Raw genomic sequence first — 57511 nt, forward strand, 5'->3', positions numbered from 1 at the left:
AGGAATCCGTCCCCCACCCCGTAAATGAGGCGGGTTGGACAGGGTTGTGCTTCATGCACTGGCTTTTAACACACTGTTGAGTTCTCAAGAAACGGACGCGTACACCGTCGCCCCGGCCAGTTTCGGCCGGAGAACCAGGGGCGGTTCGTTTTCGTGCTGTTCTTTCGTTGTGCCGTTATTCTTTCAGGCCCGCTTTTTCGTGTCAAACCGGCTCGTTTTGAATCGATTGACTTGATCTTGCAGGTCTTGCTGGAATTCGGCGGCTCCGTTTCCAGAGCAACCCCTCAAACTTACCAGCACCTGAGCGGCTCTGCGAACCGGTCTCCGGAACCTTGGGTTTCAAAGGGATTGTCAGCGGACACGACACAAGCCATACGGAAGTCACCGGAGTGATTAGAGTGGTTTGCGTCGGCCCCTGCCGACTCCAAAAGATTAGCAGTCCTCCAAGAGCGCTCGGAACGTAATGGCGAACCCCGTACGAGGAAACCTTGGGCTGACCGGAGGGGCCGAGCCCGGCTCACGAGCGGCGCGGGCCCCGGCGCGTCGAGGCAGGCCGGGGTGGATCAAGGTCGATCGACCCGACCGGGCGAGTGATCCGAACGGGGACCGGCGGAAACATAGACTCGGCTGAGTGAGCAGCCAGACGCCGCCGACGGCGAAGAAGGTTCCCAGCGAGCGCGTGCACCACGGGGACACCGTGGTCGATGACTACGCGTGGCTGACGGTAAAGGACGACCCGGAGGTGGTCGCCTACCTGGAGGCGGAGAACGCCTACACGCAGGAGGCGACCGCCCACCTCAAGCCCCTGCAGGAGACGCTCTTCCAGGAGATCAAGGGACGCACCCTGGAGACCGACCTCTCGGTCCCCACCCGCAAGGGCGGTTGGTGGTACTACTCGCGGACCGAGGAGGGCAAGCAGTACGGCATCCAGTGCCGGGTGGCGGCGGACGGCGAGACCCCGCCCGAGTTGAAAGCCGGCGAGTCGCTTCCCGGTGAGGAGATCCTGCTCGACGGCAACGAGCTCGCCGGAGACTCCGACTTCTTCTCGATCGGCACCAGCTCGGTCAGTCCCGACGGCACCCTGCTGGCCTACTCCACCAACTTCACCGGCGACGAGCGCTTCACTCTGAAGGTGAAGAACCTCGCCACCGGCGAGATCCTCCCCGACGAGATCCCCGGCATCTTCTACGGCGGCGCCTGGTCCGCCGACGGCACGACGTTCTTCTACACCACCGTCGACGAGGCCTGGCGGCCCAACCAGGTGCACCGGCACACGATCGGCAGTCCCGCCAAGGAGGACACGCTCGTCCACGAAGAGGCCGACGAGCGGTTCTGGGTCGGCATCGGGCTCAGCCGGAGCGAGCGTTACCTGGTGCTCTCCTCCGGCAGCAAGATCACCAGCGAGGTCCGCGTCCTGGAGGCCGACGACCCCACCGGCGAGTTCCGCGTCGTCCGGCCCCGGGAGACCGGCGTCGAGTACGGCGTCGACCACGCGGGCGACCACTTCCTGGTCCTGCACAACCGGAACGCGGAGAACTTCGAGCTGGCCACCGCGCCGCTGGACGCCCCCGGCGACTGGACTCCGCTGATCGAGCACCGCGCCGACACCCGGCTGCTCGACGTCGACGCCTTCGAGGGCCACACCGTCGTGCACTTCCGCCGGGACGGGCTCACCGGCATCCGCATCCTGCCCCGTGCCGGGGAGGCGTACGAGATCTCCTTCCCCGAGCCGATCTACGACGTGGCCCCGTCGGGCAACCCGGAGTTCGTCACGGGGCGGCTGCGGCTCGGCTACACCAGCATGGTCACCCCGCCGTCGGTCTACGACTACGACCTGGCGGCGCGCGAGCTGGTCCTGCTGAAGCAGAAGGTCGTGCTCGGCGGCTACGATCCCACCGAATACGAGCAGTTCCGCGAGTGGGCGACCGCGTCCGACGGCACCCGCGTCCCGATCTCGATCGTGATGAGAAAGGGCACTCCGCGGCCGGCCCCCACGGTGCTCTACGGCTACGGCAGCTACGAGATCTCGATCGACCCCTCGTTCTCCGTCGCCAGGCTCAGCCTGCTCGATCGGGGCTTCGTCTTCGCCGTGGCGCACGTCAGGGGCGGCGGCGAGATGGGCCGCCACTGGTACGAGAACGGCAAGTTCCAGAAGAAGAAGAACACCTTCACCGACTTCGTGGCCGCCGCCGAGCACCTCTCGGCCACCGGCTGGTCGAGCGCGATCGTCGCCAGGGGCGGATCGGCGGGCGGGTTGCTGATGGGCGCGGTCGCCAACCTCGCACCCGAGATCTTCGCGGGTGTGGTGGCGGAGGTGCCGTTCGTGGACGCGCTGAACACGATCCTCGACCCCTCACTGCCGCTGACCGTGATCGAGTGGGACGAGTGGGGCGACCCGCTGCACAATCCCGAGGTATACGCGTACATGAAGTCGTACACGCCGTACGAGAACGTGGACGGCCGGGTCTACCCGCCGATTCTGGCGATCACCAGCCTCAACGACACCCGGGTCTTCTACCACGAGCCCGCCAAGTGGGTCGCGAAGCTCCGCGACGTCGCGGACGGCGGGCCGTTCCTGCTCAAGACGGAGATGGGCGCCGGGCACGGCGGCCGCAGCGGCAGGTACGACTCCTGGCGCGAGGAGGCCTTCACCCTCTCCTGGATTCTCGACACGACCAAGGTGACCCAGTGACATACATCGCGGCAGATGACAGGTACGACGGACGCCAGCCCTACAACAGGGTCGGCAAGAGCGGGCTCAAGCTGCCCGCCGTCTCGCTCGGGCTCTGGCACAACTTCGGTGACGACAAGCCCTTCGAGACCCAGCGGGCCATCCTGCGCAGGGCCTTCGACCTGGGAGTGACCCACTTCGACCTGGCCAACAACTACGGTCCGCCGCCCGGGTCCGCAGAGACCAACTTCGGGCGGCACTTCCGCGAGGACTTCGCACTGTACCGGGACGAGCTGGTCATCTCCACCAAGGCGGGCTACGACATGTGGCCCGGCCCGTACGGCGAGTGGGGGTCGCGCAAGTACCTGCTGTCCAGCCTGGACCGGTCGCTGGAGCGGATGGGGCTCGACTACGTCGACATCTTCTACAGCCACCGGTTCGACCCGGACACCCCGCTGGAGGAGACGATGGGCGCGCTGGACCACGCGGTCCGGTCCGGCAAGGCGCTGTACGCGGGCATCTCGTCCTACTCGCCCGAGCACACCGCGGAGGCCGCGCGGCTGCTGCGGGAGATGGGCACGCCGCTGCTGATCCACCAGCCCTCGTACTCGATGCTGAACCGGTGGATCGAGGGCGGGCTGCTGGACGTCCTGGAGGAGGAGGGCGTGGGCTGCATCGCGTTCTCCCCGCTGGCGCAGGGCATGCTGACCGACCGCTACCTGAACGGGATCCCCAAGGGGTCGCGGGCCTCGCTGGGGCGCTTCCTCACCCCCGAGATGCTCGCCGAGGAGACGATGCGGCACATCCGCACCCTGAACGAGATCGCGGTCGGGCGCGGCCAGTCGCTGGCGCAGATGGCGCTGGCCTGGGCTCTGCGCGACAGGCGCGTCACGTCGGTGCTGATCGGCGCGAGCAGTGTGGAGCAGCTGGAGGACAGCCTCGCGGCCGTGCGGAACACGTCGTTCGACGCCGCGGAGCTTGAGGCGATCGACAAGGACGCGGTCGAGGCGGGCATCAACCTCTGGGCCCGGTCCAGCGAGGCCTGACCTTCGCCCGTGAGAAGGGCCGCCGGGCCACCCGCCGGCGGTCCTTCCGTGGCACGGGACGAGGCCGGCTAGAGCGCCTCCTGCCGCTGCAGATGCGCGAACGAGGCCCAGCCGGGCAGGACCGGCAGCCAGAAGGTCAGCAGCCGGAACAGCAGCACGGCCGAGGTCGCCACCTCACCGGGCAGGCCGGAGAGGGTCAGGCCGACCGACAGGGACAGCTCGACGGCGCCGAGGCCGCCGGGGGTGGGGGCCGCCGAGCCGATGGCGTTGCCCGCGAGGAAGACGATGGCGACGGCGGCGAAGTTGAGGGAGCCGCCGAAGGCGCGGACGCAGGCGTCCAGGCAGAGCACGAAGAACAGGGTGAGCATCAGGGTGCCGCTGAAGCCCTCGATGATCTTCCGGGGCGACTGGAGGACGTCGAGCAGGCGCGGGATGACGCCGGAGAACAGCGAGCGGAGCCGCGCGGTGATCATGCGGCGCAGCCGCGGCACACTCACGATGATCAGCACCACCACGGCCACGGCCAGCAGCGTCAGCACGAGCGTGCGCGACGGGGTGAACGACGAGGCGGTGTTGGAACCGGTGATGTAGGCGAACAGCAGGAGCAGCGCGATGTGGAATGCCAGCCCGATGAGCTGGGAGGCACCCACGCTGGCCACCGCCTGCCCCAGAGGGATGCCGCGTTTCTGCAGGTAGCGGGTGTTGATCGCGACCCCGCTCACCGCGGCGGGCGCGACGAGCTTGACGAACGACCCGGCGAACTGGACGAGCACGGTACGGCCGAGCGGCAGTTTCTCCGGTACGAAGCCCATCAGCATCAGGGCGGCGGCGACGTAGCTCATCATCGCGGCGACCAGTGCCACGCCGGTCCAGCTCCACTTGGCCGACGTGATCATGTTGAGGTTGATCTGCGTCAGGTAGTAGACCAGGAAGTACGCGGCGAACGCGGTGCCGATGATGGTGATCAGGGTCCTGGGGCGGAAGCGCTCCAGGCGCACCTCCTCGGCCTCGGCCCTGGGCGTGAGCTCGACGATCCGCTCGCGGATCTCGGTGAGCAGCCCCTTGTTCTTGCTGAGCGCCGCCCTGGTCTCGCGGGTCAGCGCGATCCGCTGGAGCAGCGGGAGCGCGTCGGCGAGCAGGCCGTGCCCGGCTCCGGCCGCGGCGGCGTTGACCGCCCGCCGGGCTCCGACGCGGAGGCTGAGGTAGGTGAGCAGCTGGGCGATGTCCAGGCGGAGCAGCAGATCACCGGCGGCGATCTCGCCGCTGCGGGCGTCGGTGAGGATGACCCGGCCCTCGCGGTCGACATGGATGCTGTCACCGGTCAGCCGCCGGTGGGCGAGCCGCTGGACCTGCAGCAGCAGGACCTGCTCCCAGATCTGGGCGAGCAGGTTGTCGTCGATCTCCTCGTCGGGGATGTCGTCGAGCGCGCGGGTGGGAATGTGCTCGTAGGCGAGCAGCGCGGCCTCCGTACCGATCTCGCTGGTGCCGACGAGCCGGGGGGTGCTCACTCCCGCCGCCTGCGCGGCGTACGCCATCAGGGCCTCGCGCTCCAACTCGGCGCGGAGTGAGCGGATGGCCTTGCGGCGGGTCTCGGAGTTGAGCCGGATGCGCCGCCAGATGCGGTAGAGCACCCCGGCCACCTGGCGGTCCCGGTCGAGGACCGTGACGTCGAGGCGGTTGCCGTTCCTGAGCTCGACGGCGTAGCGGCGGCTGCCCTGGTAGTCGTCGTCGAGCCGATGTGCCTTGACCGGGGCGAAGCCCAGCTTGCGAAGCACGCCGACGACCGCACTGCCCGGAGGGCGGGTGTTGGGGCTGCCCACGCCGTACAGGGTGGCGTAGCCGACGGCCAGGCCGACCAGGATGGAGACGACGATGCCGAGGAGGGTGGCGGCGAGCCCGGCGAACAGGGCGACGGCGTTGAGCGCGACGGCGCTCCACAGGGCCGCCCGCCAGGTGGGGCGGCGGGATATGCGCACCGCGGTGACGTAGGCGATGATCGGGGTGAGCAGCGTGTTGACCGGCTCGACTCCGGCTCTGCCTCCGGTCATCAGGAGCCTCAGGTCCTCGGGCCCGGCGTGCACGATCCACTCGCCGAGCACGAAGGAGAGCACCATCCCGGCGATGGCCGCGAAGAGCCCCTCGGCCACCCGGAGGCCGTCGCGGTGCAGCACCCGCTCGATGGCGAAGGCGATGGGCACGCCGAGCATGGCCGAGGCGCTCAGCACCCCGGCCAGGCCGCTGAGCAGGAACGGCGCCCGGCTGGTGCCGTCGGCGACGTCGCCCTCCAGACCGTTCAGGGTCTTCTGCGCGACGAGGGCGAGCAGGATGACGGCCACCAGCCCGAGCAGGGTCGCCAGGAACCGCAGCAGGTCCGAGGGGCGACGGATCCGCTGGGGAAGCAGCGGCTCGATGACGCGCACGGTCAGATCGCCGTCCGTCGCCGGCCGTGTGCCGTCGTCGGACGGCGTTTCGTCCAGCTCCTTGATTTCCGTCACCGCCAGTGATTCTGCATGTTCCGCATTACAGCTGCGTCACCGACCTTCTCCCCCAGTGTCCACAATCGGAGCCGCACGCGTGTCGATGGCTTTCGACAGTCTTGACAGTCCGACTTCCATCTTGGTGGCTGAAATCAGAAAACGAGGCCACACGGTGACACCGTACGGCGCCCCGGCCGACGAGCGGGCCGGCCGAATGTGGTCTCGAAGAGATCGTGGACATCCGCCTCGCGCGAGATCCCCTCCGCGACGAGGACGGCGGAGCGAGCACAGCGTACCCGCCCGAGATCGAGAATTGACCCTTCTAGCTGCGGGAATACTGGATTTAGCGGGTGCGGGACTGGAAGGCTGACCGTCATGTCCCTTCGCCCGCCCGCAGCCCGCAGGGCCGCGTCCGGGGAGCGGGAACGCCTCGTCGCGGTCGCCTCTCAACGCCTTCCCGAGAGCGCGGGCGCTCCATGCACGTTGAGGGGTTCCGCATGAGCACTCGCGCCTCCAGGGGAATGGTGGTCGCGATCACCACGGCCTCCGCCATGGCCCTGCCCACCGCCTCCGCCGTGACGGCCGGCGCGGCACCGGCTTCGGGAACATCCTTTCCCGCGACATCCGCACCGGCGCCCGGCGGACCGGTGGGAAGCCTTCCCGGATCATCGGCCCCACCCCCCGCGGACTCCCCGATAACCCCGGAGGCCAGGGCGTTCGGACAGTCGATCAAGGTCGTACGCGCCAAGCGGCACCTGGAGAGGCTCCAGGAGATCGCCGACGACAACGGCGACACCCGGGCCTCGGGAACTCCCGGCCACAACGCCTCGGTCGGCTACGTCGCCGACTGGCTCCGCGCCGCCGGCTACCGGGTCACCCTGCAGGAGTTCACCTTCCCCTTCTTCCGCAACGTCACGTTTCCGCTGTTCCGGCGGATCATTTCGAACGTCGCCAAGCCGTACATCAACAACACCGATTTCAGGACCGTGACGTACTCCGGCTCGGGGAACGTCAGGGCACGGGTTCAGGGGGTGGACCTCACCCTGCCGCCGACTCCGAAGCCGAGCTCGACCTCCGGCTGCCAGGCGCGGGACTTCGCGAGGTTCGTCCGGGGCGGCATCGCGTTGATCCAGCGTGGTGGCTGCAGCTTTCAGACCAAGGCGGAGCGGGCCAGGGCGGCCGGCGCGTCCGGGGTGATCATCTTCAACGAGGGCCAGGCCGGCGAGGGAGCCGACGACCGCAGGGGGCTGCTGCACGGTTCCCTCGACGCCCCCACCGTGAAGCTCCCGGTCATCTCCACCACCTACGCGGTCGGCAGGGAGCTGTCGGCGCGGGGAACGATCGTGACCCTCGTCACCGACACCGAGAGCGACCCCCGTCGCGCGACGCGCAACGTCATCGCCGAGAGCGACTGGGGCGACCCGAACAGGGTCGTCATGCTCGGCGCCCACCTGGACAGCGTCCCGGACGGCCCCGGCATCGACGACAACGGCTCCGGGGTCGCGAGCATCCTGGAGACGGCGCTGGCGGCGAAGGACCTGCGGGCACGGAACAAGCTGCGCTTCGCCTTCTGGAGCTGCCACGAGTTCGGTCTGCGCGGTTCCGAGCACTACCTGGCCGGGCTCTCTCCCTCGGAGAAGGCGAACATCAGGCTCTACCTGAACTTCGACGTGATCGCCTCACCGAACTACGTCCTGGGAATCTACGACGGAGACGACTCCGACGGGGCAGGCGCCCCCGCGGGGCCTCCCGGCTCGGACCGGATCGAGAAGCTCTTCGAGTCGTACTTCGCGGAGACGGGCCGGCCGTACAGAAGCGTCGACGCCGCCATCCGCTCCGAGTACGGCCCCTTCGCCGCGTCGGGCATCCCCTCGGGCGGGCTGTTCACCGGCACCGTCGACATCAAGACCGCCAAGGAGGCCGTGCTCTTCGGGGGCCGGGCGGGAGTCGCCTACGACCCCTGCTACCACCTCAGGTGCGACACGATCGTCAACATCAGCGACACCGCCCTGGGGCTGAACAGTGGCGCGATCGCGACAGCGGCGTTCGTCTACGCCCGGGCCGACGACCTGCCCGGCGGTCCCCCCGTCGCCATCGATGTTCTCAACTAATGCCGTCCCCGATGTCAGAGGAGCCTGACGTGAGTGCACGTGCCTTCGGGAGAGTGCTGGCCGCCGTCACCATCGCCTCGGTCACGATCCCGCCCGTCGTCGACACGGCCTGGGCCGCGCCCCCGCCCGGGCTCGTCGCCTCCGCGCCGGTGGACACAGGCGCCCACGGCCCGTCGGAACCGCCTTCGGAGAGCCCCCTGTCGCCGGCCGCGAAGGCGTTCGGGCGGTCGATCAAGCTCGCGTCCGTCAGGCGGCACCTGGAAAGGCTCCAGGAAATCGCCAATGCCAACGGCGGTACCCGGGCCGCGGCCACCCCCGGCTACGAGGCCTCGGTCGCCTACGTCGCGGACAGACTTCGCGCCGCCGGATACCGGGTCACCCTGCAGGAGTTCGAAATCCCCTTCTTCCATGAGCGGAAGGCTCCGGTGCTGGCGCGATCGTCCCCCGTGGCCGGCGCGTACCTGCCCGGCGTCGACTTCCACACGATGACGTACTCCGGCTCGGGGAAGGTCACGGCTCCGGTGCAGGGCGTGGACCTGGTGCTGCCACCGGCCCCGAACCCGAACTCCTCCTCCGGGTGCGAGGTGAGTGACTTCAAGGGGTTCGTCCGGGGGAACATCGCCCTGATCCAGCGTGGCTCCTGCAGCTTCCAGATCAAGGCGGAGCGGGCCCAGGCGGCCGGTGCGTCCGGGGTGGTCATCTTCAACGAGGGGCAGCCGGGCGAGGCCCTCGCCGACCGCAGGATTCTGCTGCGAGGCTCGGTCAACACCTCCGGCATCAAGATCCCGATCGTCGGGGCCACCTTCGCGGCCGGCAGGGAGCTGTCGGCGCCGGGAACGATCGCGACGCTCGCGGTGGACGCCGAGAGCGACCCCGGCCGCAGGACACGCAACGTCATCGCCGAAAGCCGCCAGGGCGACCCGGACCGGGTGGTCATGCTCGGCGCCCACCTGGACAGTGTCATGGCCGGACCCGGCATCAACGACAACGGCTCCGGGACCGCGGGCGTCCTGGAGACGGCGCTGGCGGCGAAGGACCTGCGGACGAGGAACAGGCTGCGCTTCGCCTTCTGGGGCGCGGAGGAGCTGGGCCTGCTCGGTTCCACCCACTACGTGGCCCATCTCCCTGCGGCGGAGCGGGCGAAGATCAAGCTGTACCTGAACTTCGACATGATCGCCTCGCCGAACCACGTCCTGGGGATCTACGACGGCGACAACTCCGACACGGGCCTGGACACGCATCCGCCTGCCGGTTCCGACCGGATCGAGAAGCTCTTCCAGTCGTACTTCGACGCCGTGGGCAAGCCGCACCAGGACGCCGACTTCACCGGCCGCTCCGACTACGGCCCGTTCATCAAGGCGGGCATCGCCGCGGGCGGGCTGTTCACCGGCGCCGAGGGCATCAAGTCCGCCGAGGAGGCCGAGAAGTTCGGCGGCAAGGCCTGGGCACCCTACGACAGGTGCTACCACCAGGCCTGCGACACCCTCGCCAACGTCGACGACGGGGCGCTGGAGGTGAACGCCTCCGCGATCGCCGCGGCGGCGCACACCTACGCGTACGCTCGCGATCTCCCCGGCGATCCCGTCGCTCCCGGCCCCGCCGGAGGGCCGAGGGTCAAAGAACCGAGAGTCGGAGCGCCGAGAGCCGGAGGAGGGCTGGGACACGACCACCGGCACGAGCCTCCGGGGCTACTCCGGTGACACCCGCGCTCCTTGGGCGCGGCTACAGTCGGGGGCATGTCGTCAGACGAACTTCGAGTGCTGGGGGCGTGCCCGCTCGACTGCCCCGACACGTGCTCCTGGGTGGTGACCGTCCAGGACGGCGAGGCCGTCAAGATGCGCGGCAACCCTGATCACCCCTACACCCGCGGCGCGCTCTGCGTGAAGGTCAACCGCTACCTGGAGCACACCCGGGCGTCCGACCGCATCCTGCACCCGATGCGCCGGACCGGCCCCAAGGGGTCCGGCAGGTTCGAGCGGATCAGCTGGGACGAGGCCCTGGAGGAGATCTCCGTACGGCTGCGCGGCATCGTCGACGAGCACGGCGGCGAGGCGATCTGGCCCTACCTGGGCACCGGCACGCTGGGATACCTCCAGGGGGCCGAGGGAATGGCCGGGCGGCGGTTCTGGAACGCGCTCGGCGCGTCGAGGCACTTTCTGAACATCTGCTCGTCGGCCGGCAACTCCGGGCTGCGACAGATCTACGGCACGCCGGGCGGGATGGACCCGGAGACGTTCGCCCTGTCCCGGCTCATCCTGCTGTGGGGCACGAACACGCTGACCAGCGGGCACCACCTGTGGAAGTTCATCCAGGACGCCCGCGCGGCGGGGGCGCACGTGGTGGCGATCGACCCGATCCGGACCCGCACCGCCGAGCAGGCCGACGAGCACCTGCCGATCAGGCCGGGTACCGACGCGGCCCTCGCCCTGGGACTGCTGAACGTGGTGCTCGCCGAGGGTGCCGAGGACCGTGACTACCTGGAGAGGCACACGAGCGGCTGGGAGGGGTTCCGCGAGGAGATCCTGCGCTATCCCCCGGCACGGGTGGCGGAGATCACCGGGCTGCCCGAGGAGGACATCCGGGCCCTGGGGCTGCGGCTGGCGCGCACCCGGCCCACCGGCATCCGGGCCACCATGGGCATGCAGCGGCACGCGGGCGGCGGCACCGCGATGCGCACGATCGCCGCCATCCCCGGCGTGACCGGCGACTGGCGCCACCCCGGCGGCGGGATCGCGTACTCCACCAGCGGGCACATCCACCTGAACGTCGACACCCGCGAGGACCTGCTCGCCCGGCCGGTCCGCACGCTCACCATGACCCGGCTGGCCGATCAGCTGGACGAGTCGGTGAAGTGCCTGTGGGTGTACGGGGCCAACCCGATGAGTTCCACCTCCGACCAGAACCGGATCCGCGAGAGGCTGACGCGCGAGGACCTGTTCACCGTCGTGATGGAGCAGTTCCCGACCGACACGGTCGACTACGCCGACATCGTGCTCCCGGCCACCATGCAGATCGAGCACACCGACCTGCACGAGGGCTACGGCCACATGTACCTGATGTGGAACTCACCCGCGGTCGAGCCGCCGGGCGAGTGCCTGTCCACCACCGAGACCTTCCGCCGCCTGGCGCGGCACATGGGGCTCACCGAGCCGTCCCTGTACGACTCCGACCTGGAACTGGCCGAGCAACTGCTCTCCTCTGGCCATCCGTCGCTCGACGGCATCACGGTCGACCGGCTGCGCAAGGAGGGCTGGGTCCGCCTCAACGTGCCGCGGCCGTTCGTGCCGTTCACCGACGGCTTCCCGACGCCCTCGGGCCGGATGGAGTTCGGCGCCGGACCCGCCTACGTCCCGCCGCACACGGCCGTGGCCGCCGCCTCGGCCGTGCCGGGGCCCTATCCGCTGGCGCTGATCACCCCCGCCTCCCACACGTTCCTCAACAGCACCTTCGGCAACAACCCCGAGTTGCTGCGGCGCTCGAAGGGCCCGCGGGTCCTGGTCAACCCCGCCGACGCCGCGTCCAGAGGGCTGAGCGACGGGCAGCGGGCCCGGGTGTTCAACGCCGGCGGCGAGTTCGAGGCCGTGGTCGAGATCAGCGAGAGGGTACGGCCGGGCGTGGTCGCGTCCGCCAAGGGGCACTGGGGCAAGCTGAGCCCGGGGGGCGCGACGGCGAACGCCGTGGTGGAGGCCCGCGACGCCGACATGGGCCGCGGCGCCGTCTACCACGACAACCTGGTCGAGATCGGCCCGTGCGCCGCCGAGTGACCGGACAGATCACCTCGACGCCGGCCCCTGGCGATCAGGTCAGCGCGAGTTTGTAACCCTCGTGGGACGCGACGAAGCCGAGGGAGTCGTAGAAGCGGTGGGCGTCCACGCGGGTCTTGTCCGTGGTGAGCTGGACCAGGGCGCAGCCCCGGGCCCGTCCGCGCTCGACGGCCCATTCCATCATCGTGTGGCCCAGACCCCGCCCGCGCAGCTCCGAGGCGATCCTGACCGCCTCGATCTGCATCCGGAGGGCACCCCGGCGGGAGATGCCGGGAATGTAGGTGAGCTGCATGGTGCCCACGACCTCACCGTCCAGCTCCGCGACGATCAGCTCGTTGGCGGGGTCGGCGTCGATGACCTCGAAGGCGGCACGATGCTCCTCGCCGTAGGCTCCCTGGCGGGCGGCCGCGACGGTGTCGTCGGCGAGCATGGCCACGATGAGCGGAACATCCTCGGCACGGGCGATACGGAGGTTCACCGGCATGGCGGCCAACCTATCCCGGAACACCACCGCACTCCTTCCTGGCACCCTGGACGCCCCTCGCGGGGACCTCCGGGGGAGGTCCCCGCCTGTCACCGGAGGGAGACGACGGGTAGGGGAACAATCAGGGTCGCTCCCCGATGTGAGCAAGGGGGCTCGGGAGGCAGTCTGATGGCATGAAAGACGAACTGACTCGACGTGACGAGATGTCCCTCGCCGGAGCGGCGCTGCACGGTGCTCCCTGGAAGACCGCCGCGGTGACCGGCGGCGCGGTGACCGCCGCCAGTTTCGGGATGGGAGTGCTCACCGGTGGCGGGGACCTGACCTGGGCGATGGTGGTCGGTATCGGGCTGTTCTCGCTCATCGCGGCCATCGGCTCGATCGGCAAGCCCAACAGCGGGGACCGGGTGACCCGGCAGGCCCGGCTCTGGGCGCTGCGCCATCCCTGGAGGTTCGCCCTCTATCCCTCGCTCGGTGCCGCGATGCTCATGTATCCGGTGCAGCTCATCGTCGACGGCGAGGGCGTGTTCAGCGCCGCGCTGGACGCCTTGCAGGGCGGGGTCGTGGTCTACCTGATCACGGCTGTCCTGGCGCTGACCCTCAAGGGCCGCGGCCAGACCTCGCTTCCCGGCGGCCGCTGAACCCTCGGGTGATCGCCGGGTCCCATGGGCGGCCGGTTCTCGTGTCGGCCACCGCCGGCCACCGTCGGTCGCCGTCGGTCGCCGCCGGCCACCGTCGGTCGCCGTCGGTCGCCGTCGGTCGCCGAGGCTCGCGGCCCGGCCGAGCCTCTCCGGAGTGACCGGGCCCAGAGCCGCTCCGCTAGGCGTACTCGTGTGCGGCGCGGCAGACGCAGAACTCGTTGCCCTCGGGGTCGAGCATCGTCACCCAGCCGGTGCCGTCGGGGTTGCGCCTGTCCTCGAAGACCGTGGCGCCGATCCCGAGCAGGCGCTCGACCTCCTCGTCGCGGGTGGTGCCCGCCGAGCCGGCGAGATCCAGGTGAAGGCGGTTCTTGACGGTCTTGCCCTCGGGAACCTTGATGAACAGCAGATCCACCCCGCCGCCCTGCAGGAGGATCTCGTCGTCCTCCTTCTTCGTCTCCGGATGGAACTCCCCGCCGGTGGCGTCACGCCAGAAGGCCGCCAGTTCGTACGGCTGGGCACAGTCGAAGGTCACGTATTGAACAACAATCATGCGCCCACCCAACCCGACACCATCAAAACCGTCAAGCCGGTTTCGGGCGACCCCACTCGAAGCGGGGCCGCCCGTGCCCGCCCCTCCCGATCACGTCGTACGGCGTGCTCGGGCAGGCGTACGGTCAGTGGCCGCCGGCGGCGAGGTTGAGTCCGACGACGCCCGCGATGATGAGCAGGATCGAGGCGATCTTGAGGACCGACGCGTTCTCGCCGAGGGCGACGATGCCCAGCACGGCGGTGCCGACGGCTCCGACGCCCGTCCAGACGGCATAGGCCGTACCGACCTCCAGGCTCTTCAGGCCCATCGCGAGCAGGCCGAAGCTGAGCAGGCCGAAGACGGCGAAGCCGACGCTCGGCAGCAGCACCGAGAATCCATTGCTCAGCTTGAGCGAGTACGCCATCGCGACCTCGAACAGACCGGCGACGAGGATGACGACCCAGGCCATGACAGCTCCTCCTTTGATCAGGAGCGTCGTCTTTGCCTACCGGGTACGGCGCGTCTCGTCCGGGAACACCCCTTATGAGGGTTCGATCGGTGGAACGCGGCGGGGTCTCACTTTGATTCCCACCAGAGCGTGAACCACCGGTCCCGGGGGACCGGCCACATGTCCAGCTCGATCACGGCCGCGATGACCTCGTCGGCCCGCTCCCGGCCGAGACAGAGCCTCCGGCAGGCGCTCTCGGCGAGGTCTTCGAGCCGGGTGAAGCGGGGCAGCGGGGCCAGGCGCCATTCGTGGTGGACCTCGTACCCGAGCCTCTCGGCGACGGCGATCACGTCGTGGGCCGTGGGGCGGCCGGGGCGGGTGATGCCGTGGAAGTGCTGCCAGAGGGGATTGAGCCAGCTCATCGGGTGTTGTCCGGTGAGCTCCAGGACGACCCGGTTCCGGGCGTGACCGGTGAGCTCGGCGAGGAACCCGGCCAGCCCCGGCACGTTGTAGACGACGTGGGCGGCGACCGCGACGTCCGCGACCGGCGTCTCGGCCGCCACGTCGGGCCAGCGGCCCCGGAGGAACCGGGTGGGGACGCCCAGCGCGTGAGCCCGGGAGGCCAGCTCGGCGAGCATGGCGTCGGAGACGTCGACCGCGATCAGCTCTCCCAGGTCGGGAGCGAGCGGCAGGGAGGCCGCCCCGGTTCCGGCGCCGACGTCCAGCACGCTCCCGCCGGGCGGGAGCGCCTCGGCTATCCGCGCCAGCGTCGGCCCCTCGGGGGCCGCGAGCGCACGGTCGGTGCGCTCGGCGAACCGCGCCGACGAGTGCCCCCAGGGGTCGGTCGGCGCCCTGGCCGCGATCTCCTCGGGAATGCTCCACCGTTCGAGGTCGGCCCGCCACTGTTCGTCCATGTGGCGAGCCTAGAAGAGCTTCGGGGGCCGGTCGATCGGCGCCGGGACGGGTGTCTTCGCATGTCGTGACGAACGTCCCAGTCGGTACGGTTTTCTAGGGGTTACTCGCGGGTAGCATTACCGGTAACGTTACTGGCGAGTATGGAAAGTTCCGGTTCCCCCGGTTTCAAGGAGCAGACCCCATGGGCCACTACAAGAGCAACGTCCGTGACCTGGAGTTCAACCTCTTCGAGGTATTCGGGCGCCGGGACATTCTGGGCACCGGCCTCTACGCCGAACTGGACGAGGACGTGGTGCGGAGCCTCCTCGACGAGGTCAACCGCCTGGCCACCGGCGTGCTCGCCGACTCCTTCGAGGAGGGTGACCGCAAGCCGCCGGTGTTCGATCTCGCCACCAACTCGGTGACGATGCCGGAGGGCTTCAAGAAGTCCTTCGCCGCCTACCGCGACGCCGGCTGGACCAACCTCAGCCTTCCCGCCGAGCTCGGCGGCCCCGGCCTGCCCAGCAGCGTGAGCTGGGCGCTGGCCGAGATGGTCCTCGGCTCGAACCCGGCCATCTGGATGTACTCCAGCGGCCCGGCCTTCGCCCACGTGCTCCACTCGATCGGCACCGAGGAGCAGAAGCGCTACGCCGAGCTGGCCATCGAGAACCAGTGGGGCGCCACCATGGTGCTCACCGAGCCGGACGCCGGCTCCGACGTGGGCGCGGGCCGCGCGAAGGCGGTACGGCAGGACGACGGCACCTGGCACATCGAGGGCGTCAAGCGCTTCATCACCAGCGCCGAACACGACCTGAGCGACAACATCTTCCACCTGGTGCTGGCCCGCCCCGAGGGGCACGGCCCCGGCACCAAGGGCCTGTCGATGTTCCTGGTCTCGAAGTACCACGTGGACCTGGAGACCGGCGAGCTCGGCGAGCGCAACGGCGTCTACGTCACCAACGTCGAGAAGAAGATGGGCCTGAAGGTCTCCACGACCTGCGAGCTCACCTTCGGCGACAAGCACCCGGCCGTGGGCACGCTGATCGGCGAGGTCCACGAGGGCATCAAGCAGATGTTCATGATCATCGAGCACGCCCGGATGATGGTCGGCACCAAGGCGATCGCCACGCTCTCCACCGGCTACCTGAACGCCCTGGAGTACGCCAAGGCCCGGGTGCAGGGCGCCGACCTGACCCAGCTGGCCGACAAGTCGGCCCCGCGGGTGACCATCACCCACCACCCGGACGTACGCCGGGAGCTGATGCTGCAGAAGTCGTACGCCGAGGGGATGCGGGCGCTGGTCCTGCTCGCCGCCACCTACCAGGACGACGTGCTGATCGCCGAGCACGAGGGCCGCAGGGACAGCCGCGCCGAGGCGATGAACGACCTGCTGCTCCCGCTGGTCAAGGGCGTCGGTTCCGAGCGCTCCTACGAGCTGCTCGCCCGCTCCCTGCAGACCCTGGGCGGCTCGGGCTACCTGCAGGACTACCCGATCGAGCAGTACATCAGGGACGCCAAGATCGACTCCCTGTACGAGGGCACCACCGCGATCCAGGGGCAGGACCTGTTCTTCCGCAAGATCCTGCGCAACCAGGGCGTGACCCTCGGCTCGCTGTACGACGACGTGAGGGCCTTCGCCGCCTCCGAGGCCGGCAACGGGCGGCTGAAGGAGGAGCGCAGGCTTCTCGCCGAGGCCGCCGACGAGGTCAAGAGCATGGCCGACACCATGGCCGGCTGGGCCATCGGCTCGCTGGAGGCGCCGAAGGAGGTCTACAAGGTCGGTCTCAACACCACCCGGTTCCTGCTCGCGCTGGGCGACGTGGTGATCGGCTGGCTGCTGCTGCGTCAGGCCGAGGTGGCCCTGGCCGCGCTGGGCTCCACCGGGACCGCGCGGGACGACCAGGCCTTCTACACCGGCAAGGTCGCCGCGGCCTCGTTCTTCGCCCAGACCGTCCTGCCCCGCATCGCCGCCGAGCGCCGCACGCTGGAGGCCACCGGTCAGGACCTGATGGAGCTGCCGGAAGAGGCCTTCTGAGCCCGCTCCCGAGGCAGGCAGGCGAGGGGCGACCTGTTTCAGGGTCGCCCCTCGTGGCTCGTCATCCGGCCGCCGTGTTCCGAGCCCGGTGGAGCGGGGGCCGACGCCGCCGGAGGGTTCACAGCCGCGCGGAGGCGAGGACGTCGAGGGTCGACGCCCGCTCGCGTTCGTCGCCCACCGCGCTCACCACCAACTCCGTCGCCCCGGCCTCGGCGTAGCGCCGGATCGCCCTCGCCACGACGGTCTCGTCACCCGCGACGACCGTCTCGTGCACTCCCGACTTGCCCTGGCGATCCAGCAGCGACCGGTAACTGGGGAAGCGCGCGGCACTCCCCACCTGCTCGGTCACCCGCCGCCTGATGCCGTCGGGATCGGCGGTGACACTCACCATGACCGTCGCCACGACCCGTGGAGCGGGCCGCCCCGCCTGCTCCGCGGCACGGGTGATCGCCGGAACGATGTGGTCGGCGACGGCTTCGGGTCCGGTCCACACGGTTACCGTGCCGTCGGCCAGCTCTCCCGCGATACGCAGCATCACCGGTCCGAGAGCGGAGATCAGCACGGAGGGCGATGTGGCACCGGGCACGTCGACCCGGCCCGCAGCGGTGAGGGTCTCCCCGCGGTATTCGACCTGTTCGCCGCGGAGCAGCGGACGGAGTGCCGAGAGGTACTCGCGCACGTGCCTGGCCGGCCTGTCGTAGGGGTAGCCGAACTGTCCCTCGATGATCGGTGGATGGCTCGGCCCGACGCCGAGGGTGAGCCGGTTCCCGGTCGCGACCTGGGCCGTGAGCGCCTGCGAGGCCAGGGCGAGCGGGTGCCGGGGGTAGGTCTGCACGACCGCGGTGCCCAGGCCGATGCCGGGCACCTCCCGCCCCACGAGGGCCAGCACGGTGAGCGCGTCCCACGCGGTGAGCTGACTGAGGAAGGCGCTGTCGAGCCCCGCCTCCGCCGCCGCGCGCACCTGGCCGATCATCTCGTCCAGACTCAGCCCGGCGCCGCCGACGTACACGCCGATTTCCATGATCTCTCCAACCTGAAGCGGACCTTCATCTTCCGCTCGCTCACGCTATCCTAAACTGAAGGCGAGGTTCCGTTTTGTTGGAAAGAGCGCGAGAGTAGGGGCGGCCGGTGCGAGCCGACGCGCGGCGCAACCGCGAACTCATCACCACGACCGCGCTCGACCTGTTCGCCGAACACGGGGCCGCCGTCTCCATGGAGGAGATCGCCCGCGCGGCCGGACTCGGTGTCGGCACGCTCTACCGCCACTTCCCCGACCGTCAGGCACTGCTGGAGAGCATCGCACTCGACACACTGCGCGGACTCCTGAAGTTCGGCCTGACCACCGACGCGGCGGACCTGTCTCGCTGGCAGGCCCTTCAGCTGCTCGTGGAGCACTGCGCCGGACTGCCCATGGCCCTGATCAAGTCGATGTCCGCCTCCCTGTCACTCCACCCCGAGCTGCTCGAACTGCAGCGGAACCTCGACACGCTGTTCGAACGGATCGCGGAACAGGCCCAGCTTGAGGGGACGCTCCGGCGCGACATCTCGCCCCGCGAGGTCGTCGGGCTGCTCAACGTCGCCGTCTGCCGCCCCGGAGCCCGCGCCGGCGACCACCTGACCACCGTGATACTCGACGGCCTGAGAAGCACGGCCCCCTGACCGGCGACGCCCACCCCGGGGGGCGAGGTGGTTGACATCTGGGCAATGTCCTTCTCATACTGAGATTGTCTCACTTTGAGAAGGACATGTATGGATGAGTCTGAGTTTCTGGCGGGTTACGACCCGCGGGTGTACCCGGCGGTCGCGGTGACCGTCGACGTGGTGGCGCTCACCATTCGCGGGGGCGGGTTGCGCGTTCTGCTCATCAGGCGGGGCGAGCAACCCCATGCGGGGCTGTGGGCGCTGCCCGGGGGGTTCATCCGGCCGGGAGAGGACCTGCCCCAGGCCGCGGCGCGGGAGCTGGCCGAGGAGACGGGGCTCTCGAACCTCGGGGACCGCGTCCACATCGAACAGCTCGCCAGCTACGGGACGCCCGACCGTGATCCACGGATGAGGGTCGTGTCGATCTCCTACCTGGCGTTCGCCCCCGACCTGCCCGACCCTTTGGCGGGCACGGACGCGGCGGACGCCGCCTGGCAGCCGGTCGACAAACTGCCGGAGCTCGCCTTCGACCACGATCGCATCCTGGCGCACGGGCTGGAGCGGGCACGCGGCAAGCTGGAGTACACCCCGCTGGCCACCGCGTTCGCCGGTGAGACGTTCACGATCTCCGAGCTGCGCGGTGTCTACGAGACGGTCTGGGGCGTGCCGCTGCACGCGGGCAACTTCCACCGCAAGATCCTGTCGGTGCCCGGTTTCGTGGAGAGCACCGGTGAGACCACCGAGAGCGGCGGGGTCAGGGGCGGTCCCCGGGCCAAGCTCTACCGGGCCGGCGACGCACGGCTCCTGCACCCCGCCCTGCTACGGCCCGCCAGGGAGGAGCAGATCAGATGACCACGGCCGAGGCGATCGCGCTGGTGACCGCCGCCCGCACCCCCGACGACCTGTTCGGCGGGGACGCTTCGCACCGGGCGTACCGGAGGCTGGCGAGGCTGCTCCATCCCGACCTCGCGCCGGGAGCCGAGGCCGCCGAGGCGTTCGCCAGGCTGGCGGAGCTGTGGGCGGCCCGTGGCGGGACCCCGGGACCGGCCGCGGAGACGGTGATCACCACCGGGCGGGGGACCTACCGGATCGGGGGCGTCTTCCGGCGGGGCGCCTCGGCCGTGCTCTACCAGAGTGGCCCGGACACGCTGCTCAAGCTCCCGCGCAGCCACGCGGACAACGACCTCATGCGCCGCGAGGCGGACGCCCTGGCGACGATCGAGCGAGACGGCGACCCGCTGCTCCTGCCGTACGTGCCGCGCCTGGTGGATTCGTTCCGGCACCGCCGTGACGGTGTCGAGCGGCTGGCCAACGTGATCAGCCGGGCGCCCGACGGGTTCGTGAGCCTGGACGAGGTCAGGCGGCGGCGGCCGGTGCTCGACGCGAGGGACGCGGCGTGGATCTGGCGGCGGCTGCTGGTCGCCGTCGGCGCGGCCCATCGGGCGGGGGTCGTGCACGGCGCGGTGTTCGGGCACCACGTCCTCGTCCACCCGGTCGACCACGGCCTGGTGCTCGTCGACTGGAGCCAGTCGGTGCCGCTCGGCACCCCGATCACCGCCCTGGTGACCAGGCACCGCGACGACTACCCGCCGGAGGTCCTGGCCAGGAAACCCGCCACCCCCGCCACCGACATCCACCTCGCCACCCGCTCAGTGGCCGCCCTCATGGGCGACCGGGCCCCCACTCCGATCAAACGCTTCGTCCGGGGCAGCCTGCTGAGCCCGCCCGGCGACGCGTGGCGGCTCCTGGGGGAACTCGACGACCTGCTCGACGACCTGTACGGGCCGAGGAAGTACCGGCCACTGCACCTTTGAGAACGTGCCACCCCTGATCCGAGGAGATCCCCCGTGGGAAGCGGAATCTGGTCCACCGACGTCTACTCCGCCGCCGCGAGCTACCGCGCGGCCAAGGGCTCAAGCGCCTTCGCCTACAGCGACGGCGGCGCCCGCTCCACGCATCCCGACCTCGACCCGCACGGGGTGACGCTCCGCGAGAGCCGCGACTCCGCCGAGCACCCCGTCTCCCTCGCCGTGGCCGTGCTGTTCGACGTGACCGGCTCGATGGGCGGGGTGCCCCGGACCCTCCAGAGCAAGCTGCCCGACCTGCTCGGCCTGCTGCTCCGCAAGGGCTACGCCACCGACCCGCAGATCCTCTTCGGCGCGATCGGCGACGCCACCTGCGACCGGGCCCCACTGCAGATCGGCCAGTTCGAGTCCGACAACCGGATGGACGAGCACCTGGGCAAGGTCCTGCTGGAGGGCGGGGGCGGCGGCCAGATGAGCGAGTCGTACGAGCTGGCGATGTACTTCATGGCCAGGCACACCTCGATCGGCTGCTTCGAGAAGCGGGGCCGCAGAGGCTACCTGTTCATCATCGGCGACGAGCTTCCCTACCCCCAGGTCAAGCGGCGCGAGGTCGAGAGCGTCATCGGCGACCGGCTCCAGCGGGACATCCCGACCAGGGAGATCGTCGCCGAGCTGACCAGGGTCTACGACGTCTACTACATCCTTCCGGCGGGGACGAGCCATGCCAGGGACGGCCGGGTGCTGGCCGCCTGGCGCGAACTGCTCGGCCAGAACGTGCTGGAGCTGGACGACCTCGACGCCGTCTGCGAGACCATCGCGCTCACCGTCGGTCTCGGCGAGGACGCCATCGATCTGCGGGAGGGGCTGGACGATCTCGACGAGCTCGGTTCGACCGCCGGGACCGCCGTGAGCAGGGCCCTCGCCAAACTCGACCGCGGCACGCTCGTGGTCGCCGACGGCCTCGACCTGGGCGGCGACAGCGGCGTGACGCGGCTCTGAAGACCTCCCCGCCGTGCGGCGGCCACCGCGAAAGCGGCGGGGAGTGCCACCACGAAGGGAAACGGCCCCTGTCCGGCGGTGGGAACCCACCGCCGGACAGGCCGCCACCACGAACAGAGGACCACATGCGCGAACACCTGATCGTGACAGACCTCGGCTACGGCGACGCGGGCAAAGGCACGATCATCGACTGGCTCTGCACCCGCGAACCCATCGGGGCGGTCGTCAGGTTCAACGGGGGTGGGCAGGCCGCCCACAACGTCGTGCTGCCCGACGGGCGGCACCACACGTTCGCGCAGTTCGGGTCGGGCACGCTCAGAGGCGTGCCCACCCACCTGTCCAGGTTCATGGTCACCGACCCGCTCTCGCTGGCCCGGGAGGCCGCCCACCTGAGCGAGCTGGGCGTCGACGACCCGTTCCGCCTGCTTACCGTGGACCGGGACGCCCTGCTCGCCACGCCGTACCACGTGGCGGCGGGGCGGGCCCGGGAGCTGGCACGCGGCGAGGACCGGCACGGGTCGTGCGGGATGGGCGTCGGCGAGACCATGGCCTACGCCCTGGAGCACCCGGAACTCGCGCCGACGGTCGGCGACTGCGAGAACCCGGCCCGGCTCACCCGAAAGCTGTACGCGCTCCGCGAGGCGCTCGGGGTGACCGGGCCGCCCGTCGAGGACTGCGTCGCCGCCTACCGGGCGTTCGCCGAGCGGGTGATCCTGGTCGGCTCCTCCTTCACGACCGCGCTGCTGCGCAGACGGCCCGTGATCTTCGAGGGGGCGCAGGGCGTGCTGCTCGACGAGTGGCACGGCTTCCATCCGTACACCACCTGGAGCACGACGACCTTCGCCAACGCGCTGGAGTTGCTCGACGGGGTGCCGGCCGTGCGGCTGGGCGTGCTGCGGACCTACACGCCCAGGCACGGCCCGGGACCGCTGGTCACCGAGGACCCGGCGCTGACACTGCCCGAGACGCACAACGGGACCGGCCCCTGGCAGGGGCCCTTCCGCACCGGTCACTTCGACGCGGTGGCCCACCGCTACGCGCTGGCGGTCGCGGGCGGGGCCGACGCCCTCGCGCTCACCCACCTGGACGCGCCGGTCTCGCGGATGTGCGTGTCGTACGACATCGGCGAGCTGCCGGTGGGCACGGCGGGTGACCTCGAAGGGCAGGCCGGACTGACCGGGCGGCTGTCGGCGGCCCGGCCGCACTACGCCGACGGTGTCGACGACTGGCCCGCGGCGGTGGCCGGGGCCCTGGGAGTCCCGGTGTGGCTGGGCTCCCGGGGACCCACCGCCGCCGACAAGGTCCTTCTCAGTGGTGTGACCGCGCCCGAAAGGGTATGACCCTTCTCGTACTCTCCCTTTACCTGGCAGGCAGCCTTACCCGGAGGAACTCATGGGCGTCGGGGTCAGCATCTTCTTTCTCACGCTCGGCGCCATCCTCCGCTTCGCCATCGACCCCACCGTGCTCGGCGAGGCCGTGCACATCGACGTGATCGGCCTGATCTTCATGATCGTCGGTGCCGTCGGGGTCGTGCTGAGCATCGTGATGGCCCCGAAGCGCGGGAACACGTCCGAAGACCGCCTGATGCACCGCGAGAACCACCCGCCGGAGGTCTAGAGCTCGAACTGGATCGCCGCCCGCGAGGCCAGGATCGGCTTGATGTGCTCGGCGATCACGGCCTGGTGCAGCGGGTGGTCGCGGTAGACCAGGTAGTCGTCGACGCTGTCGAAGTCCGCGACGACCGCGAACTGGTGGTTGCCCGGGTTCACGCCCGCGTCCGTGCCGAGGATGTAGGAGCGGATCTCCGCGATGGCCCCGGGGAGCTTGTCGAGTTCCGCCGCGACCCTGGCCCGCTGCTCGTCGGTGGCCTCTTGCGTCCAGGTGAACAGCACGACATGCCGGAACATGATCTTCCCTTCGTTTGGGTGCCCGGCCAGCGTAAGGCCAGGCGTCAACGGAACCGGCAACGGCCCCGCGATCGCGGGGCAGGGGCGGGGCGGGAGGACGTGCGACGGCGAGCCCCGGACGGGTGTCGCGGCCCGTCCGGGGCTCGCCGTCGAGAGGTGTCCCGTGCTCACACCGGGCGCGGTGCGGAACGGTGGCTGATCCTTATCCGGCCGGCACGCCGCGGCACGGCTTCGAGCACGATCTTCTGGGCCGCCTCGGGAATGAAGCGGAGGTCGTGGGTGATCAGGATGGTCGTGCGGCCGGCCATGAGCCTCTTGAGCGGCTCCATGATCCGTTCCGCGGTGAGCGCGTCGAGCCCCGTCATCGGCTCGTCGAGGACGAGCACCGGGGCGTCGCGCAGGATGGCCCTGGCGATGGCGATCCGCTGGCGCTGCCCGCCGGACATCAGTCGCCCACGCTGCCCGATCGGCGTGTCGTACCTGTGCGGAAGCGTGTTGACGAAGTCGTGGACGTCCGCCATGACGGCGGCGCGGACGATGTCGTCCAGGTCCGCGCCGGGGCGGCCGTAGGCGATGTTGTCGCGTACGGTCCCCGAGAAGAGCAGGTTCTCCTGCTGCAGGATGGTGATGTTGTCACGGAGCGACTCGCGCGACAGTTCCCGGATGTCGATTCCGTCGAGCAGGATGCGCCCGGCGGTGGGGTCGTAGAAGCGGAGCAGGAGCTTCGCCAGCGTGGACTTGCCCACCCCGCTCGGCCCGGTGCACACGACCAGTTCCCCGGGCTCGACGACGAAGGACATCTCGCGCAACGTCGGTCTCCTCCTGTTCGGGTAGGTGAAACCGACGCCCTGGAACTCGATGCGGCCACGGCCACGCCCCAGGTGGACGGGGGTGTCGCGGTCGGTGACGGCCGGTCGGGCCCGCAGGATCTCGATGACCCGGTCGGAGCCCGCCGCCGCCTCGGAGACGGTGAGGGCGATCTGCCCCAGGCTCTGCACCGCCGGGTAGAGGTAGGCGAGGTAGGCGGCGAAGGCGAGCAGCCCGCCGATGGTGAGACGCCCCGAGGAGATCTCCCACGCGCCGAACCCGAGAATGGCGATCAGGCAGATGGTCTCGATCACCTGCACGACGGGCCCGTACAGGGAGGACAGCCACGCCTGTGCCACGTTGGCCCGCAGCCAGGTGCTCCCCTCCGCGTGCAGTCGCTCGGCCTCGGTGCCCTGGCGGTTGTAGGACTGGACGAGTGCCTGGTTGGACAGGCTCTCCTCGATGACGCTGTTCATGGTCCCGTTGCTGAGCCGCTCACGCGCCGACACGGTCCTGAACCTGCCCGCGAAGGCCTTGGAGACCAGCAGGAAGGCCGGGGCCAGCAGGAAGGTCAGCAGTGCCAGGTCCCACCGGATGTAGAAGGCCGCACCGGCGAAGAAGACGGCGCTGGCGAGCGTGGTGAAGAGCTTGACCAGGCCGGAACCGACGAGTTCCTCGATGGCCTCGATGTCGTCGGTGAGCCTGGCCATCAGGTCACCCAGGCGGCGGTTGTCGAAGAAGTCGGGCGTGAGCGTCTGGATGTGCTCGAACACCCTGTCTCGCAGCCGCAGCAGGAAGCGCTCGCCGCCCAGGGCCGTGAGGTAGGACCCCGTGAAGGAGACCAGCCCCGCGACGGCCGCGAGGCCCAGCCAGGCCGCCGCGGGGAGCCAGAAGGCCCCCAGGTTCTGCTTGCTGAGCACCTCGTCGGTGATGAAGCCGAACAGGCCGATCGCGGCGACCTCGCAGACGGCCGCGACGATGGCGAGCACGCCACCGGCCACGAGCAGCCGGCGGATACCGCGGGTGTACGGCCAGAACTCCCGGAAGGTCCTGCGGATGGAGACCGTCGGCGCCGTGGGAGGACGACGCACCGCTGCCCTCGCCCCGCCGGGCGAGAGCGACTCTGAGAATGAGAGCCGGCGGGTCACCCGCCGGCCCTCACTTGTTTCTGCTAGCACCGGATCTGGCTACCACCACCACCCGCCGCCACCACAACCACATCCGCAGCGGCGGCGGCGCCGGCAGCAGCATCCACCCCAGGTCACGTACCGGCTGGACGGGAAGAGCTGCTTGAAAGTCATGGCTTCCCCCTTCGTGCTGAGCCTGTCGCGTCTTATCAATCACGACACTAGCACCCATACCCAGACAAACACCTCATATCGACACGCATTAAAGATGTTTTAACAACCCATTCAGAAAAGCCAGAAAACGTATCGGGAGTAAAGCCTGGCAAAAGTTTCACACGGCGACCCGGCCCCTCGCCCGAGCTGGGGATGTGCACCATAAACCCTGATCCACAAGGGACAAAAAGAGGTTTCCCGATTGTCGCCGGGACGGCGGCCGGCGGGGCGGCTCCGGAGCCCTCCCCGTCGGCTTTGACGGGAGGTCCGCCGGGTTCACCGGGCAGGGGAATCGCTTCCTCGATACGGTTTCCGGGTTCGAAACGGGCATGGCCTGCCCGGCGCCCACCTCGGCCGAGGAAAGCGAGAAGCCACTCCCCCGGGGAGCGTGGGAGCCACTTCCCGTCACGCCAATTGACATGTTCAGCGATTCACCTGCCGGATTTATCCGGCAGGTGAATCACCGCTCCGTCATGAAACCGGCTCCGGAATCACCGGGTCATGCCCAGGCGAGCATCCGGAGCGGGTCCTCAAGCATGGCGCCGACGTCGCGAAGGAACAGCGAGCCGATCTCCCCGTCCACCACCCGGTGGTCGAACGAGACCGCGAGCGTGCAGACCTTACGCGGCACCACCTGCCCGTCCACCACCCACGGCATATCCCTGACCTGGCCGAAGGCCAGGATCGCCGATTCGCCGGGGTTGAGGATCGGGGTGCCCGCGTCCACCCCGAAGACGCCCACGTTGGTGATCGTGATCGTGCCCCCGGCCATGTCCGCGGGCTGGGTGCGGCCCGCTCTGGCGGTCTCGGCGAGAGCGCCGAGGGCACCGGCCAGGCCGGGCAGCGACAGCAGGTGGGCGTCCTTGACGTTGGGAACGAGCAGGCCGCGCGGGGTGGCCGCGGCGATGCCCAGGTTGACGTGGTGCTTGACCACGATCTCCTGGCGCGCCTCGTCCCAGACAGAGTTGATCATCGGGTGGCGACGGGCGGCGACGAGCACGGCCTTGGCGACCAGGAGCAGCGGCGAGACCTTGATCTCGGCGAAGTCGGGCAGGCCCCGGAGGCGCCGGACCGCTTCCATGGTCTCCGTCATGTCCACCTGGAGGAACTCCGTCACGTGCGGCGCCGTGAACGCGGAGGCCACCATGGCCTGCGCGGTCGCCTTGCGCACCCCCCTGATCGGGATCCGCTCCTCGTCCTCCGCCGGCCGCGGCCTGGACGTCTCCCTCGTCACGGCCGCCGAGTGCGACCCGGACGTCGCGGCGCCGATCGCGGCCTGGACGTCGTCCCTGGTGATCGAGCCGTGCGGGCCGGTCCCGGTGAGAGCGGTCAGGTCGATGCCCAGATCCCTGGCCAGCTTCCGCACCGGGGGCTTCGCCAGCACCGCGACGCTCGTGGGCGGTGCGGCCGGGCCGGCGTCGCCCTCCCGCGCACCGGACGGCATCGCCTCGGACGGTACCGCCTCGGGCGACCGCGATCCGGTGGCCGCACCGGCGGGGGAGATGCCGGACGGCGACGGTTTACGGGGGCGGCGCTTGGCCGCGCCCGGCTTGACGCCGTAGCCCACCAGCACCGGCTGCCGCACCTCGGCGGGTGGCACGGGCACCATGTCGTCGGCCAGGGCCGCCGACCGCTCCGCGACGGGAGCCCCGGGGCCGGCACCGTCGTCCACCGAGATGATCGGCCTGCCGACGTCCACGGTCTCGCCCTCGTCCGCCATCAGGGCCGCCACGACGCCCTCGAACGGACAGGGCAACTCGACGACCGCCTTGGCGGTCTCGATCTCCACAATGGTCTGGTTGACCTTGACCGGGTCCCCGACCTTCACATGCCAGCGGACGATCTCCGCCTCGGTCAGTCCCTCTCCCACGTCGGGGAGCCTGAACTCCTTCATTCCAGCCCTCCTCTAGAACGCGAACGCGCGGTCGACGGCGTGCAGGACCCTGTCCAGATCGGGCAGGTAGTGGTCCTCAAGCCGCGAGGGCGGGTAAGGAGTGGAGGGCCCTCCGACCCTCAGAACCGGGGACTGCAGGTGGTAGAAGCACTCCTCGGTGACACGGGCGGCGACCTCCGCGCCGAAGCCGTTGAAGACGGGCGCCTCGTGCACCACGATGCAGCGCCCGGTCCTGCGCACCGACTCCGTGATCTTCGAGACGTCGAGCGGATTGAGCGAGCGCAGGTCCACGACCTCCAGGGACCGGCCGTCGTCCTCGGACGCCTTCGCGGCCTCCAGGCAGGTCTTCACCATCGGCCCGTACGCGAGCAGGGTGGCGTCCGTGCCCTGCCGTACCACCCTGGCCTCGTCGAAGGGGGTCCAGTCCGAGGAGTCGACATCCACCTCGGCCTTCTCCCAGTAGCGCCGCTTGGGCTCGAAGAAGACGACGGGGTCCTCGCAGCGGATCGCCTGCTGGATCATGGCGTAGCCGTCGGCCGGGTTGGAGCAGGCCACGACTCGCAGGCCGGCGGTGTGCGTGAAGTACGCCTCGGGCGACTCGCTGTGGTGTTCCACCGCGCCGATGCCGCCGCCGCAGGGGATCCGGACGACCACCGGCAATCTCAGCTTGCCCAGCGAGCGCAGCGGCATCTTGGCGAGCTGCGTGATGATCTGGTCGGCCGCGGGAAAGACGAACCCGTCGAACTGGATCTCGCAGACCGGGCGGTAGCCCCGGAGCGCGAGGCCGATGGCCGTCCCGATGATGCCCGACTCGGCCAGCGGGGTGTCGATGACCCGCTGCTCGCCGAAGTCCTTCTGCAGTCCGTCGGTCACCCGGAACACACCGCCGAGCTTGCCCACGTCCTCACCCATGACGAGAACCTTGGAATCGTCCTCCATGGCCTTGCGCATGCCCTCGTTGAGCGCCTTGGCCAGCGTGAGAATGGTCATGCCTCGAACCCCTCCAGGTAGGTGGCGAACTCCGCGCGCTCGGCGTCCATCAGGGAGTGCGGCTCGGCGTAGACATGGTCGAAGATGGCCAGCGGTTCGGGGTCGGGCAGCGCGAGGCAACGCTTGCGGACCTCCCGTCCGAGCTCGTCGGCCTCCGCGTCGATCGCGTCGAAGAAGTCCTGGTCGGCGATCTGGTTCTTGAACATGTAGGCCCTGACCCGCTCGATCGGGTCCTTGAGCTTCCACCCCTCCAACTCGGCGGCCACCCGGTAACGGGTCGGGTCGTCGGAGGTGGTGTGGGCGCCCATCCGGTAGGTGAACGCCTCGATCAGCACGGGCCCCTGCCCCGACCTGGCCTCGGCCAGTGCCTTTCTGGTGACGGCCAGGCAGGCGAAGACGTCGTTGCCGTCGACCCGGACACCGGGGAAGCCGAACCCGCTGGCCCTGCGGTACAGGGGGATGCGGGTCTGCTTCTCCAGCGGTTCCGAGATGGCCCACTGGTTGTTCTGGCAGAAGAACACCACCGGCGCGTTGAACACGGAGGCCCAGATGAAGGCCTCGTTCACATCACCCTGGGAGGTGGCGCCGTCGCCGAAGTAGACGATCGAGGCGGCCTCGGCGCCGTCGCGCTGGATGCCCATGGCGTAGCCGACCGCGTGCAGGGTCTGGCTGCCGATCACGATGGTGTAGAGGTGGAAGTTGTGCTCCGCGGGGTCCCACCCTCCGTGGTTGACGCCGCGGAACAGGCCGAGCAGGTTCACCGGGTCGACGCCCCTGCACCAGGCCACCCCGTGCTCGCGATAGGTCGGGAATGCCATGTCGGCCTCGGTCAGCGCCCGGCCGGAGCCGATCTGCGCGGCCTCCTGCCCGAGCAGCGATGCCCACAGACCCAGTTCGCCCTGGCGTTGCAGGGCCACGGCCTCCAGGTCGACCCGGCGGACCAGGGTCAGGTCCCGGTAGAGACCTCGGATCTCCTCGGGGGTCAGATCGATGTCGTAATCGGGGTGCTGGACCCGTTCTCCTTCCGGGGTCAGCAGTTGAATGAGCTCCGGGGGTGCTTCCGCACCACGAGAGGCGTCGGCTGTCACGTGCCACTCCTGTGTGCTAGGGGCCGTCCGGGTGGGTTCGCCACCGCTGTCCGGCCGATTCGCGGCGCGTTCGACCCGTCTGTTGGTGGTTCGTACGCGCTTGTGGCCATCGTGGCAGAGGTCACATACGTGTGCGCAAGACCTACCTCGGCGTCCATATGCTCCCCGTTCCCCGCGCGCTCCCTTTCACCCGCCTGTTTCGTCCGCGTGGCGCGGGTCCGGCCCCCGCGCCTGAGCGCGGCCGGAGCCGGTTACTCTTGAGGCGCCGAACCGTCCCCGTCGCAACCAGGAGGAACATCGTGGCGCGCGTCATCGTCGACGTCATGCTGAAGCCCGAGATTCTCGACGCGCAGGGGCAGGCGATCGCCCGCGCGCTGCCGCGGCTCGGCTTCTCCGGTGTCTCAGCGGTACGGCAGGGCAAGCGATTCGAGGTGGAGATCGACGGGCCCGCCGACGAGGCGGCACTTTCGGACGTCCGGAAAATGGCCGAGACCCTGCTCGCCAACACGGTGATCGAGGACTACACCGTCACCGTCGAGTCCTAGGCCGTCACTCCGCGCAGATCAACCGCCCAGATCCAGCTATATCCGGCAATATGGGCGGAGCAATCCCACGGCTTGACCACCAGTCAATAACATTACGGTTATTTTGCGGTTAGCCCGGATTCTGCAGGGAAGCCTTCACAAGGTGACGTCTGACCCCGGGAGGAAACCGGTGGACATGGAGTTCTCGCTGGCTCTGCCACGACAGGCCATCGGCATCCCGATGGTCCGCAGGGCGCTCGGCGACTCCCTGCGCTCACTCGGCGTCACCGAGGACTGCGTCTCCGACATCCTGCTCGCGGTGACCGAGGCATGCGCCAACGCCGTGCGGCACGGAGGTCCGGCCAACCGCTACGAGGTCGAGACCGCCATCGGTCACGGCCGCTGCGACGTCCGCATCATCGACCGGGGCCAGGGCCTCGTCGGAGTGCCGGAGCACTACCCGTCGGCCGATGTCGAGCACGGCAGGGGCCTGCTCATCATGCAGGCGGTGGTGGACGAGATCTCCTTCGACATCACCCCTGGCCGGGGCACCGTCGTGCACCTGCGCAAGCACCTGGACTGGGACGACGACGCCGCCTTCGCCCGCGGCCGGGTGCTCGCCGCCGTGTAGTCCCGGTTCCCGCCCTCCTGGGCCGTACGGAGGGCAGGCCACCCGTTTGTGTGATCGGACACTCCGCGTATGACCGCTTGCCCGGAGCGGATAGCCTGGGAGCACCGCCGCAGACCGACGTCCGATGTGAGAGACGCCGGCGCGGCGCCCGTTTGTGGAGGGGAACGCTGCCATGAGTGCTGCCCGCGTGGGCGTCGTCACTTTTCCCGGAACGCTTGACGATCAGGACGCGGCCCGCGCCGTACGCCACGCGGGTGGCGAGGCCGTGCCGCTCTGGCACGCGGATCCCGATCTCCGGGGGGTGGACGCGGTCTTCCTGCCCGGCGGGTTCTCCTACGGGGACTACCTGCGCTGCGGGGCCATCTCCAGGTTCGCCCCGCTGATGGAGGAGTTGATCCCCGCCGCCAGGGCCGGGCTCCCCGTGCTGGGCACCTGCAACGGCTTCCAGATCCTCTGCGAGGCCCACCTGCTGCCCGGGGCGCTGATGCGCAACGCCGGACTGCACTACATCTGCCGCGACCAGGGCATCCGGGTCGAGAGCAGCACCACCCCCTGGACCTCCGACTTCACCGAGGGCCAGGAGATCGTGCTGCCGATCAAGCACGGGGAGGGCCGCTACGTCGCCGACGAGGCGACCCTGGGCGCGCTGGAGGCGGGCGGCCAGGTCGTCTTCCGTTACACGGGCGGCAACCCCAACGGCTCCCTGAACGACATCGCGGGCATCCGCAACGAGGCCGGCAACATCGTCGGTCTCATGCCACACCCCGAGCACGCCGTCGAGGAACTCACCGGCGCCCCGAGCACCGACGGGCGCGCCTTCTTCTCCTCGATCCTGAAGAAGCTGGTGAACGCATGAGTCTCGACACCGTCAAGCGGGCCGAGGAGACCCCCGGCGAGCGCCAGCCGTACGCCGAGCTGGGCATGAAGGTCGAGGAGTACGAGCGGGTCCGCGAGATCCTCGGCCGCCGTCCCACCGGCTCCGAGCTGGCCATCTACAGCGTCATGTGGAGCGAGCACTGCTCCTACAAGTCGTCCAAGGTGCACCTGCGCCAGTTCGGCACCAAGGCTCCCAAGTCAGCGGCTCTGCTCGTCGGCATGGGGGAGAACGCCGGGGTCGTGGACATCGGTGACGGCTGGGCCGCCACCTTCAAGATCGAGTCGCACAACCACCCGTCCTACGTCGAGCCCCACCAGGGCGCGGCGACCGGCGTCGGCGGCATCGTCCGCGACATCATGTCGATGGGCGCCCGGCCGGTCGCGGTGATGGACGCGCTCCGCTTCGGCGGCGCCGACGCCCACGACACCCGGCGGGTGCTGCCCGGCGTGGTCGAGGGCATCAGCCACTACGGCAACTGCCTGGGCCTGCCCAACATCGGCGGCGAGGTCGTCTTCGACCCCTGCTACATCGGCAACCCGCTGGTCAACGCCCTCTGCGTGGGCCTGCTCCGCAAGGACCAGATCAAGCTCGCGGTGGCCCCCGGACCGGGCAACAAGGTGGTCTTGTTCGGCGCGCTGACCGGCCCCGACGGCATCGGCGGCGCGTCCGTGCTGGCCTCGGCCACCTTCGAGGACGAGTCGCACGCCAAGCGCCCCAGCGTCCAGGTCGGCGATCCCTTCATGGAGAAGCTGCTAATCGAGTGCTGCCTGGAGCTCTACCAGGCGGACGTGGTCGTCGGCATCCAGGACCTCGGCGCCGCCGGTGTCTCCTGCGCGACCACCGAGCTCGCCGCCAAGGGCACGGGTGGCATGAACGTCAGGCTCGACCTGGTGCCGCTGCGCGATCCCTCGCTGCGGCCCGAGGAGATCCTGATGAGCGAGTCGCAGGAGCGCATGATGGCGGTCGTCACCCCCGACGACATCGATGCCTTCATGGCGATCTGCGCGAAGTGGGACATTCCCGCGACCGTGATCGGCGAGGTCACCGACGGAGGCCGCCTCGTGATGACCTGGCACGGCGAGACCATCGTCGACATCCCGCCGGGCACCGCGGCCGACGAGGGCCCGGTCTACGAGCGGCCGTTCCAGGAGCCGGTCGGCCAGATCGCGCTGAACAGCGACACTCCCAAGCGCCTCGCCCGCCCCACCGACCTGCGTGCGGCGCTGCTTGAGCTCCTCGGCTCACCGAACCTGGCGTCCAAGGAGTGGGTCACCTCCCAGTACGACCGCTACGTCCGCGGCAACACCGTGCTGGCCCAGCCCGCCGACGCGGGCGTGCTGCGCATCAGCGAGGCCATGCCCGGTGCCGAGGAGACGAAGCGCGGAATCGCGCTGGCCACCGACGGCAACGGCCGCTACGCCCGCCTCGACCCGTACGCGGGGGCCCAGCTCGCCCTCGCCGAGGCGTACCGGAACGTGGCCGTGACCGGCGCGACGCCGCTGGCGGTGACCAACTGTCTCAACTTCGGCTCCCCCGAGGACCCCGAGGTCATGTGGCAGTTCGCCGAGGCCGTGCGCGGCCTGGCCGACGCCTGCAAGGCTCTCGGCGTCCCGGTGACCGGCGGAAACGTCTCGTTCTACAACCAGACGGGATCCGTCCCGATCCACCCGACGCCGGTCGTCGGCGTGCTCGGCGTCATCGACGACGTGGCCACCCGGGTACGGTCCGGTTTCACCGGTGACGGCGACCGGATCGTGCTGCTCGGCGAGACCGAGGCGGAGTTCGGCGGCTCGGAGTGGGCGCACGTGGCCCACGGCCACCTGGGCGGCCTGCCGCCCAAGGCGCGGCTGGCCTCGGAGCGCGACCTGGCTCTCGTCCTGACCACGGCCGCCTCGCAGGGACTGCTGACCGGTTCCCACGACCTGTCCGACGGCGGGCTGGCCATCGCCCTCACCGAGGCCTGCCTCGCCCAGGGCATCGGCTGCGCGGTCTCCCTGACCGGCGACGACGCGTTCGTCGAGCTGTTCAGCGAGTCCTCGGCCCGCGCGCTGGTGACCGTCAGGCCAGAGTCGTTCGACGCCTTCGCGAAGCTGTGCGCGACCCACGAGGTGCCCTGCTACGGCCTGGGCACCACCGGTGGTGACTCGCTGAACGTCAAGGGCGTCCTGGACATCCCGATCGCCGAACTCCGGGAGACCCACACGGCCACTCTGCCGGGCATCTTCGGCTGATCCTCACGCACCACGAAGGAGGGGTACGGCTCGCCTGAGCCGTACCCCTCCTTCGTTTTCGGTGCTTCGCACGGCACCCGGCCGGGTCCGTCTCCAACCTGGAAGAAGGTCCCCGACATGGGAGAAGGCCCCCGGCAGCCATCCGGGAGGCCCTCTGTCGCGCTGTCGTGCTCAGCCGGAGATCAGGAGGTGCTCATGCAGAGCGCGTAGACGGTGCCGGTGCTGTTCTTGCCGACCACGGTCCAGCCGTTGGAGCCGGTGGGCGCGCTCGTGTAGATCTGAGAGGAACCGCTGCTGCTGCTCATGCTGAAGCCGCCACCCGTGACGACCTTGCCCGCACCGCAGCTCACGCTCTGGCTTCCGCCCTGGCCACCGAAGCCGAACGACGCGGTCACGGTGGTGATGGTGGGAGCACCGGAGCCGCCGCCCGAGCCGGGGTCGCCCTTGTCACCCTTGGGGCCCTTCAGCGACGCGATGAAATCCGCCTTGGACTTGCCCCTGTTGCCGGGCAGTTCGAGCCAGACCTCATAGGCGCTCTTGCCGTCGTCGCCGTCCCTGCCGTCCCTGCCGTTCCTGCCGTCGTCGCCGTCCCTGCCGTTCTTACCGTCGGCGCCCTTCGGACCCTGAGCACCGGTGTCACCCTTGGGACCCTGCGGGCCGGTGGCGCCGGTCTTGCCGTCCTCACCCTTCGGACCCTGGGCACCGGTGTCACCCTTGGGACCCTGCGGGCCGGTGGCGCCGGTCTTGCCGGGGAGACCACGCAGCCCCTGCGGCCCCTGCGGGCCGGCGTCGCCCTTGAGGCCCTGCGGGCCGCGCTCGCCCTGCGGGCCGGCGGTGGCGATGCCCTGCTGCTGGCTCTCGCCCTGCTGCCCCCACCTGATCCGGATCTCGGTGGGCCTGCACTTGGCCGTCGCGTTGACGATGCGGGCGTAACGCGTCTGCTTGTGGACACACGCGTGGATCTCCGCACCCGCCGACGAGGCTACGGCACTACCGCTCGCGGTGAACAACGTCCCGGCGAGCACACCAACGGTCACGACGGCGAGCGTGCGTCCGCCCGGCAACTTGATAGCCACTGGGCTTCCTTTCTGCGACACCAGAGTCTGGTGTGATGGGAGAGATACACGTAGTACACGGCTCAACCGTTTCAATGGTTGACCCGCGAAACATCACGCTTTGATCTCGGAAGCACAAATGTCCGGATGCCTGCCGACAGCGGCCGCGTGCGGGATAATCGGGCCGTTCGGGGGAACCCGCCCGCTGGGCGTGGACGAACAACACAGGGAACCAACCGGGTTCTCCAGACACGGAGGCCACCGTGCCGACCACCACCCCGACAGACGCGGCCGCCGAGGGCCGCGCCGGACGGGCACCGTACCTGCCACCCGCCACCCATCCGGTCCGCGCCCTGGTGTGGGCGCTGCATCTGGCGCTGCCCATGCTCGGGCTCTGGCTGCTGCTGGCCAAACCCGACCTGAACATCGTTCTGCAGGACAACCCTGGCCACTTCTGGTTGATCGCCGCCGTCGCCGGGATCAACCTGGTTCTGGGCCTCATGATCAGCGAGGCATCGGCCAGACGGGCGGACGCGCGCCTGCTCCTGGTCTCCCTGGTCTTCCTGAGCAGTGCCGGATTCTTCCTGGTGCACGGACTGAGCACCCCGGGAATCATCCTGGGCGCCCCGAGCCACGGGTTCGACCTGTCCCACCCGGTGGGCCTCCTCGTCGCCTCGGCGTTCGCGTTCACATCGGCGCTCTCACTGGGGGACCGAGCGGCCGAGACCGTCCTGCGGCGCCAGATCTGGCTGCGCGGCGGCCTGGCCGCCCTGATCACCGGCTGGGGGATCGCCTGCCTGGTGCCGGGCCTGACCCCGCTGAGCGACTCGCCCCCCGAGGGCACCGGTCTGGGCGGCCTGGAGTGGATCGGGGTGGCCCTGTACGTGGTGGCGGCCGCGATGATGTTCCAGCTGCACCGCAGCCGCCCCGCGGTCGTGCTGATCAGCCTGATCACCGCCTACGCGCTGCTCGCCGAGTCCCTGGTCGCCGGGTTGTCCCACCGCAACTGGCACCTGTCGTGGTGGCTCTGGCACGTGCTGCTGACCACGGCGTTCCTCTTCGTCGCCTACAGCGCCTACCTTCAGTTCCGGCGGGAGGGCACGAGCGCCGGGCTGTTCGACTCGGTGGCGCTGTCGGCGACGGTCCGCAGGATCAGAGCCGACTACGAGGCCGCCCTGGAGGAACTCGTCGGCCACCTGCGGCGCAACCAGGAGAGCAGGGTCCCGATCGCGAACAGGCTGGCGGGCAGGTTCGGGCTCACCGAGTCCCAGGTGGCGGTGCTCGACCGGGCGGGTGAGTCGCTGGCCAACGAGCGGGAACTGAGCGACAGGCTCGCCGCGCTGGTCGAGGTGGGCCGGCAGGTCCGCGTGGGCCTGCCGGAGCGCGAACTGCTGGCGCAGAGCCTCGACCGCGTGCGGCAGGCGTACGGAGACGTCCGGATCAGGTTGGTCGACAACGGCCGGGTCGCCGTGAACTCCAGGGAGTACGGCCCGAAGGACTTCCCCGAGGACCGGCCGATCCGGCTGGAAGGGAAGGTCGTCCACCCCCTGACCGTGAAGGGCAGGCTCGCCGGGGCGCTGGAGGTGCCGATCGGCAGAACCCCGCAGGACGAGGCGCTCGCCGCCATGCTGGCCGGTCAGCTGTCCATCTCCCTGGAGAACGTCCGCCTCTACAGCGAGCTGGAGACCCTCTTTCGGCAGTACATGTCACCGGACGTGGCCCAGTCGCTGCTGGCCGACCCGCAGACCGCGGCGCTCGGCGGCGAGCTGGTGGAGCTGACCGCGCTCTTCGCCGACCTGAAGGGCTTCACCGGCTTCTCCGAGCGGGTGGCGCCCGGCGAGATCGTCGAGATGCTGAACCGCTACCACACCGCGGCCGTGCCCATCGTGCTCGGCAACGGCGGCACGATCGTGCAGTTCGTGGGTGACGCGCTGCTCGCACTGTTCAACGCCCCCGCCAGGCAGTCCGACCATGCCCTCGCCGCGGCGCGGGCGGGCCTGGCGATGCAGGAGGCCGCCGAGGAGATCGCGGCGGGGATGCCCGGCTATCCTCGCTTCAGGATCGGCATCAACACCGGTGAGGCGCTGGTCGGGAACATCGGCAGCCCCGAGCTTCGCGGTTTCAACGCGATGGGCGACTGCGTCAACGTGGCCGCCAGACTTGAGGGAATCGCCGACCCCGGCAGTGTCGTGATCGGCCAGAGCACCCTCGACCTGATCGGCCCTCGGGCCCGGACTCGTTCCCTGGGCCCGCTCAACCTCAAGGGCAGGGAACGACCCGTCCACGCCCACGTGCTGTCCGGGCTCTGGTAGCCCCGGGAGCCGTACGAGATCACCATGAGGTGGTTATGACTTCCTCCCCCGAGCCGGGTGAGTTCATCACATCGCTCACGAGCGATGAGGTGGCGGCCCTGTACGCCGCCGGGCGTCCCCGGCGCTGGGACAGGGGCGCGACGATGTTCACCGAAGGCGATGCGAGCGACTGGGTGGTCGTCCTGACGTCCGGCCGGGTCAAGGTGTCCTCGCACACCGCGATCGGCAGCGAGGTGGTCCTGGCGATCCGAGGGCCCGGGGCGTTGCTCGGCGAGTTCGCGGCGATCGACGGGCTGCCCAGGTCCGCCACGGTCACCGCCCTCGAACCCGTCGAAGGAGTCACGATCCGCGACTTTCCCGCCTACCTGCGGGACCACGGGAGAGTCGCGGTGCTGCTCATGCGGATGGTGATCGGCAAGATGCGCGACTCCGACCGCAAGCGGATCGAGTACGGCGCGTTCGACACCGCGGGCCGGGTGGCCACCCGGCTGGTCGAGCTGGCCGAGCGGTACGGCGAGCCCACCAACGGCGGGGTCCGGGTGACGTTGCCGCTCTCCCAGGACGAGCTGGCCGGCTGGACCGGCGCCTCCCGCGAGGCGGTCAGCAAGGCGTTGCGCTCCCTGCGCGACCGCGGGCTGATCGAGACGGGCCGCCGCCGTGTGATCATCCACGATTTGGAGGGCCTGCGCAGACGGGCGCGCTGAGGGCGCCCCCTCCCGCGATGCCGATCACCGCCCCCGGACCGGCTCGGGACGCGAGCCGGGTGGGCGTGCCGTGTCCCGTCACCCTAGCGCCGTCCGCCCCGGGTGTGGCCTGACGCGAGCCGCGAGCGAGATGGACGTGCCCTGTGACGGGCCTGGATCAAGATCAACGTACAACGTACGTCAGACTGTGACTCATGGTCGCAATCCCCCAGGACCTGCCCGGATCCCCTGAATACCTATCCAAACTCCGCTACGCGTGGCGGGTCTGCTCGGTCACCAGCCTCGGTATGGTCATGATCGGCATCTCCGGCAGCACGCTGAACGTCGCACTTCCCACCGTGGTCAGGCACTTTCACGCGGACGCGTTCGCGGCCGGCTGGGTCCTGCTGGCCTTCCTCCTCGTCAACACCGCGACGCTGGTGTTCTTCGGCCGGGTGGCCGACCTGCTCGGCCGGCGGGAGATCTATCTGGCGGGGTTCGCCCTGTTCACCGTCGGATCACTGCTGGCCGGGCTCGCCCCCGGCGTCTGGTTCCTGATCGCGATGCGCACCGTGCAGGCGGTCGGAGCCGCGATGGTCCTCGCCAACGGAACCGTGATCATCACCGACGCCTTCCCCCCGGACCGGCTCAGCCAGGGCATGGGCGTCTACATCGGCACCCTCTCGGTCGCCCAGCTCGCCGGCCCCACCGTGGGCGGCCTCATCGCCGAGGCCGCCGGCTGGCAGTGGATCTTCTGGGTGAACGTACCGGTCGGGCTGACCGCCCTCGTCTGGGGAGCGTTCACGCTGCGCCGGGTGCCGCGGGGGGCGCGCAGGCCGGTGGACGCGCTCGGCAACCTGATCGTGTTCGCCGCCCTCTCCGCGGCCCTGATCGCACTGTCCGAGGCGGGGTCCCGAGGCCTGTCCAGCCCCGTGGTGACCGTCGGCATGGCGATCGCGGTGGCACTGGTCCCGATGCTGGTCCTGGTGGAGCGCCGGGCGTCGCACCCCGTACTCAATGTGCGCCTGTTCGGCGAGCGCATGCTGGCCTCCGCCAATCTCGCCTCCTTCTGCAACGCGCTGGCGCGCTCGGCGCTGATCCTGCTGGTCGCCCTCTACTTCCAGGCCGCCAGGGGCATCGACGCCGTCACCGCGGCCCTGGGCGTGCTCCCCGTCCCGATCGGCATGGCCCTGGCCTCCCCGGTCACCGGCGCCCTCGGCCGCCGGGTCAGGCCGTACGCGCTGTCGGTGGGGGGCGCCCTGATGAGCGCGGCCGGGCTGGGCGTCCTGCTCCTGAACACCGCTCCCGCCACGCCGTACTGGATCATCGGGGTCGGCCTGTTCCTGTGCGGCTGCGGCAGCGGCACCTTTCTGACCGGCAACACCACCCAGGTCATGGCCGCCCTGCCGGCGGGGAGCCTGGGGGTGGTGAACGGCTTCCGGCTTATGATCATGAATGTCGGGATCGTGCTGGGGGTCGCCCTCGCGCTCAGCGTGCTGACCGGATCGGTCAGCGCCGAGCTGCGCGGACAGGTGTACGCGGGCACGCTGTCGCGCCTCTCCCCCGTCGCCGTGGAACACCTGATGGCCGGCTTCCAGCGGACCTACGCGGTGCTGTTCACCGTCGCCCTGTGCGGGGCCGTCGCCGCGGCACTGGCCTATCCTCGCCGCCCCCTTCAGGTGGCCGGGAACGACTGATCGGCGGCTCGGCGACGGGCTTCGATACTCGGACATGACCCCCTACCAGCGTGTCTCCCTCCCTCGTACGACATGGCCGACATAATGGGGATGGCCCGCCGGTCAGGATGGACGTCGGGCGCCCTCCCGCACCCTTCTCCTCCCCGGAAACCCGCGTCACCTCGCCACCCGGGTGTTCGACAGGAGGAGCACATGCGTTCCGTCACACGGATCGGGATGGCCACCGCTCTCATGATGAGTCCGGGCGTTCCGATCGAACCGGATGCCGTCCCCACGCCCACGCCCACGCCCAGCGCCACGGCGACGTCCACCCCCACCCCCAGCGCCACACCCACCCCCAGCGCCACCATGACGTCCAGCGCCACAGCCAACACCACGGCCACCGTCACCACCAAAAACCACCAGAAGGTGTCAATTCCTCCCATAGGAGGGAGAAACAGCATCCCCAAGGCGCTGAAGAACGTCCCGTCGCTCCGCGTCCTGCCCCCGTGGCCCCGGCAGGCCAGCCATGTCCGGATATTCGTGCACTGCCCTCCCTCGTCGAACCACGCGCTCGTCGGCTCCACCGCGTTCAACCTGAAGGGGTCGAACCGTCTCTACCGGGAGATCGGGATGGGACTCTCCGACCGGGGACTGGTGCACCGCAGCGCGTCCATCTCCTACTTCGCCCTGCCCGGACCCCACGGGGCCTGCCTGAAGTGCGTGAAGGTCACGATGAACAAGAAAACCCGGATCAGGCGGATCCGGGTGACCGGCCGGGCCTTCGCCCCGCTCTACGTACGAAGGTTCAGCATCTGGCAGTTCTTCGACTGACGATCCACCGCTGACCGGGTGCCGCCCCCGGTGGCTCTCACCTGAGCCACCGGAGAGCGGGAACGGGGGTCAAGAGCCGATCTTGCCGCCCTTCGCGTGCCAGGCGACCACGACGGACGGGCGGGGCTGTGCGGTGCCGCCGTCCGGCCAGTGGCTGCTGGGAGCCTCGGGGGTGGCGCCGTTGGTCTCGCCGGGGTGTTGCACGGCCACGAAGACGCTGCGCTGGTCCGCGCTGACCAGCGGGCCGCAGGTCTCCGCGCCGACCGGCACGCTCAGGAACTGCTTGAGGTGGCCGCGCTCGGAACCGCGGACCGGCATGACGAACAGGCCGTCGTGGGCACCGAGCTGGCTGCCGTCCGTGGAGATCCAGAGGTTGCCGTCGGCGTCGAAGGCCACGTTGTCCGGGCAGGAGATCGCCGAGACCTTGGTCTTGTCGAACCCGGCGAAGTAGGTCGCGGGGTCGTTCGGGTCACCGCAGACCAGCGGCAGGGACCAGGCGAAGGTCGTGGCCCCGGCGTCGTTCCGCCGCTCGACGATCTCCAGGATGTGACCGTGCTTGTTCGCCGGGCGCGGGTTGGCCTCGTCCACCTGGGCCGGAGTCCGGTTGGTGTTGTTGGTCAGCGCCACGTAGACGCCACCGGTGACGGGGTTGCGCTCCACGTCCTCGGGGCGGTCCATCTTGGTCGCCCCGACCTTGTCGGCCGCCACCCGGGTGTGGACGAGCACCTCCGCGGCCGTCATCCCCGGGACGTGCGAGACGTCACCGGTGACCAGCGGGATCCACTCGCCCGAGCCGTCGAACTGCCCGTCGGCCGGGAGCCCGCCGGTGCCGTCGATCTCGGTGGCGGGGCTGTCTCCGGTGAATCTGGCCACGTACAGCGTGCCGTCGTCCAGCAGGTCCCGGTTGTTCCGGTCGAAGCCGGGAATGTAGCGCTTCCTGGAGACGAACTTGTAGACGTACTCGAACCGGGAGTCGTCCCCCATGTAGGCCACCACCCGGCCGTCGGCGGCCAGGGAGGTGGTGGCACCCTCGTGGGCCAGCCTGCCCAGGGCGGTGCGCTTGATCGGGGTGGAGTCCGGATCGAACGGGTCGATCTCCACGATCCAGCCGGTACGGTTGATCTCGTTCGGGTGTTTCGCCAGGTCGAACCGTTCCTCGACCCGGTCGAACCTGCGGTTTCCACTCGGGATGCCCGTCGTGGCGCTCACCCCGTACCGGGTGAGGTAGGGCTTCTGCGCCTCGGGCACGCCGTTGCCGTTGACGAAGTACTGGTTGAAGTTCTCCTCGCCGCTGAGCACCGTGCCCCACGGCGTGGTGCCGCCCGCGCAGTTGTTCAGCATGCCGACCGGCGTGGTGCCCTTCGGGTCGGCCGCGGTCTTCAGCAGGTCGCTGCCGGCCGCCGGGCCGGTGAACCTCATCTGGGTTTGCACGGTGATGCGACGGTTGTAGCGACGGGGCCCCTTGGTCACCAGCCTCCACCGGCCGGAGGCGCCCACCCGCTCGACCTCGACCACCGAGCCGCCGTGCGCGGCCATCGCGATCCTGATCTGCTCCTCCGTCGCGGCGGTGCCGTCCGTGTAACCGCGGAACATCAGGTTCTCGTCGGTGTACTCGTGGTTGACCCAGAGCAGGCCACGGTGCTGCCCCAGCTGGAAGAGCGTCACGTAGTCGCAGTTGTAGCCGAACTGCTTAGCCTGCGCGGCGGCCGTCTGGTTCTCGAAGTCGAACGCCGGAGCGCCGGGCAGCACCGGGTCACCCCAGCCCACCACGACCGCCGACAGGTAGCCCGCGGGGACCGTCACCCTGTCGTCGGTGTTCGGCGCGATGGCGGTGAAGCGCGGGCCGTCCTTCCGGCCGGGGGCCTTCGCCCCCCGGCCCGGATCGGCGACGGCCGGGAGCGCCGTACCGACCCCCACCCCGGCGACGACGGCGCCCAGGGCGCCCGCGCGCAGCACCCCGCGCCGGGTCATCGCCTCGGCGACCACGTCGCCGAAGTAGGTGTTGTCACTGGTGTTCGTCACATCGTGGGCGCACTGGTCACCGCAACGGAACCGGCAGGTGAGCGCACTGCGGCCACCCTTGTGAGGGCTCGTGAGCAGGGGCAGCAGGCGGCGCGGCGACATGTTCGCCACAGGGGCCTCCAAAAAGGGGTGGGGTCTTACCGCCCGGACGCTACGTGCGCCGGCCGAACCCGAGGTGAACGACATTTGCCGGGACGGTGAACCGTTCTCCGGCCGTCACCGGAAGCGGGCAGTTCGGCGGCGTCCTGTCGTCGGAACAGCCCGCTCCGGCGGGCATCATGGAGGGCGTGCCGCCTTACAAGCCCGACCCCGCCAAGGTTCACGCCGCCCTCGACACCCAGCTGAGCTCCCTCGACGAGCCGCCCTACGACGGTCCCACCGGGGTCGCGGCGCTGCTGGACGCCTGCGTGAGCGTGGTGCTGCGAGCCTTCGAGCGCGAGATCCGCCCGGAACGGGAGATCACCCGCTTCGCCGTACGGCATCTGCTGGACAGGCTGGCGACGGCCGCTCCCGGCCGGACCGTCGAGGTCCGGGTCCCGCCCTACGCGGCGGTGCAGTGCGTGGCGGGTCCCCGGCACACCCGAGGCACCCCGCCCAACGTGGTGGAGACCGACGCGCGCACCTGGCTGGACCTGGCCACCGGCCGTCTGACCTGGCCCGCGGCGATGGCCGCCGGTAAGGTCGCGGCGAGCGGAGCCCGCGCCGACCTGTCGGAGCACCTGCCGCTGCGATAGCCCTCGCCGTTCCCCGGCGCGGGCCTCCCCGGGGGGCTCGCCGCCCCTCAGGGGGTGGGGCGGAGCCGAACGCCGAACCTGTCCTCGATGCAGCGCTGCTGCAGCTCCGGTGGCAGGTTGGCGCAGTCACCGATCTTGCTGTAGAGCCAGCTCAGGAACACCGCGGCGACGATCAGAGTGAGGGCGCTCAGCACTATGCCCACCCATGCCCTGCCCGGGGCGGACTTCTTGACGAGCGCGACGATCCCGACGATCAGACCGACAATCGCCACCAGCACGCCGAAGCCGCAGATGACGAGCGACACGATGGCCACGATCCCGAGCACGAGTGCGGCGGTGCCGAGCCCCTCGCCCTGCCTGCGGTCCTCACCCGGATACCCCGGGTAGGGCGTGGCGCCCGGATAGGCGGGCGTGCCAGGCGGCGGGTACGGCGGCTGGTAGGGACCCGCCGCGGACGGCGGCTGGTAGGGGCCTTCCGCGGACGGCGGCTGCGGGCCGGGACCTCCGTAGGGCTGCCCGGCCTGCTGAGCCTCCCCGTATCTCGGCTGCTCCCCGTAGCCGGGCCGGCCCGAATAGCCCGGCTGAGGGGTGCCGGGGGCGGGCTCGGTGGACTCGGGGGGTCGAGGCCGGGCCGCGGGCTCCTCGGCGGGCTCAGGCGGTTCGTAGCGCGAGGGCTGGGCGGGGCCGGGCTGGTCAGGACCGCCCTGAGCCTCCGAGGTGCTCTCCCAGCCGGGATACGCGGCGGGCGTGGTACCGGGCGCGGGGTGCGGCGGCCGTTCCTCCGGCGAGGGCACTTCCCGCTCCCGCCCACCGGACTCCGGTGTCTCGTCCCCCTGCGGAGCGTCCGGATCGCCGGCCTGGTCAGGCGGGGGGATCTCCGGCGCGACCGGCGTGTCCGGATGCGGCGGCACCCTCGGCTCCTCGGGAACGGGGGACGGCGCCTCGCCGGGGCCGGGCACGGGCGACTCGGGATCCGGCTCCTGCCACGGCTCCCGCCGCGGATCGGGCTGGTTCGGGTCCACAGGTGTTGTCACGTCTATTCTCCCGACGCTTGGGCATGCCGGATATCTCACACTCCCCTGTCACCTGCCGACGAAACAGGCTGACACGGTAAAACACCGATGATCGTTCGGTCAGGGTGCGACATGCCACGGAACGGACCCTAGGTGCGAGCAGGGAAGAAGCCGACCTAGAATGAAGCATGTGTTGAAGGGCGACGGCCATCTGAGCCATGACCTTGACCCCCACGACCGGCCTCCGAAGGACGCATGTGGCGTCTTCGGGGTCTGGGCTCCTGGGGAGGAAGTCTCCAAACTCACCTACTACGGACTGTACGCGTTACAGCACCGCGGTCAGGAGTCCGCGGGCATCGCGGTCAGCGAGGGCAGCAGGATCCTCGTCTACAAGGACATGGGACTGGTCTCCCAGGTCTTCGACGAGTCCGTGCTCGGCACCCTCCGCGGCCACCTGGCGATCGGTCACTGCCGCTACTCGACGACCGGGTCGAGCGTCTGGGAGAACGCGCAGCCGACGCTGAGCTCGACCGAGGGCGGCGGGCTCGCGCTCGCCCACAACGGAAACCTGATCAACACCCCGGTGCTGGCCAGGCGTCTGGCCCCGGGTTCCACCCGGGCGACCACCGACACCGAAGTGCTGACGTCGCTGCTGGCCCAGGATCGCACCCAGTCCATCGACGACGCGGCCGCCGAGCTTCTTCCGCAGGTCAGGGGCGCCTACTCGCTCGTCTTCATGGACGAGCGGACACTTTACGCGGCCCGTGACCCCCAGGGCGTCCGCCCGCTGGTCCTGGGACGCCTGGAGCGCGGCTGGGTGGTCGCCTCCGAGACCGCGGCCCTGGACATCGTGGGCGCCACGTTCGTCCGCGAGATCGAACCGGGTGAGCTGATCACCATCGACGAGCGCGGCGTGCGCTCGCGCAAGTTCGCGCTCGCCGAACCCAAGGGCTGCCTGTTCGAGTACGTCTACCTGGCCCGTCCGGACACCACGATCGCCGGGCGCGGCGTGCAGACCACGCGCGTCGAGATCGGCCGCATGCTGGCCCGCGAGCACCCGGTCGAGGCCGACCTGGTCATCCCCACGCCCGAGTCGGGCACCCCCGCCGCCGTCGGCTACGCCGAGGAGAGCGGGATCCCGTACGGCCAGGGCCTGGTCAAGAACTCCTACGTGGGCCGGACCTTCATCCAGCCGTCCCAGACGATCCGCCAGCTGGGCATCCGCCTGAAGCTCAACCCGCTGAAGGAGGTCGTCGCCGGCAAGCGCCTGGTCGTCGTGGACGACTCGATCGTCCGGGGCAACACCCAGCGGGCGATCGTCAAGATGCTGCGCGAGGCGGGCGCCAGGGAGGTGCACGTCCGGATCTCCTCTCCGCCGGTCAGCTGGCCGTGCTTCTACGGCATCGACTTCGCCACCCGGGCCGAGCTGATCGCCGGTTCGCTCAGCGTGGAGGAGATCCGCGCCTCGCTCGGCGCCGACTCGCTCGGATACATCTCGCTGGAGGGCCTGACCGAGGCCACCACGATCCCCGCCGACCGGCTCTGCCGCGCCTGCTTCGACGGTGACTACCCGATCCCGATCGACCAGGACAACGTGGGCAAATACGTGCTGGAGGCCAAGCATTGAGCAGGTCAGGCAGTCAGACCGCCCGGCCGACGAGAGAGGCCCCATGACCAGCTACGCGGCCGCAGGAGTGGACATCGACGCGGGTGAGCGCGCCGTCGAGCTGATGAGATCGAAGGTCGCGCGGTCCCGGCGGCCCGAGGTCGTGGACGACGCCAGCGGCTTCGCCGGCCTCTTCGACGCCTCGGCCCTGCTGTCGTACCGGCGGCCGCTGCTCACCACGTCGACCGACGGCGTCGGCACCAAGGTCATGCTGGCCCAGCGGCTGGGCAAGCACGACACGATCGGCCTCGACCTGGTCGGCATGGTCGTGGACGACCTGGTGGTCTGCGGCGCCGAGCCGCTGTTCATGACCGACTACATCGCCTGCGGCAAGGTCGTTCCCGAACGGATCGCCGAGATCGTGGGCGGCATCGCCGAGGGCTGCCGCCTGGCGGGCTGCGCCCTCATCGGCGGGGAGACCGCCGAGCACCCCGGAGCCATGGGCGCCGACGAGTACGACCTCGCGGGCGCCGCCACCGGCGTGGTGGAGGCCGACCGGATGCTCGGCCGGGACAGGGTCCGCGAGGGCGACGTGGTCCTCGCGCTGGCCTCCTCCGGCGTGCACTCCAACGGCTACTCGCTGGTCCGGCACATCATCGACCGGGCCGGGCTGTCGCTGGAGGCCGAGCTTCCCGAACTGGGCCGGACCCTGGGCGAGGAGTTGCTGGAGCCGACCAGGATCTACTCACTCGACTGCCTGGAGCTGGCCCGCACGGTCGACGTCCACGCGTACGCGCACATCACGGGCGGCGGCCTGGCGAGCAATCTGGCCCGTTCGCTGCCCGACGGGCTGGACGCGCTGCTCGACCGCTCGTCATGGACCCCGCCCGCCGTCTTCGAGGTGCTCGCCGGACACGGCCGGGTGGCTCAGGCCGACATGGACCGCACGTTCAACCTGGGCGTGGGCATGACCGCGATCGTCGCCGCGGAGGCCGTGCGGCCCGCCCTGGCGCTGCTCGGCGAGCGCGACCTTCCGGCCTGGGTGCTCGGCGAGATCGTCGAGGGCTCCGGCCAGGCACGTTTCCGATGACCCGATGGACTTTCCCCGCCCCGGGCCGGGGCGGGGAAAGTCCCGGGTGAGTCGAGTACCACGAAAAGCGCCCCGGACCACCGGAGCGCCGCATATTGTCGACTCCCAGCGAGAGGGACACCCTGCGGCTCTGTGCTCACCGCCGGGTGCCCCGCTCACCGTCAAACCGAAACCCGCCTAGCGGCGCCCGGATGTCCCGTCGTCGCGGTCATCCTTGGAGCCGAAGTCATCGGCGTAATCGGCGTACCGATCCGCCAGCTCGTCGTAGGCGTCGTTGGAGTCGTCGTTGTGGTTGGAGTCGTCTCTGACTCCGAGCTCGTCGCGAAGACGCTCAAGATCAGTGCCACCGCTGTTGTACTTCAGCTGGCGAGCAACCTTGACCTGCTTGGCCTTTGCTCGGCCGCGCCCCATTGGCTCGACCCCCTCGTGTGGGGTCGTGCCCGACCCCTCGTCGCTAACGCACCACGCACTGACGCCACCTGACTTGAGGCGCCAGCTCTCGTTCGCCTACAACCGTACCCGTTTTACGCCCGGCTCGGTACGCCGTATGGGCGTGTGGGGCTAGTGGCCCAGCCAAATGCCCCTAATTCGCCCGACTTCCGACATTCTTCGCTCAGCCAGCCTATCGGCTGCGACAGCCGGAGGGATGCCGTCCTCCGCCGCGGTGGAGAAGATCTTAAGAGTCGTGTCGTAGATCTGGGTGGCCTTTGCCCGCGCCCGGTCCATGTTGAACCCGGCGATCTCGTCCGCGACCTGGATCACCCCGCCGGAGTTGACCAGGTAGTCGGGCGCGTAGAGGATTCCCCGGTCGGCGAGCTGCTTCTCCACGCCGGGGTGGGCCAGCTGGTTGTTGGCCCCGCCGCAGACGATCGTGGCGCGCAGGCGGGCCACCGTCTCGTCGTCCAGCGCTCCGCCGAGGGAGCACGGCGCGTAGACGTCGATGTCGGACCCGGTGAGCTCCAGCCGGTCGGCGACCACCTCCACCCGCGGGTGGCGCCGCAGCAGCCGTGCCACGGCCGCCTCGCTCACGTCGCAGATCACGACCTCGGCGCCCTCCTCGACCAGGTGGCCGACCAGGCGGTGGCCGACCTTGCCCACGCCCTCGACACCGACGCGCCTGCCGCGCAGCGTCGGCGTGCCGTAGGCGTACTCGGCGGCGGCGCGCATGCCCTGGAAAACGCCGTAGGCGGTCAGGATCGACGAGTCCCCGGCTCCGCCGTTGGCCGGCGTCCGGCCGGTCACGTAGGAGCTCTCGCGGGCCACGACGTCCATGTCCTCGCTGTAGGTGCCGACGTCACACGCGGTGTAGTAGCGGCCCCCGAGCGACTGGACGAACCGGCCGTAGGCGCGCAGCAGCGCCTCGCTCTTGTCCTTCGCCGGGTCGCCGATGATGACGGCCTTGCCGCCACCGAGGTCGAGTCCCGCCAGGGCGTTCTTGTAGGCCATCGCCCGTGAGAGATTGAGCACGTCCGCCAGCGCGGCCTGCTCGCTCTCGTAGGGATAGAACCTGGTGCCGCCCAGGCCTGGGCCCAGGGCCGTGTTGTGGATGGCGATGATGGCCCGCAGGCCACTGCGCTCATCGGAGCAGAAAACGACCTGCTCGTGCCTGTTCTGGCCGGTTACCGGGCCCGCGTCCTTGTGGGACAGCCCGAAGACGTCGGTCACTGTGGTGACTCCCAGTCGTCCGTTCCCGCCGCTCCGTCGCGGCGGAGATCACCTTCAGCGTAGCCACAAGCCCGCGGCGGGACGACTCACGCGAAGGTCTCATCACGTTCGACCGGGCGGACGCGCCGCCTCGCCGCGGTCGCCGCGGCTCCCGCGTTCGAGACGGTCGGGTCCCGGGGCCGCGGCCACGAAAGCCGGTCCGGTACGGACAGCGGCCCGCCGTTCGTGACACGATGCGGACGTGTTGCCCTACGCCGCGTACCTCCGCGTCTACGAGCCACTGGTCGCGTTCACCCCCGCGGAGCGCGTCTCGTGGGCCGCCTACGCCGAGGCGGCCGACCGACCGCGCCGCGCCGGCGCCCTGCACGCCGAGCACGGCGAGGCGGTGCGGCGCCTCCTGGGGATCCCACCGGCCCCGGCACCCGCCCAGGAGAGCCCCAACGCCTATCTGAGGCGCGTGGAGGAGGTCCTGTACGTCTGCCCATGGCAGAGCAGGCTGAGGTCGTGGCTGGCCTTCTCACGCTTCCGCGGGACGACCCCGCCCAAGCTGATGGAGCGGTTCGTCCCACCCGCCGTCGCGGCGCAGACCGCCGACGACTTCGACCGGTTCAAGCGCCGTACCGACTCGGCCGCGCTGCGCACGCACATCCGCGGCTCCACCTGGCACGTTCCGACCTCGTGGTTCGTCCCCTTCGACGGCAACGAGCGCTGGCTGGTCATCGACGGCGACGGGAGCCAGGGGGGCACGACCACCACGCGCAATCTGATCTACGTCACCTCCATGGCCCATGCCAGGCGCCGCAGCGCCCGCGCCCTGCAGATCATCAGGAGACAGGTCGGCGAGGTCTCGATCACCGCCGAGGTCGAGGACGTGGCGCGCTGGCTGGAGGAGTTCCACCCGCATTCGCTGGTCGAGCTCGACTACGGCGGCATCGTCAACCTCATGGACGACGAGACGCTCCAGGCCGACGAGTCCGTGGCGGAGCTCGCGGCGGCGCTGACGGGTCTGGAAAAAGGCGAGGAAGAACTGGCGTTCGCCATGTACCAGCGCGTCATCCTCCGCTGGCGATCAATACAACTTCTCGAATCAGCAAACTGACTCGCAAATCATCCCTTCGACCTGCGTAAGTAGGTCCGTCGATGACCGGGGATGCACCTACGAACTGAGTAGTTTGCCGTTTTCACTGCGATACCACGAAACGTGTCGCTAGAATCACCGAGCGTGACAACAACACGTGCACAAGAGAGATGAGTCACTCAAAGACTCGCCAATCGCTCTACGTGGCTGTATGGTCACATCGGGTGATGCCGTATATGGCCCAAACTGCCGCACGCAATGGCCATAGGCGGACATCCGTGACAAGCGTCAAGTCGCAGGATCGCTGTCGCCGGTCCACATGGAGGAGAGGCCGCACAAATGTCAGCTCGTACACCCGAGGCAGAGCCGCTGCTCACCCCGGCGGAGGTCGCAACCATGTTCCGCGTCGATCCCAAGACCGTGACCCGGTGGGCGAAGGCGGGCAAGTTGACGTCCATCCGCACCCTGGGTGGACACCGCCGGTACCGGGAGACCGAGGTTCGCGCGCTGCTCGCGGGGATTCCGCAGCAGCGCTCAGAGTAAGACGGGGGCCGTCACTGACCTAGGGGGATTGGTGCGCGCTCACCCTGTGAGCGCGTAGGCCACACAGGTTTATGGGGAGCGGCGTCGCCCGCCCGGCGCCGCCCCAACCACATGTCCGACGGCTTCCCCGGACCGATCAGCTCGTCTGGTCCCGGAGCAGGTTGTCCAGCAACTCGCCGACCTGCGGGTCGTGCTTGGCCGCCACGCCGAGCAGCGCCACCATGTGGTCGACCAGCATGCGCTCCAGGGCCGGCCGCTCGATGTCGCGGTGCTCCAGCCAGTCGAGGCCCGCGGTCTCGACGGAGGCGATCCAGGAACGCAGCGTGATGCGGAGCGCGGGGCCGGGCTCCTCGACCCGCATCTGCTTCATGATCAGTAAGAACAGCCGGTTCCTGACCGAGTCGACGATCTCCCCGATGTCGCCGCTGCGGTTGGCGGGACCGCCCCTGAGCAGCGCGGCGAAACCCGCCGCGTGCTCCTCCACGAAGTCGAAGTACCGGGTGAGGCCGCCGGCCAGCTCGTCCAGCGGACGGCCGTTCTCATGGGGCTTGAGCCTTGCCTCCAACTGGGCCGCGGCGCTTTTCAGCGCGGCGACGTAGAGCTCCTGCTTGCCGCCGAAGTAGTGGTAGACCAGAGCCCGCGACGCGCCGGCCGCGGAGGCCACGTCGTCGATCGACACGTCTTCCGCGTCTCGCCTGCTGAACAACTCCAGGGCCGCCGCCATGAGCTCCTCACGACGCCGGTCCACGCTGAGCCTGCGCCGCGCCGGCCGCGCGTCACCCGCCGCAGGTTTCGCCTGTTCGGCGGCTCCGGATGTCGAACCCACACCGTGAAGACTATCGGAGTCGGTACGCACGGCGTTGAGGTCAAGATCGGAGTTCCCTACCCCGGAGGCCGTACCCCATTCGGAACTCGATCGTTTTGAGTGACAGGTGCCCATCCACCATCGCGGGGGAGAGCCATGTCAGGACCGCCGGTCAACACCACCGTCACCCGAGCCCGCGGGTTCGCCGAGCCCGTCTTATCCGACGGCTGCGGACCACGCCCGAGACCCACGATCCGCAATGTGGCCGAACGCGCCGGTGTCTCCAAATCACTGGTGTCGCTCGTCCTGCGCGGATCGCCACACGTCAGCGAGCATCGCAGGCAGGCCGTGCTCCAGGCGGCCAGAGACCTCGGCTACCGGCCCAACGCGGTCGCGCGCAGCCTGGTCGAGGGCCGTACCCACCTGGTCGGGGCGCTCGTCGCCGACCTGCACAACCCGTTCTACGCCGAGTTCCTGGACGGCCTGCAGGAGAGCCTGCACGGCGACGGGCTGAGGCTCCTCATCGGCAACAGCCAGTGGGACCCCGCCTTCGAGGACGAGGCGGTCGAGGCGTTCCTCGAACTGCGCGTCGACGGGCTCGTCCTGCTCGGCATCGCGCCCACCAGCGGGACGCTCATCGAGGCCACCGGCTACACGCCCACGGTCGTGGTGGGCGAGCGCGACATCGACCTCGGCGGCGTGGACATCGTCGTCGACGACGACCAACTCGGCGCCCGTCTGGCCGTCGACCATCTCGTGGAGCTCGGCCACCGCCGAATCGCCCACATAGAGGCCTCGGGCATCTCCTCCGGGCGCTTCCGGTGCGAGGGTTACCTGGTCGCGATGCGCAGGCACTCCCTGGCCCCGTACATCATGGTCGAGGAGGGGGCCTCCAGCGAGGAGGGCGGCGCGCGGGCCGCGCACAGCCTGCTCACCCGCGACCCCCGGCCCACAGCGATCTTCGCCGCCAACGATCTGGTGGCCATGGGCGTGCTCTCCGCCGCCGCCGAACTGGGCCTGCGGGTTCCCGAGGACCTGTCGGTGGTCGGGTACGACAACATCCACCGTGCCGGGACCCAGCCGATCTCGCTGACCACCGTGGACCAGCCCCGCCGCGCCATGGGCCGTTCCGCGGCCGCGCTGCTGAACGACCGGATCGGCGACCCCGGCAAGGCCTCACGCCTGCGCCAGGTCGCGCCGCAGCTGGTCGTACGGAACAGCACGAGTGCCACCGAGCGCTGAAGCGCCTGCCTGGAGCGTTACAGGACGCCCAGGCAGGCTTCATCAACTCCCCAAAATCAGGTCAACATCGCGAACGCCGGTGTGCCGCCGGTGTTGACTCTGGCCGAGACGAGGGGGGTAACAATGCGTGATCCGGAACTGGTGTCATGCGCCCAGCGGGCCGCCGCCGAGCTTGAACGGGCGTGGGCGCACTGGCGGGCCGCCCGGGGCCGTGGCGGGGACGCCGGAGCCGAGTCCGTGGCCAGTTACGTGGCCCATTCGATCGACCATCCGTGGGGGCGTCCGCGCGTGGTCCTCGGACTCGACGCCGAGGACGCCAGGGAACTCGCCTCGCTCCTGCAGAAGCAGGAGGTCGGCGAGCACGCCTGGTAACAGAAGGTGACAGCCGGGTATATATCGCAACAATGGCCTAGCCATGTCGTCGCGCCACGTAGGTTGGGTGGTCGACGACCTACCAGGGGGCGATGAGCGTGACCGGCAGAGCACTCGCGACGACCCTTGTCCTGTGCGGCCTGGGCGCCGCCGCCTGCGGCGGCACCACCGGCGGCGCGGACCCCGGGCAAGATCGCGTCCCCGTCCCCGCGGCCGCCACCACCGCCCAGCCCGCGACCGGCGAGGCGACCGGCCTGGCAGCGGGCGCGGCGAGCGGGTCCGCACCCACTCCCACCGCGGCCCGCAAGCCGTTGAGCGGCAAGATCGTGGTCATCGACCCGGGTCACAACGGGCAGAACTACCGCCACCCCGCGGAGATCAACAAGCAGGTCGACGTGCTGACCCAGCGGAAGGCCTGCGACACCACCGGCACCGCCACCGCGAACGGCTACAGCGAGGCCGCCTTCACCTGGGACGTCTCCCAGCGCCTGGACAAGATCCTCAAGAGCCGGGGCGCGAAGGTGGTGCTGACCCGCGCGAACAACAACGGCTGGGGGCCGTGCATCACCCAGCGGGCCGCGATCGGCAACAAGGCCAAGGCGAACGCGGCGATCTCGGTCCACGCCGACGGGTCGGGTCCCGCCAACCACGGCTTCCACGTGATCATCCCGAAGAAGATCGGCGGCCCGGTCGACCCGGTGGTCAAGGACTCCGAGAAGCTCGGCGTCGATGTGCGCAACGCCCTGAAGCGCGGCACCGACCTGTCGTACTCCACCTACATCGGCAAGGCCGCCCTGGACTACCGCAGCGACCTCGGCGGACTGAACCTCTCCACGGTTCCCAAGATCTTCGTCGAGTGCGGCAACATGAAGAACCCGACCGAGGCGGCCAAGTTCCAGCAGGCGGCGTTCCGGCAGAAGATCGCGCTCTCCCTGGCCAACGGGCTGCAGCAGTACCTGACCCACTGAGGCCCGCTCAGCCTCCCGCCGGACCGGCCAGGCCCAGGGACCCGAGGTTGTCCTCGGCCGGGTGGCGGCGCGCGGCCGGACCGGCCGCGAAGGCCCGCAGGATGTTCCCGGTGGCCCTGCGGACGAAGGCGGCGGCCCGTTCCGTGACGCCGTGGCCGCAGCGGGCCCCCCGCATCGCGCACACCCAGCGCATCGTGCCCGAGGAGAACACGGCGGCGCCGCTCGGCACCGTGTAGTAGGCGCTGTGCGCGACCGTGGAGCGTCCGCCGCAGTCGACCGGGGAGACGGACAGGACCTCCATCGGGCGGGGCACGCCCGCGCCGACCCGGTCGGTCTCCACCCCCACCATGCCGGGGAAGGTGGTACCGCGCCGCACCCCGGTCCCCTTGAAGATCCAGTTTCCGGGACGCCAGACCACGTAGGCGGACTCGGAGGGGAAGCAGTCGTACATCGGGCCGGTCAGCGAGCTCTCCGGCCTGCCGGTCGCGCGCCACAGGACCGTGTGGGCGTCCTCGGCGGCGTCCTTGTGGCAGACGACCAGGCGGCGGTGGCCCAGAGGCGTCGCGGCGAAGCGGATCCGCCAGTACACGGCGTTGGCTCCGAGGAAGGCGAGGTTGGTGCCGTGGTCGCGGGCCGCCTCGACGGTGCGGCGCATGCGCGCCGACCAGTACTCGTCGTGGCCCAGGGAGACCAGGCCCCTCGCCCCGTCGAGGAGGTGCGGGTCGCGGTCGAGATCCGCGCTCGTGACGTAGGCGAGCGGGACACCGCTGCGCTCGGCGACCTCGATGGCGTCGCGTTCCATGTCCAGGAAGAGCCGCGCGCCCGATGTGTCGTAGGGGCGGTCGAAGCTGACCGCGCGGGACCTGTCGGTGAAACCGCCTGGCCCGCGGTAGAGACTGCGGCCACCCCAGTCGTTGTACGCCTGCCAGGTGGTGACCGCGTTGACGACGACCAGGCGTGCCCTGGTGGAGGTGGACCTGACGGTGAGGGGCACGTAGCGACTGCCTCCGGTGGCGGCGTCCAGCCTGATCAGGTAGGAGCCCTCCGGCCAGCCGGAGGTGTCCACCTCGGGGCCCGGCCTCCAGTGGGCGGCGGTCACCGTGCGGGTGGCGGCGATCGTCCTGGCCGGGGCCTGCCTCATGCCGGGCAGCCCGCCCGCCCGCCAGACCTGCCTGGCCCCGGCTCCGCCGTACCAGCCCATCCGGAAGGCCCTGGCGGTGTAGCGGTCGGCGGTGGTCGAGACGTACAGCCGGAAGCTCTCTCCCGGCGGCACGCTCACCCGGTCGGCGAAGCCCTCGATCTCATGCTCGGCACCGCGGTGGCGCACTCGCCAGTCCGGGGTGCCCGGCCTGGCGTTCTCGATCACGGTGGCGCTCCGTACCGCGGACGCCGACGCCGAGGGAGTGGGCGAGAGCGGCTCCGCGGGCCGCTCGACGGTGGCGCTGCATCCGGCGACCAGCAGTGTCGCCATCAGGGTCATCAGCGGTGTACGGGCCGAATGCCGGGACGTCTGGAACATGAGCAGCAGCATGTCCAGCTGGGCGATCCCCCGCGGTTCTCCCTCGCCGGACTTGGGTGGTTCTTGAGCTCATGATCCGGGTCGGCAAAGTAAAAGGCTTATCCGCCGATGGGTTTGGCATGATGCGAACCATGACTGACCTCCTGCCGCTTCCCGCCGCGTACACGCCTGTGGACGGCTCCCTCGGGCTCTCCCCCGGAGTCGGCGTCCGGGGCCCCGCCGAGCTGGTCGACGCGGTACGGCTCGCACTCGCCGTACTCGACCCGCGCCCGGACGAGGCGGGTGTGATCAGGGTGGAACCCGACGCGTCGCTCGGCGCCGAGTCGTACACCCTGGACGTGACGGCCCAGGGCGTGCGGATCGCGGCCGGAGACCGCGCCGGGGCCTTCTACGCGGGCCAGACGCTCCGGCAGCTGCTCCCCGCCGCGGCGTTCCGCACGGTGCCGAGGACGGGCTGGAGCGTCCCCCTCGGCCGGGTGCGGGACGCGCCCCGGTTCTCCTGGCGCGGGGCGCACCTGGACGTGGCACGGCACTTCATGCCCAAGCGCGAGGTGCTCAGGATGGTCGACCTCATGGCGGCGCACAAGCTGAACCGCCTCCACCTGCACCTGGTGGACGACCAGGGCTGGCGGGTCGAGAGCCGCAGGCACCCGCGGCTGCACGAGGTGGGCTCGCACCGCCCGCGCACGGTCACCAGCTACTACCGGGAGGACCTGACCTTCGACGAGGTGCCGCACGGCGGCTACTACACGCTGGACGACCTCGCCGAGATCGGCGCCTACGCGCGGGCCCGCGCCGTGACCGTCGTGCCCGAGATCGACGTGCCGGGACACGCGTCGGCGATCCTCGCCGCCCATCCCGAGCTGGACGCCCGCGCCACCGGGGGCCGACGACCCGAGCCCTTCCGGGTACTGGAGCGCTGGGGCATCTCCCCCGCGATCCTGTCCCCGCTGCCCGGCACCGTCGACTTCCTGACCGACGTGTTCGACGAGATCCTGGAGGCGCTGGGCGAGGCCCCGTACGTCCATATCGGCGGGGACGAATGCGTGCTCGACGACTGGGCCGCCTCCCCCGAGATCGTCGCCTTCCAGGCGGAGCTGGGGCTGGGGAACCTCACCGACCTGCACGCCTGGTTCCTGCGTCGGCTGGCGGACGTGCTGGCGACGCGTGGCAGCCGGGCCTTGGTGTGGGACGAGGCGTTCGTCAGCGGCATGCTCAGGCCCGACACGATCGTGATGCCCTGGCGCGGCCCCGGGGTGGCCAGGCGCGCCGCCGCGGCCGGGCACGACGTGGTACAGACTCCGGTCTTCCCGCTGTACTTCGACTACGCCGAGGCCGCGTCCGAGCTGGAGCCGGTGGCGATCGGCGACACGATCACCGTCTCCGACGTCGCGGCCTTCGCCCCGGCGCCGCAGGAGTGGACGGCCGGGGAGCGGGAGCGCGTGCTCGGGGCGCAGTTCCAGCTGTGGAGCGAGCGGCTGCCCGACGGGCGCGCGGTGGACTACCGGGCCTGGCCCCGAGGGTGCGCGCTGGCCGAGGTCACCTGGTCGGGCTCGGCCGGGGCCGGGTTCGACGCCCGGCTGGAGACGCATCTGGGCCGCCTCGACGCGCTCGGCGTCGAGTACCGGCCGCCGGCCGGCCCGCGCCCCTGGCAGCTGGGCGGTACCGGCCATCGGCGGCACCGGCCGGGGATCGTCAGGGCGGACGAGGCCATGAGGCATCTGGAGGAGAAGACCCACGACGCCGACTCGACCCGGCCGAGCCTCTGACCCCGGCCGACCGGGACGGAAGAGCACCGACCGCCCCGGACGGCCGGACAGGGCCTGCGGCGGATCAGCCCGCCACCTGGTAGCCGGCCTCCTTGATGGCGGCGCGGACGGCCGCGTCGTCGAGAGAGTCGCCGGAGACGTCGACCCTGCCGGTCGCGAGGTCGACGTCGACACCGGTGACGCCGGAGACCTCGCCGACCTCCTCCTTGACCGAGCTCACGCAGTGGCCACAGGTCATGCCGGTGACGGTATATGTGATCACGCTCATCGTGCCTCCAATGCCCCAGGGTTACCTGCCCAGGGTATATCGCCCCCCGGGGGGAGCGGATCAGGCCGCGGTGCGGCCGATTATCTGCCGGAGGTCCACCACGCCGTGACGGCGGAGCCTGCGGGCGAGCTCGCGGTTGACGCGATACGCCCAGAGGGGCCCCTCGTAGATCAGCGCACTGTAGCCCTGAACGAGCGTGGCCCCGGCGAGCAGGCGTTCCCAGACGTCGTCCACGTCCTCCACACCGCCTACGGAGACGAGCACCAGGCGGTCGCCCACCCTCGCGCGCAGCCTGCGCAGCACTTCCAGGGACCTGGCCTTCAGCGGCCTGCCGGACAGGCCGCCGCTCTGCCGGGCCAGGTCACGCTCCGCGCCGGTCAGCGCCTGCCTGCCGATCGTGGTGTTGGTGGCGATGATGCCGTCGAG

At 70.1% G+C, this 57511-nt stretch carries 50 protein-coding genes and 1 riboswitch (1 of these 51 cut by a window edge); of the genes, 30 read left to right on the forward strand and 20 right to left on the reverse strand.

All coding sequences use genetic code 11. The features are described from left to right. Positions 1–631: 631 nt before the first annotated feature. A complete protein-coding gene (locus tag AB0J58_RS09905; protein WP_364212772.1) occupies positions 632–2692 on the forward strand; it encodes a S9 family peptidase in 2061 nt (686 codons plus the stop codon). Next, the gene (mgrA, locus tag AB0J58_RS09910; RefSeq protein ID WP_364212775.1) at positions 2689–3717 is read left to right on the forward strand and encodes an L-glyceraldehyde 3-phosphate reductase; all 1029 of its coding nucleotides are present in this window, start codon (positions 2689–2691) and stop codon (positions 3715–3717) included. Before AB0J58_RS09905 ends, mgrA begins: the two co-directional genes overlap by 4 nt. A gap of 68 nt (positions 3718–3785) precedes the next feature. On the opposite strand, the gene AB0J58_RS09915 is transcribed toward mgrA, so the two are convergent. Continuing rightward, positions 3786–6212 carry a lysylphosphatidylglycerol synthase transmembrane domain-containing protein gene (locus AB0J58_RS09915; protein ID WP_343972837.1) on the reverse strand — a complete coding sequence of 809 codons (2427 nt, stop codon included), beginning with the start codon at positions 6210–6212 and terminating at the stop codon, positions 3786–3788. 479 nt (positions 6213–6691) lie between these two features. Here AB0J58_RS09915 and AB0J58_RS09920 point away from each other — a divergent pair, with 479 nt between their 5' ends. From AB0J58_RS09920 to AB0J58_RS09930, 3 genes are read left to right on the forward strand one after another with little or no spacing between them, the layout of a single operon-like run. Further along, entirely contained in the window at positions 6692–8305 is a 1614-nt protein-coding gene (locus AB0J58_RS09920; protein ID WP_364212778.1) for a M28 family peptidase, read from the forward strand. 29 nt (positions 8306–8334) lie between these two features. Further along, positions 8335–10005 (forward strand): M28 family metallopeptidase, encoded by a 1671-nt coding sequence (locus AB0J58_RS09925; RefSeq protein WP_364212781.1) that lies wholly within the window; start codon positions 8335–8337, stop codon positions 10003–10005. A 36-nt stretch (positions 10006–10041) separates the two neighbouring features. Next, positions 10042–12069, forward strand: a complete 2028-nt coding sequence (locus AB0J58_RS09930) for a molybdopterin oxidoreductase family protein (protein ID WP_364212784.1) — start codon at positions 10042–10044, stop codon at positions 12067–12069. 34 nt (positions 12070–12103) lie between these two features. Here AB0J58_RS09930 and AB0J58_RS09935 read toward each other — a convergent pair whose 3' ends face one another. Then, the gene (locus AB0J58_RS09935; RefSeq protein WP_364212787.1) at positions 12104–12553 is read right to left on the reverse strand and encodes a GNAT family N-acetyltransferase; all 450 of its coding nucleotides are present in this window, start codon (positions 12551–12553) and stop codon (positions 12104–12106) included. 173 nt (positions 12554–12726) lie between these two features. On the opposite strand from AB0J58_RS09935, the gene AB0J58_RS09940 reads away from it, so the two are divergent. Next, positions 12727–13191: a hypothetical protein gene (locus AB0J58_RS09940; RefSeq protein ID WP_364212790.1), complete on the forward strand. Its 465-nt coding sequence runs from the start codon at positions 12727–12729 to the stop codon at positions 13189–13191. 178 nt (positions 13192–13369) lie between these two features. Here AB0J58_RS09940 and AB0J58_RS09945 read toward each other — a convergent pair whose 3' ends face one another. The 3 genes from AB0J58_RS09945 to AB0J58_RS09955 all read right to left on the reverse strand — a co-directional run bounded on the left by AB0J58_RS09945 (position 13370) and on the right by AB0J58_RS09955 (position 15082). Then, positions 13370–13741, reverse strand: a complete 372-nt coding sequence (locus AB0J58_RS09945; RefSeq protein WP_364212793.1) for a VOC family protein — start codon at positions 13739–13741, stop codon at positions 13370–13372. Positions 13742–13865: 124 nt separating this feature from the next. Continuing rightward, entirely contained in the window at positions 13866–14189 is a 324-nt protein-coding gene (locus tag AB0J58_RS09950; RefSeq protein WP_343972798.1) for a multidrug efflux SMR transporter, read from the reverse strand. A 20-nt stretch (positions 14190–14209) separates the two neighbouring features. Continuing rightward, positions 14210–14276, reverse strand: a riboswitch (guanidine-III (ykkC-III) riboswitch). Positions 14277–14296: 20 nt separating this feature from the next. Continuing rightward, complete coding sequence (locus AB0J58_RS09955) at positions 14297–15082, reverse strand: class I SAM-dependent methyltransferase (protein ID WP_364212796.1); 786 nt, start codon at positions 15080–15082, stop codon at positions 14297–14299. Positions 15083–15264: 182 nt separating this feature from the next. Between AB0J58_RS09955 and AB0J58_RS09960 the strand changes: the two genes are divergently transcribed. Then, complete coding sequence (locus tag AB0J58_RS09960) at positions 15265–17097, forward strand: acyl-CoA dehydrogenase (protein ID WP_364212799.1); 1833 nt, start codon at positions 15265–15267, stop codon at positions 17095–17097. Positions 17098–17215: 118 nt separating this feature from the next. Here AB0J58_RS09960 and AB0J58_RS09965 read toward each other — a convergent pair whose 3' ends face one another. Beyond that, positions 17216–18118, reverse strand: coding sequence for an LLM class F420-dependent oxidoreductase (locus AB0J58_RS09965; protein WP_364212802.1), 903 nt, complete (start codon positions 18116–18118; stop codon positions 17216–17218). Positions 18119–18225: 107 nt separating this feature from the next. On the opposite strand from AB0J58_RS09965, the gene AB0J58_RS09970 reads away from it, so the two are divergent. The 6 genes from AB0J58_RS09970 to AB0J58_RS09995 all read left to right on the forward strand — a co-directional run bounded on the left by AB0J58_RS09970 (position 18226) and on the right by AB0J58_RS09995 (position 23159). Further along, the gene (locus AB0J58_RS09970) at positions 18226–18756 is read left to right on the forward strand and encodes a helix-turn-helix domain-containing protein (RefSeq protein ID WP_364212805.1); all 531 of its coding nucleotides are present in this window, start codon (positions 18226–18228) and stop codon (positions 18754–18756) included. 90 nt (positions 18757–18846) lie between these two features. Then, complete coding sequence (locus AB0J58_RS09975) at positions 18847–19590, forward strand: NUDIX domain-containing protein (RefSeq protein ID WP_364212808.1); 744 nt, start codon at positions 18847–18849, stop codon at positions 19588–19590. Then, positions 19587–20552, forward strand: a complete 966-nt coding sequence (locus AB0J58_RS09980; RefSeq protein WP_364212811.1) for a lipopolysaccharide kinase InaA family protein — start codon at positions 19587–19589, stop codon at positions 20550–20552. The genes AB0J58_RS09975 and AB0J58_RS09980 overlap by 4 nt, the downstream gene beginning before the upstream one ends. Before the next feature lie 33 nt (positions 20553–20585). Beyond that, positions 20586–21542, forward strand: a complete 957-nt coding sequence (locus AB0J58_RS09985) for a hypothetical protein (protein WP_364212814.1) — start codon at positions 20586–20588, stop codon at positions 21540–21542. Between the two features lie 125 nt (positions 21543–21667). After that, entirely contained in the window at positions 21668–22882 is a 1215-nt protein-coding gene (locus AB0J58_RS09990) for an adenylosuccinate synthetase (protein WP_364212817.1), read from the forward strand. A gap of 52 nt (positions 22883–22934) precedes the next feature. Beyond that, entirely contained in the window at positions 22935–23159 is a 225-nt protein-coding gene (locus tag AB0J58_RS09995) for a DUF6458 family protein (RefSeq protein ID WP_030917415.1), read from the forward strand. On the opposite strand, the gene AB0J58_RS10000 is transcribed toward AB0J58_RS09995, so the two are convergent. The 5 genes from AB0J58_RS10000 to pdhA all read right to left on the reverse strand — a co-directional run bounded on the left by AB0J58_RS10000 (position 23156) and on the right by pdhA (position 29568). After that, positions 23156–23449 carry a Dabb family protein gene (locus tag AB0J58_RS10000; protein WP_364212820.1) on the reverse strand — a complete coding sequence of 98 codons (294 nt, stop codon included), beginning with the start codon at positions 23447–23449 and terminating at the stop codon, positions 23156–23158. The genes AB0J58_RS09995 and AB0J58_RS10000 overlap by 4 nt on opposite strands. Before the next feature lie 167 nt (positions 23450–23616). Next, on the reverse strand, positions 23617–25347 hold the full coding sequence (locus AB0J58_RS10005) for an ABC transporter ATP-binding protein (RefSeq protein WP_364212822.1): 1731 nt from the start codon (positions 25345–25347) through the stop codon (positions 23617–23619). Positions 25348–26095: 748 nt separating this feature from the next. Further along, positions 26096–27490: a dihydrolipoamide acetyltransferase family protein gene (locus AB0J58_RS10010; protein WP_364212825.1), complete on the reverse strand. Its 1395-nt coding sequence runs from the start codon at positions 27488–27490 to the stop codon at positions 26096–26098. Positions 27491–27502: 12 nt separating this feature from the next. After that, positions 27503–28480: an alpha-ketoacid dehydrogenase subunit beta gene (locus AB0J58_RS10015; protein WP_364212828.1), complete on the reverse strand. Its 978-nt coding sequence runs from the start codon at positions 28478–28480 to the stop codon at positions 27503–27505. Beyond that, positions 28477–29568: a pyruvate dehydrogenase (acetyl-transferring) E1 component subunit alpha gene (gene pdhA, locus AB0J58_RS10020; RefSeq protein ID WP_364212831.1), complete on the reverse strand. Its 1092-nt coding sequence runs from the start codon at positions 29566–29568 to the stop codon at positions 28477–28479. The genes AB0J58_RS10015 and pdhA overlap by 4 nt, the downstream gene beginning before the upstream one ends. Before the next feature lie 299 nt (positions 29569–29867). Between pdhA and purS the strand changes: the two genes are divergently transcribed. From purS to purL, 4 genes are all read left to right on the forward strand, one after another. Continuing rightward, positions 29868–30113, forward strand: coding sequence for a phosphoribosylformylglycinamidine synthase subunit PurS (gene purS, locus AB0J58_RS10025; protein ID WP_364154300.1), 246 nt, complete (start codon positions 29868–29870; stop codon positions 30111–30113). A 142-nt stretch (positions 30114–30255) separates the two neighbouring features. After that, positions 30256–30723: an ATP-binding protein gene (locus AB0J58_RS10030; RefSeq protein WP_343972758.1), complete on the forward strand. Its 468-nt coding sequence runs from the start codon at positions 30256–30258 to the stop codon at positions 30721–30723. A 172-nt stretch (positions 30724–30895) separates the two neighbouring features. After that, positions 30896–31579: a phosphoribosylformylglycinamidine synthase subunit PurQ gene (gene purQ / locus AB0J58_RS10035; protein WP_343972755.1), complete on the forward strand. Its 684-nt coding sequence runs from the start codon at positions 30896–30898 to the stop codon at positions 31577–31579. Then, complete coding sequence (gene purL, locus AB0J58_RS10040; protein ID WP_364212834.1) at positions 31576–33831, forward strand: phosphoribosylformylglycinamidine synthase subunit PurL; 2256 nt, start codon at positions 31576–31578, stop codon at positions 33829–33831. The genes purQ and purL overlap by 4 nt, the downstream gene beginning before the upstream one ends. A gap of 182 nt (positions 33832–34013) precedes the next feature. On the opposite strand, the gene AB0J58_RS10045 is transcribed toward purL, so the two are convergent. After that, a complete protein-coding gene (locus AB0J58_RS10045) occupies positions 34014–34907 on the reverse strand; it encodes a hypothetical protein (protein WP_364212837.1) in 894 nt (297 codons plus the stop codon). Between the two features lie 242 nt (positions 34908–35149). Between AB0J58_RS10045 and AB0J58_RS10050 the strand changes: the two genes are divergently transcribed. From AB0J58_RS10050 to AB0J58_RS10065, 4 genes are all read left to right on the forward strand, one after another. Beyond that, positions 35150–37198, forward strand: coding sequence for an adenylate/guanylate cyclase domain-containing protein (locus tag AB0J58_RS10050; protein ID WP_364212840.1), 2049 nt, complete (start codon positions 35150–35152; stop codon positions 37196–37198). Positions 37199–37233: 35 nt separating this feature from the next. Continuing rightward, positions 37234–37902: a Crp/Fnr family transcriptional regulator gene (locus AB0J58_RS10055; RefSeq protein ID WP_364212843.1), complete on the forward strand. Its 669-nt coding sequence runs from the start codon at positions 37234–37236 to the stop codon at positions 37900–37902. Between the two features lie 194 nt (positions 37903–38096). After that, entirely contained in the window at positions 38097–39578 is a 1482-nt protein-coding gene (locus AB0J58_RS10060; protein ID WP_364212846.1) for an MFS transporter, read from the forward strand. Between the two features lie 192 nt (positions 39579–39770). Continuing rightward, positions 39771–40391 carry a hypothetical protein gene (locus AB0J58_RS10065; protein ID WP_364212849.1) on the forward strand — a complete coding sequence of 207 codons (621 nt, stop codon included), beginning with the start codon at positions 39771–39773 and terminating at the stop codon, positions 40389–40391. 69 nt (positions 40392–40460) lie between these two features. Here the strand turns inward: AB0J58_RS10065 and AB0J58_RS10070 are convergent, their stop codons facing one another. Further along, positions 40461–42515 (reverse strand): PhoX family phosphatase, encoded by a 2055-nt coding sequence (locus AB0J58_RS10070; protein WP_364213104.1) that lies wholly within the window; start codon positions 42513–42515, stop codon positions 40461–40463. Positions 42516–42691: 176 nt separating this feature from the next. Between AB0J58_RS10070 and AB0J58_RS10075 the strand changes: the two genes are divergently transcribed. Further along, positions 42692–43147, forward strand: a complete 456-nt coding sequence (locus AB0J58_RS10075; RefSeq protein ID WP_343972856.1) for a sterol carrier family protein — start codon at positions 42692–42694, stop codon at positions 43145–43147. 47 nt (positions 43148–43194) lie between these two features. Here the strand turns inward: AB0J58_RS10075 and AB0J58_RS10080 are convergent, their stop codons facing one another. Then, the gene (locus AB0J58_RS10080) at positions 43195–44181 is read right to left on the reverse strand and encodes a hypothetical protein (RefSeq protein WP_364212852.1); all 987 of its coding nucleotides are present in this window, start codon (positions 44179–44181) and stop codon (positions 43195–43197) included. 160 nt (positions 44182–44341) lie between these two features. Between AB0J58_RS10080 and purF the strand changes: the two genes are divergently transcribed. Both purF and purM read left to right on the forward strand, forming a co-directional pair. After that, positions 44342–45787, forward strand: a complete 1446-nt coding sequence (gene purF, locus AB0J58_RS10085; protein ID WP_364212854.1) for an amidophosphoribosyltransferase — start codon at positions 44342–44344, stop codon at positions 45785–45787. Positions 45788–45830: 43 nt separating this feature from the next. Continuing rightward, positions 45831–46856 (forward strand): phosphoribosylformylglycinamidine cyclo-ligase, encoded by a 1026-nt coding sequence (gene purM, locus AB0J58_RS10090; protein ID WP_364154283.1) that lies wholly within the window; start codon positions 45831–45833, stop codon positions 46854–46856. A 177-nt stretch (positions 46857–47033) separates the two neighbouring features. Here the strand turns inward: purM and AB0J58_RS10095 are convergent, their stop codons facing one another. Both AB0J58_RS10095 and AB0J58_RS10100 read right to left on the reverse strand, forming a co-directional pair. Beyond that, a complete protein-coding gene (locus tag AB0J58_RS10095; RefSeq protein ID WP_030917477.1) occupies positions 47034–47267 on the reverse strand; it encodes a DUF3073 domain-containing protein in 234 nt (77 codons plus the stop codon). A 150-nt stretch (positions 47268–47417) separates the two neighbouring features. Further along, positions 47418–48521 (reverse strand): Glu/Leu/Phe/Val dehydrogenase dimerization domain-containing protein, encoded by a 1104-nt coding sequence (locus AB0J58_RS10100; RefSeq protein WP_364212857.1) that lies wholly within the window; start codon positions 48519–48521, stop codon positions 47418–47420. Positions 48522–48762: 241 nt separating this feature from the next. Here AB0J58_RS10100 and AB0J58_RS10105 point away from each other — a divergent pair, with 241 nt between their 5' ends. Beyond that, complete coding sequence (locus AB0J58_RS10105) at positions 48763–49620, forward strand: hypothetical protein (RefSeq protein WP_343972719.1); 858 nt, start codon at positions 48763–48765, stop codon at positions 49618–49620. 318 nt (positions 49621–49938) lie between these two features. Further along, positions 49939–50142, forward strand: coding sequence for a developmental transcriptional regulator BldC (bldC, locus tag AB0J58_RS10110; RefSeq protein ID WP_013133571.1), 204 nt, complete (start codon positions 49939–49941; stop codon positions 50140–50142). Between the two features lie 136 nt (positions 50143–50278). Here the strand turns inward: bldC and AB0J58_RS10115 are convergent, their stop codons facing one another. Then, positions 50279–50968 (reverse strand): TetR/AcrR family transcriptional regulator, encoded by a 690-nt coding sequence (locus AB0J58_RS10115; protein ID WP_364212860.1) that lies wholly within the window; start codon positions 50966–50968, stop codon positions 50279–50281. Between the two features lie 240 nt (positions 50969–51208). Here AB0J58_RS10115 and AB0J58_RS10120 point away from each other — a divergent pair, with 240 nt between their 5' ends. From AB0J58_RS10120 to AB0J58_RS10130, 3 genes are all read left to right on the forward strand, one after another. Next, positions 51209–52189: a LacI family DNA-binding transcriptional regulator gene (locus AB0J58_RS10120; RefSeq protein WP_343972713.1), complete on the forward strand. Its 981-nt coding sequence runs from the start codon at positions 51209–51211 to the stop codon at positions 52187–52189. 123 nt (positions 52190–52312) lie between these two features. Further along, positions 52313–52561, forward strand: a complete 249-nt coding sequence (locus tag AB0J58_RS10125) for a hypothetical protein (RefSeq protein WP_343972710.1) — start codon at positions 52313–52315, stop codon at positions 52559–52561. Between the two features lie 92 nt (positions 52562–52653). After that, positions 52654–53529, forward strand: a complete 876-nt coding sequence (locus AB0J58_RS10130; RefSeq protein WP_364212863.1) for an N-acetylmuramoyl-L-alanine amidase — start codon at positions 52654–52656, stop codon at positions 53527–53529. Between the two features lie 7 nt (positions 53530–53536). On the opposite strand, the gene AB0J58_RS10135 is transcribed toward AB0J58_RS10130, so the two are convergent. Beyond that, complete coding sequence (locus AB0J58_RS10135; protein WP_364212865.1) at positions 53537–55048, reverse strand: N,N-dimethylformamidase beta subunit family domain-containing protein; 1512 nt, start codon at positions 55046–55048, stop codon at positions 53537–53539. 131 nt (positions 55049–55179) lie between these two features. On the opposite strand from AB0J58_RS10135, the gene AB0J58_RS10140 reads away from it, so the two are divergent. Continuing rightward, on the forward strand, positions 55180–56817 hold the full coding sequence (locus tag AB0J58_RS10140) for a beta-N-acetylhexosaminidase (RefSeq protein WP_364212867.1): 1638 nt from the start codon (positions 55180–55182) through the stop codon (positions 56815–56817). A gap of 64 nt (positions 56818–56881) precedes the next feature. Here the strand turns inward: AB0J58_RS10140 and AB0J58_RS10145 are convergent, their stop codons facing one another. Then, positions 56882–57085: a cation transporter gene (locus AB0J58_RS10145; protein ID WP_364212869.1), complete on the reverse strand. Its 204-nt coding sequence runs from the start codon at positions 57083–57085 to the stop codon at positions 56882–56884. Positions 57086–57145: 60 nt separating this feature from the next. After that, positions 57146–57511 carry the 3' end of a quinone-dependent dihydroorotate dehydrogenase gene (locus AB0J58_RS10150; RefSeq protein WP_364212871.1) on the reverse strand. 720 nt of this gene lie beyond the right edge of the window, so 366 of the gene's 1086 nt are visible here — the last part of the coding sequence; the start codon falls outside the window, past its right edge; its stop codon occupies positions 57146–57148.

The sequence above is a fragment of the Streptosporangium sp. NPDC049644 genome, assembly GCF_040675205.1.
Taxonomy (GTDB): Bacteria; Actinomycetota; Actinomycetes; order Streptosporangiales; family Streptosporangiaceae; genus Streptosporangium; species Streptosporangium fukuiense.

Coding starts and splice junctions, on each gene's coding strand:
- AB0J58_RS09920 (WP_364212778.1), top strand. CDS start 6,692: ATGAGCACTCGCGCCTCCAGGGGAATGGTGGTCGCGATCACCACGGCC.
- AB0J58_RS09930 (WP_364212784.1), top strand. CDS start 10,042: ATGTCGTCAGACGAACTTCGAGTGCTGGGGGCGTGCCCGCTCGACTGC.
- AB0J58_RS09935 (WP_364212787.1), bottom strand. CDS start 12,553: ATGCCGGTGAACCTCCGTATCGCCCGTGCCGAGGATGTTCCGCTCATC.
- AB0J58_RS09940 (WP_364212790.1), top strand. CDS start 12,727: ATGAAAGACGAACTGACTCGACGTGACGAGATGTCCCTCGCCGGAGCG.
- AB0J58_RS09945 (WP_364212793.1), bottom strand. CDS start 13,741: ATGATTGTTGTTCAATACGTGACCTTCGACTGTGCCCAGCCGTACGAA.
- AB0J58_RS09950 (WP_343972798.1), bottom strand. CDS start 14,189: ATGGCCTGGGTCGTCATCCTCGTCGCCGGTCTGTTCGAGGTCGCGATG.
- AB0J58_RS09955 (WP_364212796.1), bottom strand. CDS start 15,082: ATGGACGAACAGTGGCGGGCCGACCTCGAACGGTGGAGCATTCCCGAG.
- AB0J58_RS09960 (WP_364212799.1), top strand. CDS start 15,265: ATGGGCCACTACAAGAGCAACGTCCGTGACCTGGAGTTCAACCTCTTC.
- AB0J58_RS09965 (WP_364212802.1), bottom strand. CDS start 18,118: ATGGAAATCGGCGTGTACGTCGGCGGCGCCGGGCTGAGTCTGGACGAG.
- AB0J58_RS09975 (WP_364212808.1), top strand. CDS start 18,847: ATGGATGAGTCTGAGTTTCTGGCGGGTTACGACCCGCGGGTGTACCCG.
- AB0J58_RS09980 (WP_364212811.1), top strand. CDS start 19,587: ATGACCACGGCCGAGGCGATCGCGCTGGTGACCGCCGCCCGCACCCCC.
- AB0J58_RS09990 (WP_364212817.1), top strand. CDS start 21,668: ATGCGCGAACACCTGATCGTGACAGACCTCGGCTACGGCGACGCGGGC.
- AB0J58_RS09995 (WP_030917415.1), top strand. CDS start 22,935: ATGGGCGTCGGGGTCAGCATCTTCTTTCTCACGCTCGGCGCCATCCTC.
- AB0J58_RS10000 (WP_364212820.1), bottom strand. CDS start 23,449: ATGTTCCGGCATGTCGTGCTGTTCACCTGGACGCAAGAGGCCACCGAC.
- AB0J58_RS10010 (WP_364212825.1), bottom strand. CDS start 27,490: ATGAAGGAGTTCAGGCTCCCCGACGTGGGAGAGGGACTGACCGAGGCG.
- AB0J58_RS10015 (WP_364212828.1), bottom strand. CDS start 28,480: ATGACCATTCTCACGCTGGCCAAGGCGCTCAACGAGGGCATGCGCAAG.
- purQ (WP_343972755.1), top strand. CDS start 30,896: ATGAGTGCTGCCCGCGTGGGCGTCGTCACTTTTCCCGGAACGCTTGAC.
- purL (WP_364212834.1), top strand. CDS start 31,576: ATGAGTCTCGACACCGTCAAGCGGGCCGAGGAGACCCCCGGCGAGCGC.
- AB0J58_RS10055 (WP_364212843.1), top strand. CDS start 37,234: ATGACTTCCTCCCCCGAGCCGGGTGAGTTCATCACATCGCTCACGAGC.
- AB0J58_RS10060 (WP_364212846.1), top strand. CDS start 38,097: ATGGTCGCAATCCCCCAGGACCTGCCCGGATCCCCTGAATACCTATCC.
- AB0J58_RS10065 (WP_364212849.1), top strand. CDS start 39,771: ATGCGTTCCGTCACACGGATCGGGATGGCCACCGCTCTCATGATGAGT.
- AB0J58_RS10070 (WP_364213104.1), bottom strand. CDS start 42,515: ATGTCGCCGCGCCGCCTGCTGCCCCTGCTCACGAGCCCTCACAAGGGT.
- AB0J58_RS10075 (WP_343972856.1), top strand. CDS start 42,692: ATGGAGGGCGTGCCGCCTTACAAGCCCGACCCCGCCAAGGTTCACGCC.
- purF (WP_364212854.1), top strand. CDS start 44,342: ATGAAGCATGTGTTGAAGGGCGACGGCCATCTGAGCCATGACCTTGAC.
- purM (WP_364154283.1), top strand. CDS start 45,831: ATGACCAGCTACGCGGCCGCAGGAGTGGACATCGACGCGGGTGAGCGC.
- AB0J58_RS10095 (WP_030917477.1), bottom strand. CDS start 47,267: ATGGGGCGCGGCCGAGCAAAGGCCAAGCAGGTCAAGGTTGCTCGCCAG.
- bldC (WP_013133571.1), top strand. CDS start 49,939: ATGTCAGCTCGTACACCCGAGGCAGAGCCGCTGCTCACCCCGGCGGAG.
- AB0J58_RS10125 (WP_343972710.1), top strand. CDS start 52,313: ATGCGTGATCCGGAACTGGTGTCATGCGCCCAGCGGGCCGCCGCCGAG.
- AB0J58_RS10130 (WP_364212863.1), top strand. CDS start 52,654: ATGAGCGTGACCGGCAGAGCACTCGCGACGACCCTTGTCCTGTGCGGC.
- AB0J58_RS10135 (WP_364212865.1), bottom strand. CDS start 55,048: ATGTTCCAGACGTCCCGGCATTCGGCCCGTACACCGCTGATGACCCTG.
- AB0J58_RS10140 (WP_364212867.1), top strand. CDS start 55,180: ATGACTGACCTCCTGCCGCTTCCCGCCGCGTACACGCCTGTGGACGGC.
- AB0J58_RS10145 (WP_364212869.1), bottom strand. CDS start 57,085: ATGAGCGTGATCACATATACCGTCACCGGCATGACCTGTGGCCACTGC.